This is a genomic window from Streptomyces sp. NPDC051907 (assembly GCF_040681075.1).
Lineage (GTDB): Bacteria > Actinomycetota > Actinomycetes > Streptomycetales > Streptomycetaceae > Streptomyces.
In genome coordinates, this window is the sequence record NZ_JBFAYB010000004.1 from 168,939 (window position 1) to 224,679 (window position 55,741).

53 protein-coding genes and 1 pseudogene (2 of these 54 only partly in view) are annotated in these 55,741 nt (G+C 71.7%); 31 read left to right on the top strand and 23 right to left on the bottom strand.

Translation table 11 applies throughout. From position 1 onward, the window contains the following. From AB0M39_RS04525 to AB0M39_RS04535, 3 genes are all read right to left on the bottom strand, one after another. A protein-coding gene (locus AB0M39_RS04525) for a VOC family protein (protein WP_365360207.1) crosses the window boundary here: on the bottom strand, positions 1-40 show its start. Its footprint begins 971 nt before the window's first position; 40 of the gene's 1,011 nt are visible here — the first part of the coding sequence; the start codon lies at positions 38-40; its stop codon lies off the left edge, out of view. A 2-nt stretch (positions 41-42) separates the two neighbouring features. After that, positions 43-906 (bottom strand): alpha/beta fold hydrolase, encoded by an 864-nt coding sequence (locus AB0M39_RS04530; RefSeq protein ID WP_365360056.1) that lies wholly within the window; start codon positions 904-906, stop codon positions 43-45. 401 nt (positions 907-1,307) lie between these two features. Continuing rightward, positions 1,308-1,685 (bottom strand): DoxX family protein, encoded by a 378-nt coding sequence (locus AB0M39_RS04535; protein ID WP_365360058.1) that lies wholly within the window; start codon positions 1,683-1,685, stop codon positions 1,308-1,310. A gap of 114 nt (positions 1,686-1,799) precedes the next feature. Here AB0M39_RS04535 and AB0M39_RS04540 point away from each other — a divergent pair, with 114 nt between their 5' ends. Continuing rightward, positions 1,800-2,312: a MarR family transcriptional regulator gene (locus tag AB0M39_RS04540; protein ID WP_365360060.1), complete on the top strand. Its 513-nt coding sequence runs from the start codon at positions 1,800-1,802 to the stop codon at positions 2,310-2,312. A 150-nt stretch (positions 2,313-2,462) separates the two neighbouring features. Here AB0M39_RS04540 and AB0M39_RS04545 read toward each other — a convergent pair whose 3' ends face one another. Beyond that, on the bottom strand, positions 2,463-2,996 hold the full coding sequence (locus AB0M39_RS04545; protein ID WP_365360062.1) for a MarR family transcriptional regulator: 534 nt from the start codon (positions 2,994-2,996) through the stop codon (positions 2,463-2,465). Between the two features lie 245 nt (positions 2,997-3,241). On the opposite strand from AB0M39_RS04545, the gene AB0M39_RS04550 reads away from it, so the two are divergent. The 6 genes from AB0M39_RS04550 (at position 3,242) to AB0M39_RS04575 (ending at position 9,515) form a co-directional block, all read left to right on the top strand. Further along, positions 3,242-4,312 (top strand): alkene reductase, encoded by a 1,071-nt coding sequence (locus tag AB0M39_RS04550; protein ID WP_365360064.1) that lies wholly within the window; start codon positions 3,242-3,244, stop codon positions 4,310-4,312. Positions 4,313-4,500: 188 nt separating this feature from the next. After that, complete coding sequence (locus AB0M39_RS04555; RefSeq protein ID WP_365360066.1) at positions 4,501-5,406, top strand: NADP-dependent oxidoreductase; 906 nt, start codon at positions 4,501-4,503, stop codon at positions 5,404-5,406. A 194-nt stretch (positions 5,407-5,600) separates the two neighbouring features. Next, complete coding sequence (locus tag AB0M39_RS04560) at positions 5,601-6,395, top strand: alpha/beta hydrolase (protein WP_365360068.1); 795 nt, start codon at positions 5,601-5,603, stop codon at positions 6,393-6,395. A 458-nt stretch (positions 6,396-6,853) separates the two neighbouring features. Further along, positions 6,854-7,639 (top strand): hypothetical protein, encoded by a 786-nt coding sequence (locus AB0M39_RS04565; RefSeq protein WP_365360070.1) that lies wholly within the window; start codon positions 6,854-6,856, stop codon positions 7,637-7,639. A gap of 17 nt (positions 7,640-7,656) precedes the next feature. After that, positions 7,657-8,826, top strand: a complete 1,170-nt coding sequence (locus AB0M39_RS04570) for a sensor histidine kinase (protein WP_365360072.1) — start codon at positions 7,657-7,659, stop codon at positions 8,824-8,826. Next, entirely contained in the window at positions 8,823-9,515 is a 693-nt protein-coding gene (locus tag AB0M39_RS04575; protein ID WP_365360074.1) for a response regulator transcription factor, read from the top strand. The genes AB0M39_RS04570 and AB0M39_RS04575 overlap by 4 nt, the downstream gene beginning before the upstream one ends. Positions 9,516-9,586: 71 nt before the next feature. Here the strand turns inward: AB0M39_RS04575 and AB0M39_RS04580 are convergent, their stop codons facing one another. Beyond that, on the bottom strand, positions 9,587-10,534 hold the full coding sequence (locus tag AB0M39_RS04580; RefSeq protein WP_365360076.1) for a phosphotransferase: 948 nt from the start codon (positions 10,532-10,534) through the stop codon (positions 9,587-9,589). Positions 10,535-10,866: 332 nt separating this feature from the next. Between AB0M39_RS04580 and AB0M39_RS04585 the strand changes: the two genes are divergently transcribed. Together AB0M39_RS04585 and AB0M39_RS04590 are read left to right on the top strand one after the other, a co-directional pair. Beyond that, positions 10,867-11,214 carry a transcriptional regulator gene (locus AB0M39_RS04585; RefSeq protein WP_365360078.1) on the top strand — a complete coding sequence of 116 codons (348 nt, stop codon included), beginning with the start codon at positions 10,867-10,869 and terminating at the stop codon, positions 11,212-11,214. Continuing rightward, positions 11,211-11,882, top strand: a complete 672-nt coding sequence (locus AB0M39_RS04590; protein WP_365360080.1) for a nucleotidyl transferase AbiEii/AbiGii toxin family protein — start codon at positions 11,211-11,213, stop codon at positions 11,880-11,882. Before AB0M39_RS04585 ends, AB0M39_RS04590 begins: the two co-directional genes overlap by 4 nt. Positions 11,883-11,927: 45 nt before the next feature. Here AB0M39_RS04590 and fabF read toward each other — a convergent pair whose 3' ends face one another. From fabF to AB0M39_RS04605, 3 genes are all read right to left on the bottom strand, one after another. Then, positions 11,928-13,190 carry a beta-ketoacyl-ACP synthase II gene (fabF, locus tag AB0M39_RS04595; RefSeq protein WP_365360082.1) on the bottom strand — a complete coding sequence of 421 codons (1,263 nt, stop codon included), beginning with the start codon at positions 13,188-13,190 and terminating at the stop codon, positions 11,928-11,930. Positions 13,191-13,226: 36 nt separating this feature from the next. Further along, the gene (locus tag AB0M39_RS04600; protein WP_365360084.1) at positions 13,227-14,996 is read right to left on the bottom strand and encodes a thiamine pyrophosphate-binding protein; all 1,770 of its coding nucleotides are present in this window, start codon (positions 14,994-14,996) and stop codon (positions 13,227-13,229) included. A gap of 82 nt (positions 14,997-15,078) precedes the next feature. Next, positions 15,079-17,934, bottom strand: coding sequence for an aldehyde dehydrogenase family protein (locus AB0M39_RS04605; protein ID WP_365360086.1), 2,856 nt, complete (start codon positions 17,932-17,934; stop codon positions 15,079-15,081). Between the two features lie 10 nt (positions 17,935-17,944). Between AB0M39_RS04605 and AB0M39_RS04610 the strand changes: the two genes are divergently transcribed. Further along, the gene (locus tag AB0M39_RS04610) at positions 17,945-18,826 is read left to right on the top strand and encodes a methyltransferase (protein ID WP_365360087.1); all 882 of its coding nucleotides are present in this window, start codon (positions 17,945-17,947) and stop codon (positions 18,824-18,826) included. A 73-nt stretch (positions 18,827-18,899) separates the two neighbouring features. Beyond that, complete coding sequence (locus AB0M39_RS04615) at positions 18,900-19,370, top strand: TrmH family RNA methyltransferase (RefSeq protein WP_365360089.1); 471 nt, start codon at positions 18,900-18,902, stop codon at positions 19,368-19,370. Positions 19,371-19,447: 77 nt separating this feature from the next. Here the strand turns inward: AB0M39_RS04615 and AB0M39_RS04620 are convergent, their stop codons facing one another. From AB0M39_RS04620 to AB0M39_RS04645, 6 genes are all read right to left on the bottom strand, one after another. Further along, positions 19,448-20,158 carry a class I SAM-dependent methyltransferase gene (locus AB0M39_RS04620; protein WP_365360091.1) on the bottom strand — a complete coding sequence of 237 codons (711 nt, stop codon included), beginning with the start codon at positions 20,156-20,158 and terminating at the stop codon, positions 19,448-19,450. Further along, on the bottom strand, positions 20,151-20,861 hold the full coding sequence (locus AB0M39_RS04625; RefSeq protein WP_365360093.1) for an acetyltransferase: 711 nt from the start codon (positions 20,859-20,861) through the stop codon (positions 20,151-20,153). The genes AB0M39_RS04620 and AB0M39_RS04625 overlap by 8 nt, the downstream gene beginning before the upstream one ends. Further along, positions 20,858-22,642: a DegT/DnrJ/EryC1/StrS family aminotransferase gene (locus AB0M39_RS04630; protein ID WP_365360095.1), complete on the bottom strand. Its 1,785-nt coding sequence runs from the start codon at positions 22,640-22,642 to the stop codon at positions 20,858-20,860. The genes AB0M39_RS04625 and AB0M39_RS04630 overlap by 4 nt, the downstream gene beginning before the upstream one ends. Beyond that, on the bottom strand, positions 22,639-23,583 hold the full coding sequence (locus tag AB0M39_RS04635) for an ABC transporter six-transmembrane domain-containing protein (protein ID WP_365360097.1): 945 nt from the start codon (positions 23,581-23,583) through the stop codon (positions 22,639-22,641). Before AB0M39_RS04635 ends, AB0M39_RS04630 begins: the two co-directional genes overlap by 4 nt. A gap of 70 nt (positions 23,584-23,653) precedes the next feature. Further along, the gene (locus tag AB0M39_RS04640; RefSeq protein ID WP_365360099.1) at positions 23,654-24,676 is read right to left on the bottom strand and encodes a GNAT family N-acetyltransferase; all 1,023 of its coding nucleotides are present in this window, start codon (positions 24,674-24,676) and stop codon (positions 23,654-23,656) included. Then, a complete protein-coding gene (locus tag AB0M39_RS04645) occupies positions 24,673-25,437 on the bottom strand; it encodes a phosphatidylserine decarboxylase (protein WP_365360101.1) in 765 nt (254 codons plus the stop codon). The genes AB0M39_RS04640 and AB0M39_RS04645 overlap by 4 nt, the downstream gene beginning before the upstream one ends. 308 nt (positions 25,438-25,745) lie before the next feature. Between AB0M39_RS04645 and AB0M39_RS04650 the strand changes: the two genes are divergently transcribed. The 8 genes from AB0M39_RS04650 to AB0M39_RS04685 all read left to right on the top strand — a co-directional run bounded on the left by AB0M39_RS04650 (position 25,746) and on the right by AB0M39_RS04685 (position 35,587). Beyond that, positions 25,746-26,483 carry a phosphatidylserine decarboxylase gene (locus tag AB0M39_RS04650; RefSeq protein ID WP_365360103.1) on the top strand — a complete coding sequence of 246 codons (738 nt, stop codon included), beginning with the start codon at positions 25,746-25,748 and terminating at the stop codon, positions 26,481-26,483. 13 nt (positions 26,484-26,496) lie between these two features. After that, positions 26,497-27,465, top strand: a complete 969-nt coding sequence (locus tag AB0M39_RS04655) for an arginine deiminase-related protein (protein WP_365360105.1) — start codon at positions 26,497-26,499, stop codon at positions 27,463-27,465. Between the two features lie 96 nt (positions 27,466-27,561). Then, the gene (locus AB0M39_RS04660; RefSeq protein WP_365360107.1) at positions 27,562-28,611 is read left to right on the top strand and encodes a hypothetical protein; all 1,050 of its coding nucleotides are present in this window, start codon (positions 27,562-27,564) and stop codon (positions 28,609-28,611) included. Then, positions 28,608-29,648, top strand: coding sequence for an SDR family oxidoreductase (locus tag AB0M39_RS04665; RefSeq protein WP_365360109.1), 1,041 nt, complete (start codon positions 28,608-28,610; stop codon positions 29,646-29,648). The genes AB0M39_RS04660 and AB0M39_RS04665 overlap by 4 nt, the downstream gene beginning before the upstream one ends. Beyond that, a complete protein-coding gene (locus tag AB0M39_RS04670; protein WP_365360111.1) occupies positions 29,645-31,450 on the top strand; it encodes an aminotransferase class I/II-fold pyridoxal phosphate-dependent enzyme in 1,806 nt (601 codons plus the stop codon). The genes AB0M39_RS04665 and AB0M39_RS04670 overlap by 4 nt, the downstream gene beginning before the upstream one ends. 20 nt (positions 31,451-31,470) lie before the next feature. Further along, entirely contained in the window at positions 31,471-33,138 is a 1,668-nt protein-coding gene (locus tag AB0M39_RS04675) for a carbamoyltransferase C-terminal domain-containing protein (protein ID WP_365360113.1), read from the top strand. Further along, the gene (locus AB0M39_RS04680) at positions 33,135-34,463 is read left to right on the top strand and encodes a glycosyltransferase family 2 protein (RefSeq protein WP_365360115.1); all 1,329 of its coding nucleotides are present in this window, start codon (positions 33,135-33,137) and stop codon (positions 34,461-34,463) included. The genes AB0M39_RS04675 and AB0M39_RS04680 overlap by 4 nt, the downstream gene beginning before the upstream one ends. Before the next feature lie 20 nt (positions 34,464-34,483). Beyond that, positions 34,484-35,587: a 50S ribosomal protein L11 methyltransferase gene (locus AB0M39_RS04685; RefSeq protein ID WP_365360117.1), complete on the top strand. Its 1,104-nt coding sequence runs from the start codon at positions 34,484-34,486 to the stop codon at positions 35,585-35,587. Positions 35,588-35,759: 172 nt separating this feature from the next. Here the strand turns inward: AB0M39_RS04685 and AB0M39_RS04690 are convergent, their stop codons facing one another. Next, positions 35,760-36,656, bottom strand: a complete 897-nt coding sequence (locus tag AB0M39_RS04690) for a LuxR C-terminal-related transcriptional regulator (RefSeq protein ID WP_365360119.1) — start codon at positions 36,654-36,656, stop codon at positions 35,760-35,762. A gap of 964 nt (positions 36,657-37,620) precedes the next feature. Next, positions 37,621-38,502 (bottom strand): LysR family transcriptional regulator, encoded by an 882-nt coding sequence (locus AB0M39_RS04695; protein WP_365360121.1) that lies wholly within the window; start codon positions 38,500-38,502, stop codon positions 37,621-37,623. 68 nt (positions 38,503-38,570) lie between these two features. Here AB0M39_RS04695 and AB0M39_RS04700 point away from each other — a divergent pair, with 68 nt between their 5' ends. Together AB0M39_RS04700 and AB0M39_RS04705 are read left to right on the top strand one after the other, a co-directional pair. Further along, complete coding sequence (locus AB0M39_RS04700) at positions 38,571-39,293, top strand: hypothetical protein (RefSeq protein WP_365360123.1); 723 nt, start codon at positions 38,571-38,573, stop codon at positions 39,291-39,293. 298 nt (positions 39,294-39,591) lie between these two features. Further along, a complete protein-coding gene (locus AB0M39_RS04705; protein WP_365360125.1) occupies positions 39,592-39,954 on the top strand; it encodes a hypothetical protein in 363 nt (120 codons plus the stop codon). A gap of 99 nt (positions 39,955-40,053) precedes the next feature. Here the strand turns inward: AB0M39_RS04705 and AB0M39_RS04710 are convergent, their stop codons facing one another. Then, entirely contained in the window at positions 40,054-40,668 is a 615-nt protein-coding gene (locus AB0M39_RS04710) for a dihydrofolate reductase family protein (RefSeq protein WP_365360127.1), read from the bottom strand. A gap of 228 nt (positions 40,669-40,896) precedes the next feature. Here AB0M39_RS04710 and AB0M39_RS04715 point away from each other — a divergent pair, with 228 nt between their 5' ends. Then, positions 40,897-41,463, top strand: coding sequence for a hypothetical protein (locus AB0M39_RS04715; RefSeq protein ID WP_365360129.1), 567 nt, complete (start codon positions 40,897-40,899; stop codon positions 41,461-41,463). Here AB0M39_RS04715 and AB0M39_RS04720 read toward each other — a convergent pair. Then, positions 41,458-42,282: an AraC family transcriptional regulator gene (locus AB0M39_RS04720; protein ID WP_365360131.1), complete on the bottom strand. Its 825-nt coding sequence runs from the start codon at positions 42,280-42,282 to the stop codon at positions 41,458-41,460. The genes AB0M39_RS04715 and AB0M39_RS04720 overlap by 6 nt on opposite strands. A 49-nt stretch (positions 42,283-42,331) precedes the next feature. Here AB0M39_RS04720 and AB0M39_RS04725 point away from each other — a divergent pair, with 49 nt between their 5' ends. Next, entirely contained in the window at positions 42,332-42,787 is a 456-nt protein-coding gene (locus AB0M39_RS04725) for a DUF2000 domain-containing protein (protein ID WP_365360133.1), read from the top strand. 81 nt (positions 42,788-42,868) lie between these two features. Here the strand turns inward: AB0M39_RS04725 and AB0M39_RS04730 are convergent, their stop codons facing one another. Further along, on the bottom strand, positions 42,869-43,465 hold the full coding sequence (locus tag AB0M39_RS04730) for an XRE family transcriptional regulator (protein WP_365360209.1): 597 nt from the start codon (positions 43,463-43,465) through the stop codon (positions 42,869-42,871). Between the two features lie 281 nt (positions 43,466-43,746). Here AB0M39_RS04730 and AB0M39_RS04735 point away from each other — a divergent pair, with 281 nt between their 5' ends. Together AB0M39_RS04735 and AB0M39_RS04740 are read left to right on the top strand one after the other, a co-directional pair. Beyond that, the gene (locus tag AB0M39_RS04735) at positions 43,747-43,965 is read left to right on the top strand and encodes a hypothetical protein (protein ID WP_365360135.1); all 219 of its coding nucleotides are present in this window, start codon (positions 43,747-43,749) and stop codon (positions 43,963-43,965) included. 249 nt (positions 43,966-44,214) lie between these two features. Next, positions 44,215-46,332: a sulfatase gene (locus AB0M39_RS04740; RefSeq protein WP_365360137.1), complete on the top strand. Its 2,118-nt coding sequence runs from the start codon at positions 44,215-44,217 to the stop codon at positions 46,330-46,332. Positions 46,333-46,590: 258 nt separating this feature from the next. Here the strand turns inward: AB0M39_RS04740 and AB0M39_RS04745 are convergent, their stop codons facing one another. After that, positions 46,591-47,364, bottom strand: a complete 774-nt coding sequence (locus tag AB0M39_RS04745) for a CDP-alcohol phosphatidyltransferase family protein (RefSeq protein WP_365360139.1) — start codon at positions 47,362-47,364, stop codon at positions 46,591-46,593. Positions 47,365-47,474: 110 nt separating this feature from the next. Between AB0M39_RS04745 and AB0M39_RS04750 the strand changes: the two genes are divergently transcribed. From AB0M39_RS04750 to AB0M39_RS04770, 5 genes and pseudogenes are all read left to right on the top strand, one after another. Next, positions 47,475-48,473, top strand: a complete 999-nt coding sequence (locus tag AB0M39_RS04750) for a zinc-binding alcohol dehydrogenase (RefSeq protein WP_365360141.1) — start codon at positions 47,475-47,477, stop codon at positions 48,471-48,473. A 495-nt stretch (positions 48,474-48,968) separates the two neighbouring features. Next, complete coding sequence (locus AB0M39_RS04755) at positions 48,969-49,367, top strand: 6-carboxytetrahydropterin synthase (protein WP_365360143.1); 399 nt, start codon at positions 48,969-48,971, stop codon at positions 49,365-49,367. Positions 49,368-49,504: 137 nt separating this feature from the next. Next, on the top strand, positions 49,505-50,590 hold the full coding sequence (locus AB0M39_RS04760) for a glycosyltransferase family 4 protein (RefSeq protein ID WP_365360211.1): 1,086 nt from the start codon (positions 49,505-49,507) through the stop codon (positions 50,588-50,590). An 8-nt stretch (positions 50,591-50,598) separates the two neighbouring features. Further along, a complete protein-coding gene (locus AB0M39_RS04765) occupies positions 50,599-51,645 on the top strand; it encodes a methyltransferase domain-containing protein (protein ID WP_365360145.1) in 1,047 nt (348 codons plus the stop codon). Between the two features lie 29 nt (positions 51,646-51,674). After that, positions 51,675-52,670, top strand: a pseudogene (locus AB0M39_RS04770) (lysylphosphatidylglycerol synthase transmembrane domain-containing protein); the annotation flags it as partial. Here the strand turns inward: AB0M39_RS04770 and AB0M39_RS04775 are convergent. Then, entirely contained in the window at positions 52,617-53,555 is a 939-nt protein-coding gene (locus AB0M39_RS04775; RefSeq protein ID WP_365360213.1) for a RibD family protein, read from the bottom strand. The pseudogene AB0M39_RS04770 and the gene AB0M39_RS04775 sit on opposite strands and share 54 nt — an antisense overlap. After that, a complete protein-coding gene (locus AB0M39_RS04780; protein WP_365360147.1) occupies positions 53,552-54,406 on the bottom strand; it encodes a creatininase family protein in 855 nt (284 codons plus the stop codon). Before AB0M39_RS04780 ends, AB0M39_RS04775 begins: the two co-directional genes overlap by 4 nt. 216 nt (positions 54,407-54,622) lie before the next feature. Here AB0M39_RS04780 and ribA point away from each other — a divergent pair, with 216 nt between their 5' ends. After that, complete coding sequence (gene ribA / locus AB0M39_RS04785; protein ID WP_365360149.1) at positions 54,623-55,279, top strand: GTP cyclohydrolase II; 657 nt, start codon at positions 54,623-54,625, stop codon at positions 55,277-55,279. A 373-nt stretch (positions 55,280-55,652) separates the two neighbouring features. Here the strand turns inward: ribA and AB0M39_RS04790 are convergent, their stop codons facing one another. After that, positions 55,653-55,741 carry the final stretch of a M56 family metallopeptidase gene (locus tag AB0M39_RS04790; protein ID WP_365360151.1) on the bottom strand. The gene runs 895 nt beyond the window's last position, so the window shows 89 of its 984 coding nt (coding positions 896-984); its start codon lies off the right edge, out of view; its stop codon occupies positions 55,653-55,655.

The following is a 55,741-nucleotide window of genomic DNA, read 5'->3' on the forward strand; positions in this document are numbered from 1 at the left end:
CGAGGCGGACGGCGCCGAAGACGGACGAGGCGTCGTGCATGGTCATCGGCGGCCGGCCAGGAACTCGGCGCACAGGCGGTTGAACAGCTCGGTGCGCTCGAACTGCACCCAGTGCCCGGTGTTGGCGACGAGGTACAGGTCGCAGTTGGGCATGCGGTCGGCCAGCATCCGACCGCCGGACGGCCGGTTGACCTTGTCCTGTGCGCCCCACAGGACGAGGGTGGGCACGGGCAGCCGGCTCAGGCGCGGGTCGCGGGTGAAGTCCATCTTCCACAAGGTGCGCAGCCCGGCGGGGCGTTGCAGCGGCGGAGAGGCGATCACCTCGGGGTCGATGCTGGCCTGGTAGCGCTCCTCGATGGCGGAGTCCGGGACCTCGGCGGCGTTGAAGACGAGGTAGTTGCGGATGAACCTCTCCAGCTTCAGCCGCGAGGGGCCGTCGCCGGTGTAGTAGCCCAGCAGGTTGTTGAGCCCGGGAGTGGGCAGGGCGCGGGTGTTGCCGATCCCGCCGGGGCCCATCAGCACCATGCGGTCGACCCGGTCGGGGGTGTCCAGGGCCAGCCTCAGGGCACAGGCGCCGCCGTAGGAGTTGCCGACCAGATGGGCCTTGTCCAGGCCGAGTTCGTCCAGCAGGCCGCGGATGCCGTCGGCCAGACAGCCGAAGGGGTCGGCGCCGTCGACGCCCTTGGTGCTGCGCCCGTAGCCGGGCAGGTCGGGCACGATGACCCGGTACGCCTTGGCCAGCTCGGCGATGTTGCGGGCGTAGTTGGACACGCCGGAGGCGCCGGGGCCGCCGCCGTGCAGCAGCAGCACGGGCGGGCCGTCGCCCGCCTCCGCGACGAAGATCTTCTTTCCGCCGATGTCGTACGTCGTCTCCTGCATCGTCGGCAGGTCGGCATGCGGGGTCATGGTGTCGGTCCTCACTGGGCGGTGTCGCGCCTCACTGGGCGGTTTCGCGGTCGGGCGGGGTGCGGCGGCTGTGGTCGAGGCCGCTGGGGGGGGCGGCGGGTGCGCAGAGGCGGCGGGTGTACGGAGGCGGCTGCGTAGCCGTGGGCGTGGGTCGCAGGGCGAAGGCGGCCGTACGGCGGGTGGCCGTCCAGGGCAGCAGGACGCTCTCCCTGGCCCTCCTCGGTCCTCCGCGGCCGGGGTCCAGCTGCCGGACTCCGTCGAGGTGGGCCGGGCGCGAGGCGAGAGCTCGGCATCGCGCTCCAACGCGACGATCCTGGGGGTGTTCCGCGTGACCCGCACGTATGCCACGTACGCGTGGAACGAGATCGCCTAAGGACCGCTCATGGATCACTAACGGATCGCTAGAGGGCGTACGGGCCGAACCGGCCCCATGCCACGACAGCCGCGAGCGCGAGCAGCACCAGATTCACGGCGATCATCTGAGCCTCGCTGCGACGGGCGTGCACGCCCATGGCGCCGAGCATGACCAGTGCCAGGCCGACGGCCGCCAAGGGCGCCAGCACCGGTGCGATGCCGAGCGCGGGCGGCAGGACCAGGCCGAGCGCGGCCAGCACCTCCACGCCTCCGATCAGCTTCACCGTCCCCGGGCTCACACCCTCGGTCCAGCCCATACCCGAGGCCGCCAGCTTCTGCTTCGGCTGGGACAGCTTCATCGTCCCGGCCGCCAGGAACCCCGCGGCGAGCACGCCCGCGACGACCCACAACAGAACGTTCATCATGATCAACACCTTTCAATGACTTAAACCTTTAAGTGGAGGCTAGGGCTCATTCACTTCAAGATGCAAGTCATCCAGTAAATTGATCACTTCAAGCGTGAAGCTATACTCGCGAGCATGGAGACCCCGCAGGAACCTCGCTGGCTGGACAATGAGGAAGACCAGGCATGGATCGCGCTCAGCAGCATGCTGATGCGGCTCCCCGCGGCGCTGGACGCGCAGCTACAGCGCGACGCCGGCCTGAGTCACTTCGAGTACCAGGTGATGGCCGGGCTCTCCATGGTCCCCGAGCGCACCCTGCGGATGAGCGAGCTCGCCGCGTTCGTGGAGGGTTCTCTTCCCCGGCTGTCCCAGGTCGTCGGACGGCTGGAGAAGCGCGGCTGGGTACGCCGCAGCCCCGACCCCGACGACGGCCGCTACACCGTGGCCACCCTCACCGACGACGGTTTCGACAAGGTGGTCGCCACCGCCCCCGGGCATGTGGAGGCCGTGCGCGGCTATGTCTTCGACGCGCTCACCAAGGCGCAGGTCCGCCAGCTGACCACGATCGGCCGCCGCATCGTCGGCGCCGTCGATCCCCATCACCCGCTCGTCACCGGAGCGCTGGACCGACTGCGCCCCGAGAAGTAGCAACGCCTCGGGGGCGGGGAGGCGGCGAGGGCGGGGGGGGCGGGGCGGCGCGAGGGCGCGGCGGCCGCCGAGGGGCCGAGCCTCCCCGCGTACTCCGTCGCGAGTCGAGGCGGCTAACCCTCCCCGCACACCCCGTCGCGAGTCGACGTACTAACCCGCCCCGCACACTCCGTCGGGATCGGCGGCAGCCTGTACGAGGTTCTGCTCCAGGCGTTCGAGGGTGTGCAGGGCAGCGGTTCGCTCGTCGGCGGAGAGGCCCGCCGTGGAGAGCTCCTCCAGCTGGCTCCACACCTGCTCGACCTCGCGGCGCAGGGCGTGGCTGGCCGCCGTGGGCTCGATGAGCGAGGCGCGCCTGTCGGTGGGCGAGGGGCGGCGGCGGACGAAGCCGGCCTGCTCCAGGCGCCGGACAGTGCGGGTCATGGTGGCGGCGTCGGAGTCCAGCAGCCGCACCAGGTCGGCCTGCCGCTGGGGGCCGAGCTCCCAGAGGTGCATCATCACCAGCTCCTGGCCCGGATGCAGGCCGATCCGGCGCAGCAGCTGTCCGGCGAACATGCGGTGCAGGCGGGCCAGGCGGAAGATCGCGTGACTGACCGGCCCGCCGCCGGCCGCGGCCGGCACCGGAACGGTGACCCCCTGCCCCGCGTCCGCGGGGCCCTTCCCGGTTTCCGGTGTGGACTGCGTCATCGAACCTCACTTCCCTGCTTAGGCAGCATCAGCCTACCTTCCGGCGCGTTACCTGTCCGCACCACCGCCGCCACCTGCGCATATACGGGCAGGCAGCAACCTGTTACGTGCTTCACATCCGGGAGCGGGAATGGATTCGAGGCAGTTACCTGTTCGAGCAAGTGATTTACTTGTTCAGACAGGCATCCGCTGATGCGGCTCGTGAGAGCCCGGCAGCGGAGCGCGACTCACCGGAGGAGAAACCCATGACCACTGCTTTCGATCCGATCGTCCTGGGCGGCAAGCGCCTGGCGAACCGCCTGGTGATGGCGCCGATGACCCGCAGCCGCGCCTACGGTCCCGGCGCCGAGCCGACCGAGCTGATGGCGACGTACTACGCGCAGCGGGCCGCCGCCGGGCTGATCGTCACGGAGGGCGTCCAGCCCTCGCCGGTCGGTCAGGGCTACCCCGACACCCCCGGCCTGCACACGCCCGGCCAGGTGCGGGCCTGGCGGACGGTGACCGACGCCGTGCACCGCGAGGGCGGCACGATCTTCGCGCAGCTGATGCACACCGGCCGGATCGGGCACCCGAGCCTGCTGCCCGACGGGCTGGCGCCGGTGGGGCCGTCGGCCGTGGCTGCCGAGGGCCGGGTGTACACCCACGAGGGGCCGAAGGAGTTCGTGACGCCGAAGGAGCTGACCGAGGCGGAGATCCGGCAGACCGTCGCCGACTTCGCCGACGCCGCCCGCAACGCGGTCGAGGCCGGGTTCGACGGTGTGGAGCTGCACGGCGCCAACGGCTACCTGATCCACCAGTTCCTCGCGCCCAACACCAACCACCGCACCGACGCCTGGGGCGGCTCGGTCGAGGGCCGGATCCGCTTCGCCGTCGAGGTCGTCGCCGCCGTGGCCGAGGCGATCGGCGGCGAGCGGGTAGGCCTGCGGATCTCGCCCGGGAACCAGTTCAACGACATCTCCGAGGACGCCCCGGACGAGGTCTACCTCGCCCTGCTGGACCGGCTCGCCGGCCTGGACCTCGCCTATCTGCACCTGATGGAGGGGCCGAACCGCGACCTGACTCCGCGGCTGCGCAAGAACTGGCCCGGCACGTTCGTCCTCAACCCGTTCACCTACCCCGACGTCACCGGCCCCGACGCGCTGGGGCTGATCGAGGACGGAAGCGCGGACATGGTGGCGTACGGGTCGCTGTTCCTGGCCAACCCCGACCTGCCCCGGCGTCTCGCCTCCGGCGGTCCGTTCAACGACCCCGACAAGGCCTCTTTCTACGGCGGCGACCACCACGGCTACACGGACTACCCCGTCCTCACCGCCTGAGCAGCTACCCCGTCCTCACCGGCTGAACGACTACTCCACCCTCACCGTCTGAGCCACTACTCCACCCTCACCCACCTGAGCGACTACCCCGTCCTCACCGCCTGAGCGGCGACTCCGCCGCGGCAGCCGCACAGTGAGTCACAGCGCGTGCGGTCCCTCTCCCCTCGCCTCTACCCCAGGAGTTTCCGATGTCGAAAGCGATCACCTTCTCCGAGTACGGCGCGCCCGAGGTGCTGCGGCCGTCGGAGGTCGCCCCGCCGGAGCCCGCGCCGGGCCAGGTCCGGATCCGGGTGCGGGCCGCCTCCGTGAACCCCCTCGACCTCAAGATCCGGTCCGGTCTCCTGGCGAAGGCCGCCCCGGCGCGCTTCCCCGTGGTCCTCGGCCTGGACGCGGCCGGTGTCGTCGACGCCGTCGGCGAGGGAGCCGGCGCGGCCGTGGGGGACGAGGTCCTCGGCGCCGCCGTCGGCGGCAGCTACGCCGAGTACGCCCTGCTGGAGCGGCCGGTGGCCAAGCCCGCGGCCCTGTCGTGGGAGGTCGCCGCCTCGCTGGTCACGGTCGGCGAGACCGCGTCCCGTGTCCTGCGGCAACTGGGTGTGCAGGCCGGGCAGACCCTGCTCGTCCACGGCGCCGGCGGCAGTGTGGGCGCCATCGCGGTGCAACTGGCCGTGGCCCGCGGCATCACCGTCGTCGGGACGGTCGGCGAGCACGCTGTCGAGCGCGTCACCGGGCTGGGCGCGACCGCGGTCCGTTACGGCGACGGCTGGGCGGAGCGGGTGAGGGCCGCTGCCTCCGAGGGAGTCGACTTCGTCTTCGACGCCTCCGGCGCCGGCGTCCTCGCCGACTCCGTCGCCCTGACCGGCGACAGCGCACACGTGATGACCATCGCCGACATGTCGGCCGCCGAGCACGGTGTCCGCTTCAGCGCCGGCGGCGCCGACCAATCCGAAGACGCCCTGCCGCAGCTGGTGCGGCTGGCGGCGGCCGGCGAACTCGACGTCCCCGTGTGGCGTACGTACCCACTGGACGAGGCCGCCGCCGCGCACCGGGACATCGAGACGCGCCGCGCCAAGGGCAAGGCCGTTCTCCTTCCCTGAACTTCCGTGCGGCTGAACTTCCGTGCCGCTGACGGCCGAGGCGGACGTCACCGCCGGGGTTCGAGTCCCTCGGCCAGTAGTGGAACGGCATCCTCAGCCACACCTCGGCCACCCGCCCCGCCCGCGCCCGCGCCCGCGCCGGCGACGCGCACCGCACCTACACACCCCGTAGCTCCTCGAAGAAGGGACCCCCCGTGTCCGCACGCGTCCTGCCCGAAGCCACCTTCGCCCGGACCGTCCTGGGCTCCGGCCCCGGCCTCGCCCTCGCACACGGCGCCGGCAGCAGCGTGGCCGGCACCTACGGCCCGATCCTGGACGGCCTGGCCGCCCGCCACACGGTGGTCGGTATCGACTACCCCGGCAGCGGCGACACTCCCCGCTCCGCCGAACCGCTGTCGCTGGACGACCTGGCCGACCAGCTCGTCGCCGCAGCCGTCGCCGAGGGCCTGGAGACGTTCGCGGTGTCCGGCTACTCGCTCGGCGGCCCGGTCGCCGTCCGCGCGGCCGCCCGCCACCCCGAGCGCATCACCGCCCTCGTTCTGACCGCGACCTTCCCCTACCGGGACAACCGGCTCGCGCTCGCCGTGCCCGTCTGGCGCAAGCTGGCCGAATCGGGCAACCGCGAACTGCTGGCCGAGTACCTCACGATGATGGCCCTCGGCGCCGACGCGCTGGAGACGATGCCGGAGGAGCAGCTCCAGCAGGCCGTCGGCTTCACCGCCGCCAGCATCGCGGACGGCACCCCCGAGCATGCCGAGCTGGCCCCCCGGGCCGACGTCCGCGCCGACCTCCCGGGCATCCAGGCACCCACCCTGGTCATCTCCACCACCCAGGACCGCTTCACCTCCACCCGCCTGCACCACCAGCTCGCCGACGCCATCCCCGGCGCCCAACTCGTGGAGATCCCCACCGGCCACCTGCCCATGGTCGAACGCCCCGAGGAATGGCAGCGGCTCATCACCGACTTCCTCGACAAGCACCGCGCCTGACGTACACGCACCTGTGGGGCCGACACCGCCGCTGGTGCCGGCCCCACGGCTGGAGCTACGGATCAGGGCATGCCCACGAGAGGGGAGGTGCGCGGTCGGCTCTGGCAGGTCATCGGCTGGCCATCGACGAAGCCCGACCGTCGGTTAGGTCCCGGACGATTCTCCGGGCCGCCCCCAGACAGACCGGGGATGCAACCATTCCCTTCAGAGCTGGAACCCCCGGAAGCCGCCCGCGCCCTTGAGAACCTAAAGCCTCCCAGGCTCAGAGCGCGACTTCGATTCTCGTCACCCGATCCATGACGAAGGCCCTGGTCAGCGACCTGGGCCGTTCGCTTTGAAGCGTATCGGGCAGTCCGGTTGAAAGGTATCGGGCAGTCCGGCATCGGACCGTGGTCCGATGCCGGGAGTGGATCGTGGTCCGACGCGGTGGGTCGCCGCCTCGCGGGATCGTTCGCAGCATGACGACAACGCGGAACACTCCCCGCCCGGACGACATCGCGGCCCCCGCCGAAGCCGGGTGGCTGCCGGTGGACTGGTCGGGGGACGCCCCCTTCCCCGGCCGGTGGGCGGGTGGGGTGTGTCTGGTGGCCGGTCCGCTGCTGCTAGGCGCCGGGGTCCTGCTGCGGATTCCGTTCCCCTTCTTCTTCCCGGAGCAGCTCGCCGCCCGCGTCGAGCACCCCGGCCTGATCACCGCCTCCTACGGCGCCTTCGCCGCCGGGACCGTCCTGTTGTGGCCCGCCCTCGCCGTGCTCGCGGCGCGGATCGGCCGCCGCAGCCCCGGACTGGCCCTGTGGGGCGGGATCTTCGCCGTCCTCGGGCTCTTCGCCCGGACCTTCCACGCCGGGGTGGACCACCTCGCCTTCCAACTCGCCGACCGCGAGGGGGCGCGGGCCGCCACGCGGTTCGTCGGGGAGGCGTACGGCGCCTTCCACATCTTCAGTGCCCTCAACCTCGCGATCATGGGAGGCTGGCTGCTCCTCGCCGTCGGAGCCTGGCGGGCGGGCGTGCTGGGTCCGGTCCGGGCACTCGCCCTGGCGGCCACCGCCGCGCTGCCTCTCGGCGTGCTCAAGGGCGCCACCGCGCTGTCCGTCGTGGCCGTCGCGGGTCTCTGCCTCGCCGTCGTCCCGCTGGGCATCACCGTGCTGCGCGACGGCCCGGCTCCCCGCCGCGCCACCACGCTGCGCTGGACCGCCGCAGTCACTGCCGCCGTGGTCCTCATGACCCTGATCGGGCAGGTCGGTTGACGATGTACGGTCGGTCCATGCGTCTCCTGCGGCGGCCGCACGACAGCCATCTCCTCGCCCTCGACCTGGCCGCCGCACTCCTCGTCACCACCACGTACGCCGGCTTCGCCCAGCTGTCCGGCAGCGCGGCCCAGCCCGCCTACACCGGTCCGGTGTGGGCGGGCGTACTCGTCGCCGCGACGGTGGGCCTGCCGGTCGCCGTCCGCCGGCGGTGGCCCCTGCCGGCCGTGCTGACGGCCCTGGCCGGAGGCGTCGCCGCCACCCTCCTGGACATCACGCGCGAGCCGTGGCTCCCGGTCGGTCTCACCCTGTACGCGGTCGCTCTCGCCGAAGCTCCGCGCCGTTCGGTACCGGTGCTGGGCGTCGCACTCGCGGTGTCGGGGGTCGCGGTGCTGACCGGGGAGGCCGTGGTTACTCCGGCCGAGATGTGGAGCGGGGCGGCGGGCGTCGCCGCCATCGTCTGGCTGGTGCTCGGCAGCGGCTGGGCGGCGGGCTTCGTCGTACGCGCCCGCCGGGCACGGGAGGCCGACCGCGCCACCCGCCGCACCGAACATGCCATCGCCGAAGAACGGCTCCGGATCGCCCGGGAGTTGCACGACATCGTGTCGCACAGCCTCAGCCTGATCGCGGTGAAGGCGGGGGTCGCCGGGCACGTGGCTCAGCGCCGCCCGGAGGAGGCCGTCGACGCGCTGCGCGTCATCGAACGGACCAGCCGGACCGCCATGACCGAGATGCGTCGCACCTTGGGCGTGCTCCGCACCGACACGGCCGCAGCTCCACTGAGCCCGGCGCCCGACCTCGACGCGCTCGGCCAGCTGGCCGACCAGGCACGACAGGCGGGCTTGGACGTCGACTTGAGCGTGCGGGTGCCGGACGGCGGCCTGCCCGCGGGTGTCGCCCTGGCCGTTCACCGGATCGTCCAGGAGTCCCTCACCAACGCGGTGAAGCACGCGGCCCCCGCACGCTGCCGGGTGAGGGTCGAGGCCGACCTGCTCGAGGTGCGGATCGACGTCACGGACGACGGCGTGCGGGGCGCGGACCGCGAACGGCCGGGGGGCCACGGCCTGGTCGGCATGCGGGAGCGGGCGACGATGCACGGCGGGACGTTCAGCGCGGGCCCGCGCCCCGAGGGAGGCTTCGCGGTCTCCGCCCGCCTGCCGCAGGACGGCGTGAGGAGGACTCCATGACAGACCCGACCCGGGTGCTCGTCGCCGACGACCAGGTACTGCTGCGCGGCTCCTTCCGGATCCTCGTCGAGAACGAACCCGGCCTCACCGCTGTCGGAGAGGCGGGCGACGGGGCAGAGGCCGTCGAGCTCGCCCGGCTGCACCGTCCGGACGTGGTCCTGATGGACGTCCGGATGCCGGTCGTGGACGGCATCGAGGCCACCCGACGGATCTGCGGCTCCCCGGAGACCGCCGACGTACGGGTGCTGATCCTGACCACGTTCGACCTCGACGAGTACGTCTACGCGGCCCTGCGGGCCGGTGCGGCGGGCTTCCTCCTCAAGGACGCCCCGCCGGCGGAGGTGCTGGCCGCGATCCGGGTCGTCGCCACGGGCGACTCCCTGCTGGCTCCGTCCGTGACCCGCCGCCTGATCGAGGACTTCACCCGCCGCCCCAACCCGGGCCCCGACCGGGGCCCGGTCCCGCTGACGGGGGTGACGGAGCGGGAACGCGAGGTACTGGAGCTGATCGCAAGAGGCCTGTCGAACGCCGAGATCACGGCGCGTCTGCACCTGAGCATGGGCACGGTGAAAACCCACATCGGCCGCCTCCTGGCCAAACTGGCCGCCCGCGACCGCGCCCAGCTGGTGATCGCGGCGTACGAGTCCGGACTCGTGTCCGCCTCCGACGGCGGCCTGGGAGCGCGCTGAGAGTCGGCCCTCACCCAGGGCGGAACCGGGACGCGGGCGCCTGAAACGTGGCAGCTGGCCCGTGCCGCTGGCTAGCGGGCCGCGCAGGCGGCCTGGACTTCATCGGCGCGGCCGGTCCACCAGTTCAGCAGTGCCTCGTCCGTCAGGAACATCTCGCCGAAGGCGGGATCCTGGCGGTCGAGGTAGAACTCCAGCTGCCAGAAGTCGGTCAGCCGCTTCCACCACAACCGCTTCACGGCGTCGGCGAGTTCCCCCTCCGACAGATCGATCACGGACCGGTAGCCGGCGCAGAAGGCGGCGATGCGATCGAGGTCGAAGACGCCACCGACCCCGAACTGCACCTGCGCGGTCCGAGCGACCTCCTCCCCGTACGGACGGACACCGAGCCGGTCCCAGTCCAGAACCGCCACCACCCGGCCGTCCTGCCGCAGCAGATTGCGGTACTGGAAATCACCGTGCGTCCACCCGTGCGGACCCGCCGGGACCTCGCCCTCCGGCCCGGCGCCGGCGTACCGCGCGAGGAGACCGCGCCTGTGGTGGAGGGCCTCGGTGGCGGCCTTGTCGAAGTCGGTCTCCGGATCGGCCGGAAGACGGCCCAGGAGATCGTCAGCCGCCGTGTCGGCCTCGGCCACGCTGCGGGCCTTCGCCGCTGGCGCCTGTTCCGGAACCGGGCCGGGCCCGTGCTGGCGCAAGCCCTCGTGCAGCCGGGCCATGAGAACGCCGAGATCGCGAGCCTCGTCGAGCGGGAGATCCGTCCCCTGCACGTGCTCACCGTCCACCCAGGGCAGGACGCAGTAGCCGTGATCACCGACCTCGACCACAAGGTCTCCGCCATCGGCGGGCAGCGGTGCCGGGACCGGGATCCGCGCGCGAGCCAGCTCCGCCAGGACCGCGAGGTTTCTGCGGACCTTGGGCAGAGGGACGTCGGTGATCTCCTTCAGGGCGTACGTCCCGGCAGCCGTCTCCAGCCGCCAGTTCCGGTTCATCAGGCCATGGGCAAGGAACTGCCGGTCGCCCACCTCACCCAGCCTGAACGCGCGGGACAGGACCGGGAGAGCAGCCAGAAGATCATCTTCACGGGTCGCATCGGTCACCCCGAGCACGGTACGCCCACGCCGAGTCCCGCACCGGAATTCGTCATGCAGGCATACGGACAGCGGAGATCTCCAGCGCTTCCTGGAGCGAACAGCCGAGGTGCTCTCGGGTCACCATGATCCGGGGGGGGGCAGCGGCACCACCGGTCCTGTCCGTGATCGAAACCGACCCGCACCCAGGCACAGCGCAGTTTTGGGTTCACCCCGCACCTGCCAGTCAGACGGACCGACGCGGGCCCTTGCGGAATAATCGTGGCATGGCATCCACGCCCAGCGTCTCCGAGCTCCGCCGCGCAAAGTTCGCCCGGCGGCTCCCCGCCGAGTTGTCGACGCTCGCCGGCCCTACCCACGGGACCGTGCATCTGCCCGTGCACCTGGCGTGGTCTGGGCTGACCGAGTTCGATCTCGATCAGCCACGACTGCGGATGAGCTACTACCGGATCGTCCTGGCCGAGGGCATGCACGACGACCTAGAGCGCTACCTCAACCGGGACCTCCTCATCAGTATGTGGCCCGTGCTGTCCGTGCTGATCAGCCGCGATCTTCGTGCTGTCTGGGAAAGCGCGTTCACCGAGCTGACGTCGAACACGCAGGCCGTTGCGTGAATCTCACGGAACTGCACCGCCGTCTGCTTGCCGACGTACTGAGCGTCGGCCGCTCCTATCCGCTGGCACTCACCGGTGGGTATGCCGTCCAAGCGCACGGCCTGGTAGACCGGCTCAGCCAGGACCTCGACGTCGCCACCGAGAACCCCGATGGGATGGAGAGCATCACCACCACGGTGCGATCCGGTCTGGAGGAACGCGGCTGGCAGGTACGGGCGTTGGAGACCGATCCACTGTCCGCCCGGCTGATCGTCACCGATCCCAGCAGCGGCGAGGAGTGCGAGGTCGACATCCTCAAGGAAGCGCTTTGGCGCCCTCCCGTGCAGACGGAGCACGGCTTGGTCCTCGCCCTCGAAGACGTCGTCGGCACCAAGGTCCGCGCTCTGGCCGACCGCGGCCTGGCCCGCGACCTGATCGACGTACGGGCCGCCGCCGACCGCTGGAGCCACATAGAACTCGAGGAACTCGGCCGCCGCCACGCCCGCGACACCTTCGACCTCACCGACCTCCAAGCCAGGCTCGGCGGAGCCGACTGGATCGACGACTCCGAGTTCGCCGCCTACAGACTCGACGAACGCGCCATCGCCGACCTGCGGCGTTGGGCACAGGAGTGGGCCGACGACATCGCCGAACGACTCCAGGAACTGGAAGCCCCTCAGGAAGACTGATCGCCTCCGATACCCACAAACTTCCACCCCGCACCTCCGCTCGCCTCACCCCCTCCAGCGGCGGATCAGCAAGACCGCGTTGTGGCCGCCGAAGCCGAATGAGTTGCTCATCGCCACCTCCACGTCCCGGCGTTGTGCGACATGGGCGACGTAGTTCATCTCCTTGTCCAGCGGGTTCTCGCAGTTGATCGTGGGCGGGACCATTCCCGTGCCGAGCACGTGGACCGAGGCGATGAGCTCCACTGCCCCGGCTGCGCCGATCATGTGGCCCGTCATGGACTTGGTGGAGCTGACCGGGATCGTGGCGGCGTGCGGGCCGAGTACGGCGCGGATCGCCGACGTCTCCACCTCGTCGTTGAGCGGGGTGCTCGTGCCGTGCGCGTTCACATAGCCGATCTCCGTCGGATCGATGCCCGCGTCGTCGATCGACGCGCGCATCGCCTGCTTCATTCCCTCGCCGCCCTTCCGCGGCGCCGTCCAGTGGTACGCGTCCGAGCTCGCGCCGTAGCCGATGAGCTCGGCGAGGATCGGGGCGCCGCGGCGGACCGCCGACTCGGCCTCCTCCAGGACGACGATTCCCGCGCCCGCGCTCATCACGAAGCCGTCCCGGTCCTTGTCGAACGGCCGGGACGCCTTCTGCGGCTCGTCGACCCGGGTCGACAGCGCCTTCGCGTTTCCGCTGCCCGCGATGTCGATCCGGGTGACGCAGTCCTCGGCGCCGCCCGTGATGACCGCGTCGGCGAGGCCGTACCGGATCCACTGGGCCGCCTCGCCGATGGCGTCGGTGCCGGAGGCGCAGGCCGTGCTCAGAGCGCGGGAGGGGCCGCGGGCGCCGGTGAGCATGCTGATCTCGCCCGAGGCGCTGTCCATCGCCCCGGTCACCTGGGAGTACGGGGTGATGAAGCGCGGTCCCTTGTCCCGCAGGGTGTGCACCATGCCTTGATTCGTGTGCACGGGGCCGTAGCCGCTGCCGACCAGGACTCCCGTGCGCTCCGCCGTCCCGCCGTCCAGGCGCAGTCCGGACGACTCCAGCGCCTGTACGGCCGCGCCCACCGCGTACTGCGCGTATGTGTCCATCCTTCTGCTGAGCCGGCGCGGCACATAGGCGTCGGGATCGAACCCCTGCACCTCGCCCGCGATGGAGGTGGGCAGGTCGGAGGCGTCGAAGCCGGTGATCGTACGGATGCCGCTGCGTCCTTCGAGAAGCGCCGCCCAGGTCTCCTGCGCGGTGAGGGCGAGCGGGGTGACCGCGCCGCAGCCCGTGATGACGACGCGGCGGCGCGCGTTCCTCAGCTCTTCAGGGAGCATCGTCTGTCCTCTCCATCAAAGTCGTCTGCATCGCGGTCACTGCGGGATGGGGGCGTCCGACACCTCGCTGATGCCGGGCGGGACGTCGTCGAGGCCCACCGGCACATGCACGACGCTGACCCTCCCCGCCGCGCACTCCTTCACCGCCGTGGACAGGACGGACGCCAACTCTCCCTTGTCGACGACCACATGCTGGTACACCCCGGGCAGCCGGCCCGGCTCGGGGATCCCCGGCTCGTCGCGGACGAAGGAGAACCGCTGCGCGGCCTCCCCGAGGTGGTCGAGCTGTGACTGGAGCCAGCCGTAGCCGCCGTTGTGCAGGACGACGTAGAGCACCGCGGCGCCCGCGTCCGCCACCGTGGCGAGGTCGCTGCGGAACAGCCCGAACGCCCCGTCGCCGACGAAGGCGGCCACCGCCTTCTCCGGCGCGGCGAGTTTCACGCCCGCGGCCGCCGCCGCGCCGAAGCCCAGGCTCGTCTGCTCCGAGGGCACGACCGAGCCGCCGAGCGCGCCGGTGCTGTAGTACGGGAAGAGGTAGGACCACATGTCCTGGAGGCCGTTCTCCTGCACCAGCACATGGTCGGCCGGCAGCGCGGCGGTCAGGGCGGCGAGCACCTCCGCGACGTGCAGCCGGTCCGAGGCGGCCATGCGCCGCAGCTCGCGGTCCGCCGCCTCGGTCGTCTCCCGCCGCGCCCGCGACACCGCCTCGCGCCAGGCGCCGTCCTGCGGGGCCTGCGGAAGCAGCCCGGACCAGGCGGCGAGCGCGCCCGCGGCGTCGCCGATCACCCGCGGGCCCGCGAACTCGGCGGAGACGTCGGCCGGGTCCGTGTTGACCTGGACGACCGGCGTGTCCGGCGGCAGGGAGTCCCAACCGTACGTGGCGGTCTCCTCCAGCCTGCTCCCGACGGCGATCACCAGGTCGGCCTCGCGCCAGAGCCCCGCGGTCTCCGGCCGCCGGTAGAGGCCGGCCAGGCCGCAGAACAGCGGGTGGTCCTCTGCCACGGCGCCGCGGCCCGACGCGGTGGAGAACACCGCGGCGCCGATCTGCTCGGCGAAGCGCTCCACCACCCGGTCCGCGTTGCGGTGCCGCATGCCGCCGCCCGCCAGCAGGATGGGGCGGCGGCTGCGCCGGATCGCCTCGAGCGCGTCGCCGCCCGCGTGCGCGGGGTCCGTATGACGGAGCGTCTGAGGGAGTGCGGCCCAGGGGCGCCGCCGTACGATCTCGGCTTCCAGCAGGTCGTCGGGGAGTTCGAGATATACGGGGCCGGGCGCCGGGCCCGTCGCGATGGCCAGCGCCTTCTCCAGGGCCGGCGCGAGGCGCTCCGGGTGGTCCACCCGGTGGGCCCACCGCACCAGCGAGCCGACCAGGGCCATCTGGTCGGCCTCCTGGAACGCCGCGGCGCCCCGGCGGGCGGCCGGCGTCCCGGCGGCGAGCAGCAGCACGGGGGCCGCGGAGTACCGCGCCTCCAGGAGACCGGTGACGGCGTTGGCGGCGGCGGGTCCCTTGCCGACCACGCAGACCGCGGGCCGTCCGGAGGCGAGGGCGTGACCGGTCGCCATGAAGAGCGCGTTGCGCTGGTCCCGGCAGAGCACCATGCTCACCCCGGAGCCGGGCCCGGAGCCGGAGCCCGTCCCCGTGCCGGCTCCAGACGCGGACACGGACGCAGACGCCGACGCGTCCAGCGCCCGCAGCAGTTGGACGTCGTCTGCGGGAAGGCCGAACACCGTGTCGACTCCGGACGCGGCCAGGAAGTCGACGACCGCGTGCCACAGCCCCGGATAGCTCTGCTGACTGGGCCCGTTCATGGGGTCCTCTCGTACGTGTTCAAGCGGCCCGGGCGGGCCGACGCGGGTGAGGGGCGGCGGCTGGGGAGAGACAGCCGCCCGGTCAACGGGACTCCTGTGCCGCGCGCAGGGCGAGCACCGCCGGGAAGTGCTCCGCCACCACCTTGGAGAGCAGCAGCGGTTCGGCGATCCGCGTCTTGCCGTACGCGAGGTAGTTCGCGATGACGCCCCGGCCGCCGAAGGGCCCGTTTCCGTCCTCCTCGTCCAGCAGCGTCCGGTTCACGCTGGTGTGGTGCCGCTGGGAGAGGAGCTCGACGGTGTCCGGCGCGTCGCCGTAGACCATGGCCCCCATGGCGCGCTCGTTGAAGAACGGGGAGGACAGACGGCGATGGAGCTGCTCGGTGTCGTCGTACGGGATCACGTTGAAGATGGGGGCGAACATCTCCGGCAGCGAGCCCTTGTCGCTCATCGGACGCACGAGCACGGTGGGCGCGATGCGCCGCCGCCGGAAGTCCACTTCACCGCCGCGCACGATCCATTTGGCGTGCCGCCGCAGATGGTCGGCCGCCATCTCCATCGCGGCCTCGTAGTAGATCGGCCCGTACCCGGCCGCCGGGTCGGTGTGCTCGCCGAACCGCAGGGCGTCGAGCTGTGCGTTGAGGCTGGCGAGGAACCCCTCCAGCTCGTCGGCGTGCACGAAGAAGACGTCCGGGCCGTAGCAGTCCTGCCCCGAGTTGTACATCCGGATGGAGACCGCGCCCTGCGCGGCCTTCAGCGGGTCGGCGCCCGGCGCGACGATGAACGGGTTGATGCCCTGCCCGAAGAACGCCAGCAGCTGGTCGCGCCGCAGCTGCTCCCGTACCTTCTCGCCGTTGGTGTACGTGCCCGTGAAGACCAGGACGTCCGCCTCGCTCACGGGCCCTTCGACGAACGCGCGCTGGCCGAGGTCGGACAGCGTGACCGGAAGGCCGTGCACCGGCGCCAGGTACTCGTGCAGTCGCCTGGTCTGGTCCGCGACCTGGCTGGAGGGGCGGAAGACGACGTCCTCGGAGTAGAGGCTGGGCACCAGCACGAACAACGCGTACGAATACAGCAGGACGTTGGACGGCATGAAGACGGCGGTCCTGCCGACCCGGCCGGGCCGATAGGTCTCGATCTCCCGCGCGGCCCCTCCGAGGGTGGCGAGGAACGAGGCGACGTCGGACTCGGCGGCCTGGTGGTTGGCGATCTCGGTAAGGATCTTGAGCAGCGGGGCCGGGTCCTTGGCGACATGTCCGCGGACGGCGTCGAGTGCGTCGAGCCGCCCGGGGATGGGCGCCGTGCGGGAACTGGGGTTGCGATTCATCGGAGTTGCCCCTGCGATCGTACGGATTGGAGTTCCGGCCGGCTGCTCCCGGCCCTGCGTGTGCTCCCTGCCATCCCGGTGCTCCCGGTCTTCTGCGTCCTGCCGGCCCTGCACGCGCTGCCGGGCCTCGTGGTCCTGCTGTGCCGCCGCGCCCGGTGCGGGGTGCTGTCCTTCGGCCCGGCCGACCGCCCCTTCGGCGAGCTGTCTCAGGCGGTGCGCGTCGGTCTTCCCGTTGCGGTTCAGGGGGAGTTCGGGGACGACGAGGACGACGTTCGGCTGCCCGTGGGACGGCAGATGCGGCGCCATCGCCCGCCGCCAGTGCCCGGCGTCCTGGCCGGCCTCGTCCTCGACGACGAACACGAGTCGGCAGCCGAGGCGTTCGTCGTCCACGGGCACTACCCGCACCGGGCGCCCGCACGCCTCGGCGGCCGCGGCGAGCGCCTCGGGGTAGAGGGTGTGGCCGAGCCGGTGCACCGCGCGCTTGCGCCCGATCACATGGACGTTGCCCTGCGCGTCCCGGTAGCCCAGGTCGCCGGTGCGGTACCGGTCGTCGACGAGAGGCGCCAGGGCCCCCTCGGCGTCGAGGTAGCCGCTCATCAGGCCGGGCGTGCGCACGGAGATCTCGCCCGCCGCGCCGGGCGCCGCCTGCGTGCCGTCCTCGGCGTGTATCCGCAGGTCGACGCCGTCCAGCGGCTGCCCGCAGCCGACCGGGTCGGCCAGGGTGGCGAGGGCGATGTTGCCCGCCTCGGAGCTTCCGTAGCCGTCGAGCAGCGGCCGGCCCATGCGCTCCCGGAACTCCCCCGCCAGCCGCTCCCCGAGCGGGGCGCCGCCGACGCAGAACATCCGCACCGACTCCAGTCCGGCCCCGAGCACCGGCCTGCGCGCCGTCAGCTTGAGCAGGCTGTGGTACGTGGAAGGGGCCGCGTCGACGACCGTGACGCCGGCGTCCACGGCGAAGCGCACGGCGTGGTCGAGGCGGCTGTGCGGTGGAATCACCAGCGAGCAGCCCGTCGTCCACCACAACAGCACGAGGGAGAGCCCGTATTGGTGGGAGAACGGCAGCAGCGGGAGCAGTACGTCGTCCGCGCGGTATTCCATTCGGTGGGCGGTGCTCTCGATATTGCGCAGCACCGAATTCCCGGTGCGCGCGATGGCCTTGGGCTCGCCCGTGGTGCCCGAGGACCAGCAGACGACCGCGTCGCGGCGGCCGCGCCAGTCCTCCAGCTGTAATCCGTCCGCGAGGTCGTCCGCCGGCGCCCCGTCCCGCAGATAGACGCCGCACAGGTCCTCTACGGACAGCGGCGCCGGGGCCGTCGACGAGGTGGTACGGAGAGCGTCGTCGGCGTCGTGCAGCAGCCAGCCCGCCCGGGTGCGGTCCTCGATGGCGGCCTGCTGCGGCGCGGTCCGCCGGCGGTCCACCAGGACGATGGAGGCGTCCAGGTGCATCAGCGCCAGCAGTGCCACGACCTGCTCGACGGAGTTCTCCGTGGCGAGCAGCACGCGGTCGCCCGGTCGCACGCCGTGGGAGCGCAGCGCCCCCGCCGTGCGCAGAGCCGCCGTCGAAACCCTGGAGAGGGGGTGGCGGCCTTCTCCCGTGATGATGTCGCCGGTCACCGGAGCCTCCGTGGCCTTCGTGACCTACCTGACCTTCGTGACCGACGTGATTCGTCGTTTCCTGTCGATATGGCACGGGTCATCTGTGTGCCTTTCTGCGTTCGGTGCGGTGGTGCGCTGGATTCCGGCGCCGGTGCGCGGGACCGGACTCCGATCGATTTGTGCGTGCGAGGGCGACGTCTGTGGGGCGGTGTGCGGCGCGTTACAATCAGTCGACAGCGGTCAGCTCGCCTCGATCGCTGCGTGGACCAGGAGAGGGGTGACCGGGATGGCCAGCCCGGGGCAGCACTACTTTTCGGCGGATCCCGGGGTGACGTCGGAGCGCGGCCTGGTAAAGGTCAAGCTGCCCGATATCGAACTGGACCTCGTCACCGACCGCGGCGTCTTCTCCCACTCCAGGCTCGACGCCGGCACCAAAGTGCTGCTGGACCACGCGCCGCCGCCCAAGGTGCGCGGCGACATTCTGGACATCGGCTGTGGTTACGGCCCCATCGCGCTGACCTTCGCGTCCCGCCGCAAGCGGCTGCCCGTCTGGGCCGTGGACGTGAACGAGCGGGCGCTCGGCCTGGTCCGGGAGAACGCGGAGGCCGCGAAGCTCGGCAATGTGCGGGCCTGCCTCCCGGACGACGTGCCGGACGACGTGCGGTTCGGCGCGATCTATTCCAATCCGCCGATCCGCGTCGGCAAAGCCGAGCTGCATTCCATGCTCAAGCACTGGCTCCCCAAGCTGATGCCCGGCGCCGCCGCTTATCTCGTCGTGCAGAAACACCTCGGTTCGGACTCGTTGGCGAAGTGGCTGAACGCGCAGGGTTTTCCGACGACTCGGTTGGCCTCCGAGCGCGGATATCGCATTCTTGAAGTGCACCATCACCAAACCCCTCCTAGCGGATAAGTGAATGCAGCAGCTCAGAGGTACAGATCTCAAGCGTTTGCACAGAACCTGGCGGCGGAAGAGCTCGTCTCGGGTGGCTCTGCTTCTCGAGTCCGTGCAGTCCCCTTTCAACGTCGGTGCGATCGTGCGCACCGCCGCCGCGCTGGGCGTCGGACAGCTCTATCTCGTCGGCAACTCCGCCTCACCCCGTAATGCCAAGGCGCAGAAGACGGCCATGGGCACCGACCGCTATCTGGACGTGCAGACGTTCGCGGAGCTCCCCGAGGCCGTGGAGAAGGCGCGGGCCGACGGATACCGGCTGGTCGGGCTCGAAATCGCCAGCGACGCTCTGCCGATGCACGAGGCAGACTTCTCCGGCAGCGTCTGCATCGCCGTCGGAAACGAGGACCGCGGTCTCTCGGTCGAATGCCTGGAAGCCTGCGACACGGTGACCTACATTCCGCAGCTCGGCCGGGTCGGCTCGCTCAATGTGGCCACCGCCGTCGCCGTCTGCTGCTACGAGGTGCGCCGCCAGGAGTGGACGGCGGGGCCCGAGGAGGGCTGACCGCCCACCGGGCCCGCCCCGCACACCCGGCCCGCCGTGCCCACCGGGCACACCCGGCCCGCCGCCGGTGTCGCGTGTCATGCCCACGCCTCCAGCGAATTGTGGAACACCCGGGGGTGCACCACCCGCATGGGCAGCGCGCTTCCCCCGGACGCCTCGAAGCGCCCGGCCGGCACGCTGCCGTCCGCGAACAGCACGATGTTCTGGGCGTACCAGGGCTCTACGTCCTCGTCGTCCCAGATCCGGCTGCGCAGGACGTCGTACAGCCGGTATCCCCGCTGGGCGAACCTCTCCGCCCAGTAGTCCAGCCACTGCTCGTTCACATGCCCCACACCGCCCTGCCCGGGCAGGGCGGCGGAGAAGAGGATCGTGGGGGCTGCGGCCGTCAGATAGGAGACGAGCCGCTCGGAGCTGCTGTCCGGGAGGTGCTCGGCGACCTCCAGGCAGACCGCGAGCTCGTGGCGCTCGGGGGGCTCCCCCAGGTCGTTGATGTCCACCGGGGCGAACCGCTCCCGCGGGATGTGCAGCCGCTCCACGTCGACCCATGGGCCGTCGAACCCCGAGACCCGCACGGCCCCGAGCCGGGCGAACTCCGCCAGCCACGCCCCGGTGCCGCAGCCGAGGTCCAGCACCGACTGCGGGGCGGCGATCTCGTGGACCATCGGCACGATCACCCGGGCCGAGCGGAGGACTCCCTCCTCGATGTCCGAGTAGAACTCACCGCTGTAGATCTCCTCGTCCGGCGCCCCAGCGGTGGCGTCGGCGCTGTGGGGGGTTGCGTCACTCATCGACCTCAAGCCTTCCGAATACGTTCCGATGCGTTCCAACACGTTCCGCCGCACGGCGCAGGACCGCGGCGGGGGTGCCCACCACGACGGATCCCGGCTGTACGTCCCTGGTCACGGTGGCCCCCGCCCCGGCCACGCTCCACGCGCCGAGCCGGACGCCGGGCAGCACCGCGCAGTTCAGCCCGAGCGTGACGCCGTCCTCCAGCACCGCCCTGCCGCCGAGCCGGGCGCCGGGGGCGAGGGTGCAGTAGGCGCCGAGCACGTCGTCGTGGCTGACCGAGGCGCCGACGTTGACATGGGTGTGCCGGCCCAGGACGCAGTCCGTGGTCAGCGTGGCGTGGGCGGCCACGTAGCAGCCGGGATGGAGGACCGCCCGCCGGCCCACCGAGGCCGTCGGATGCACCACGGTCGCGGGCGTGCGCGAGGCCCGGCGGGCCATCTCGTCCATCCGCTCCCGGACCGCGCCGTCCCCGATGCCGACGACGTACCGGGCGTCCAGCATGCCGACCATCGACGTCGGTCCGAGGTAGGGCGCTCCCACCTCAGGACCCGGCTCGGTGGGGCGGTCGCCGTCGTCCAGTACGCCGAGCAGGTCCCAGGTCGGCCGTACCGCGTTGACCGCGTGGACGGCGTCGACGAGCTCACGGGCGTGCCCTCCGGCGCCGAGCACCACGAGCCGCTCCAGCCTGTGGGCCGTGGTCATGCCGGCGCCCCCTTCCGAGCCTCGGCCGCAGCCGCAGCCGCGGCCGCCACGAGCGTCTCGCGCGCGACGCCCACCACGAGCTCGACCGAGGCGACCGGGATGACGCCGGTGACCGGGACGGCGACCATGCGCCCCGCGACGGCCTCGGCGACCGGCAGCGGCCGCGCGGCGAGGGTGGCGTACGGCGCCGAGAGGTGCAGCGGCCGGTGGTGCGTGCCGGACTCGATCCGGTGGTCGGCCAGCCGGCGGACGAGCCGCTGCGCCAGGGCGGCGGAGGGCGCCACCAGCGGTACCTCGGCCCAGGCGGGCGCCGCGTCGCCGGAGGGGGGCTCGACGAGCCGGAGCTCCGGCACGTCCGCGAGCAGCTTCCGGTACAGGGCGACCGACCGCCGCCGGGCGCTCGTCTCGGCGTCCAGCAGCGGCAGCCCGGCCAGCGCCCGCACGGCGTCGGACTCCGTCAGCGCGCCGGACTCCGCCGGCGCGCCGGGCGAGCCCGGGTCCCGGCCTGCGAGGCGCCGGAGCGCGGCGGCCCACTCGGGGTCCCGGAGGCCGATCGCCCCGCCCGCGCCGCAGCCCAGCGGTCCGAAGCCGTACGCCTCGGCGTCGGCGAGGGCGCCCGTCCGCACGCCGCCGGTCGCCGCTCCCAGCGCCGTCCTCGCGTCGCCGATCAGGAACGCCCCGTGCGCGTCGGCGAGTTCGCGCAGCTCGCCCATGGCGCAGGGGATGCCGTGGACGTGGACCGGCAGCAGGGCGAGCGTCCTGCGGGTCGTCGCCGGCTCGGCGGAGGCCGCGGTGAGCGTCAGCGTCCGCGGGTCCACATCGCAGAACACGGGGGTGAGGCCGGAGCGCACCACCGCCTCGGCCGTGCCAGCCGGGGCATAGCTGGGGACCACGACCTCGGTCCGGTCCGGGCGGCGCTCGCGCAGGACGCGCAGCACCAGGTCGAGCCCGGTGTCGGCGTCCGGCACGGCCACCGTCTCGGGCACGCCGAGCCAGCGGGCGAGGGCGGACTCGAGCTCCGCGGTGCGCGCGGGGTCGCTGAGAGCCGCCGGCTCCGCTGCCTCCGTGGGCTCCGCCGCAACGCCGTTCGGGGGCGGGGAGATGCGCAGCACTCCGTCGAAGCTGTCCCCGTAGTAGACGGCCTGGGCGCACGCCGTGCCGACGAACCGCGCGCCGGCGTGGTGCATCGCCAGCCACTTGCCGTGGTCGGCGGCCCGTCTCCCGTCGGTGGGATAGGGCGGCTGCTTCCACCTCGCGCGGTAGGCGACAGTCGGCGTGTAGAGCACGTTCTCGGTGAGGAAGGCCTCCAGCGTGCCGGGGGCGTCCCAGGGGTGGTAGTAGTCCGTCTCCGCGCCGGAGTTGACGTCGTGGAGCCGCACCAGACCGTAGGCCAGGTCCGCGCCGGCGCCGGTCAACAGGCGGACGCAGTCGGCCAGATGGTTCGGGAGGAAGGCGTCGTCGTCGTCCAGCAGGGCGATGATCTCGCCGTCCGCCATCTCCTCGGCGCGGTTCCGCGCGGCGGCGCCGGCGATGAACCAGCGGCCGGTGGGACCGAGCCCCGAGTAGTCGGGCCGGGGAATCTCCGCGTATCTGATCCGGCTGTCCCCGAATCCCTCCGCCGCAGCCCGTACGGAGTGGTTGTCCAGGCCGTCGCTGACGACGACCAGCTCCCAGTTCTCGTACGTCTGCTGCAGGACCGAGGGGATCGAGCGGTGCGTCATCAGATAGGGCCGGTTGTAACAGGGCATGAGGACGCTGACCAAGGGTTCCGACGCGGTCATAGGGGATCCCTCTTTCCCTTCTGGTCGGGCACGGCTGCCGCCTCGGCCTCGGCCTCGTCCGGCGTGGCCTCGGCGCCCGGCGCGATGCGCCGGGCGATGTCCACGAGCCGGGTGAGGTCCTGGATGATGGACGGCAGCTGGTCCAGGCTCTCGGTGTAGGTGCGGACGTAGGAGATGACCGCGAAGATGGTCCCGGCCTGCGCCTCGGGCGAGTCGGTCGCCTGGAAGAACACCAGGACGCACAGCGCGATGACGAAGATCTCCAGCACGCCCCAGTTCTTCGCCTCGGCGTCGGAGAGCTTCACCTCCCACTTCCGCAGCAGGCTGTAGTGCCGGCGCACTGCGGTCTCGGGCTGGGAGGTGAGGATGTCCACCTCGCGCTCCTGCTGGTCGTTCAGCTCCTGGTTGAGCACGAAGGCGCGCTGGGTGAACCACCAGTTGACCGCAACGATCGGCACGATCAGCAGCACGCAGTAGACCGCGCTGCGCACGCTGTAGGTGAACAGCATGAACAGCGAGCCCACGATGGCGAGGAGCCCGGAGACCATGGCCGGGACATGCGTCTCGGCGAAGACCACGAACTCCCGGGACAGCGTCGACCTGGCCACCACCACCGAGTCCGGCAGGTTACGCCTGCGCTGCTCGACGACCACGTCGCCGGCGAGCTGCGCGTACATGCCGGTGAACACGCGAGTGTCGTACAGATGGCGGACCATGCCCGTCACCGCGTGCAGGGCCCAGATCGCGACGAACGGAATGATGCTCTCCTTGTCGCCTTTCAGCAGGCCGTTGATGGCGACGCCGATGGCGAACGGGTAGAGCAGATTGCAGAGTTCCTCCAGTACGACCAGTGCATACGTCAGACACACCTTGCGGCGGTACTGGCGATAGATACGGCGCAGTATGCTCGGCTCCGGAACCTCTGGTTCCGTGACGCTCACCGTCTACGTTCCTTTCTGAGCCACCGGATCCGCTGCCCCGCGGCGGCCGGGCGACCGGCCTTCGCCGGAACTACCCCGCTGCTCCGTCGAGCGCGGACGTGCAGCAGACCCAGCATTCCCAGTAGTCGCGGTCCCAGTCGAACATGCCGGCCCGCTCGAAGACCTTGAGCGCGCCCGTGGGGTTGCCGGAGTCGACTGTGAAGCCCAGGTGGTCGTACCCCTCGCGGCGGGCGGCCTGGTCCACGGCCGCCGTCAGATGCCGGAAGAACCCGCGGCCCCGCCACCCGGGCGGAGTTCCCAGGTAGTTGATGCGCAGCTCGCGCTGCGTCGCTCCCTCGCTCTGCCACTCATTGGTCTGGGTCAGTACGTAGGAGACGATCGCGCCGGCGGGGTCGAGTACGAGGTACGAGAGACCCGGCTGGAAGAGGGGGTCGTTCTCGAAGTCCTGCTTCCACCGTTCCGGCGATACCGCTCCGTCCTCCCACTGGCCGTTGAAACTGGCGTTGTGCACCTCGCGGAGCCCCGCCATGTCGGCGGGCCGCACGGTGCGCAGAGCGAACCCCGAGGGCAGCTCCGGAATCTCCAGCGCGGCCACCTCGTCCAGCTGGCAGGACACCTCGTACCACCAGCGGGTGGCCTGGAACCCGTGCGCCTCGGCGAGCGAGCGCAGATCCGTGTTCTCCTCCAGCGACCACACGGCGGCCGACGACCGCCGGCCGCTGGACAGGGCCGCCTGCCGCTCTCGTGCTCGCCCGCAGGACCAGCGCATCAGCTGCGTGCCGATGCCCTGGCGCCGATGGCCGGGGGCGACGCCGCCTTCCAGGATCACGCGGTGGGCGCCGTTCGGGGCGAGCTTCGCGTGGACGACGGCGAATCCGGCCAGCACGCCGTCCGCGAAGACGCCGACGGAGTCGCTCACCGGGTCGAGCCGGCCGTCCAGCGCTGCCTCCAGGAACTCCTCCGGGTAGTAGTTGGCGCTCGCCCCGTCGGTCTTCTCCGACTCCTCCATCAGCTCGTGCCAGGCGTCGGCGTCGTCGGCCGTCAGCGACCTGGCGCGGTACCGAGGGGGCAACCGCAGGGCGGGCGTGCTCATGCCTGCTTCTCCTCTTCCCGTGCGGCGTCGGGGCCCGTGGGCTGGTGCGCGACGTGCACCAGCCGGTCGAGGCCGGCCTTCACGTGGTCCGACACCTGGTGCACCGGCGTCAGCCGGTAGCGGTCGGACAGCGGGATCACCAGGTCCACCTGGGAGCCGTACCGGATCTGGGAGAAGCGGGCGCCCTGCTGCACCGGGACGTTCTGCTGGAGCCGGAAGGGCGTGATGCAGCTGACGTCGTAGTCGGCGATCTGGAGCATCCGATAGGTCTCGCCGAGGGCCGGCGCGTAGACCCGGTTCACCATCCGCTGGTTGGGGCGCAGATAGCCGGCCGCCTCGGACAGGTCGATCTTCAGGTCGTACAGCAGACGGTTCTCCACGTTCAGCATCGGCCGGTTGTACGTGTGGATCGGCGGGAGCTCCCGGTAGGACAGCGTGCCGCGGTACGGGACCCGGTTGACGTGCACGTCGAAGAAGGTCATGAAGATCCCGATGACCAGGCTCTCCCGGTTGTACTCCGGCTCGCGCAGCGCGTCCCTCAGGCTGTACGACTCGCCCTTGATGTCGAGGATGGGCTCGTCCGGCTTCACGGTCCGCTGGTAGAGGATGACGCCGTCCGCGGGCGAGAAGAAGTACGAGGAGTCGACGGTGCGAGGCCGTCGCGGGTCGCGGAAGAAGTAGACGTCGGACAGCCATGCCGGCGACCGGTCGTCGAGCCGCAGAACCTCGTTCTCCACCCACTCTTCCAGTGACTGCGCCATGTCCCGACTTCCTGCCTCTTCACGGTGACGGCTGCGCGGAATGGGAAGTCGCCGCACAGGTTCGCGAGTACTCAACGTCAACCGGTTCTACCTGGCCGCCAGGTGCTCCGTCACCACCGATGGCACCTTGCTGCCAGGTCTTTGACTTCTGGTTCGGCGCCCAGCGAACGTGTTGGGACGGCAGGCGGATGCGCGGATTCTCGGGGCACGATCCCCGGATTCATTCCGGCCCGTTTCGCCGGCGACCCGGAACTCGCCGGGCTGATGGTGGACTTCTTCTTCCGCAGGGCGACCATGCGAAGGGCGATATGGCGCAGAGCATCGAAGAGTGGGTGGCGGCCGAGGTCTCAGACCTGAGCGACAAGTCGCCCCAATGGCTGGCGGAGAACCACTTCTTCCGCGACCCGCGACGGCCGCGATACGTCGATCCGCGGTTCTTCTACTCGCCGGCGGACGGCATCATTCTCTACCAGCGGAAAGTGAAGCCCAACGAGCAGCTCGTCGACATCAAGAGCGTCGACTACACGCTGCGGGAGGCGCTGAGGGATCCGGACTATCAGCACGAGAGCCTGGTCGTCGGCATTTTCATGACCTTCTTCGACGTGCACACCAACCGGATTCCGTACGGCGGCTATCTCAAGTACCGGCTGCTCGATCCGATCGCCACGTACAACCTGCCGATGATCGCCATGGAGAACGCGATACTCGACGATCTCCGTATCGATCTGAGCACCGCGGCGTATCTGCGGCAGAACCAGCGGATGGTCTCCACGGTCCACTCGCCGCGGCTCGGCGGCAATTACCACATGCTCCAGATCGCCGACTACGACGTGGACTGCATTCTGCCCTACCGGCTGAAGCAGAACTCGGCGTACCGGCAGGGGGAGCGGTTCTCGCAGATCAGATACGGCTCGCAGGTGGAGCTGGTCGTGCCCCTGTCCGACCGGTACGAGCTGGAGGTTCTGCAACCCGACGGCTGGCATGTCAAGGCAGGGCTCGACCCGCTGATCCGCGTGCACCACAAGGGAACGGACGGCTTCAAGTGATGATGGAGGACATGTGACGGACACAGCAGGCACGTCGACGGCGGCCTTGGCGCCCACGTCGGAGATCGCCAACCCGAGCCATCTGGAATACCCCGCGTTTCTGGTCAACGCGCCGTTCTCGCTGTCGGCGGAAGTGCCCAACAACGTGTGGATGGAGGAACTCGCCGAGGACGACCGCGAGATCAACCGCAGCCGCGCGATGGTGCAGTTCCTCGAGGTCTTCTCGGTGCTGAGCGCCGGCGCACTGGTCTATGTGCTGCCGACGCCGCGCACGACGGGACTCCAGGACCTCGTCTATGTGGCGAACCTGGGAATCGTGCCGACGCATCTGCCGAACGTGCGCGACGTGATCATCTCGAATTTCACCTCGGAGCCGCGGCGCGGGGAGACCCAGGTGGGCGTCGACTTCTTCCGTCAGATGGGATACGAGCCCAAAGTCTCCCCGTTCAAGTTCGAGGGCGAGGCCGATCTCAAGCATCTGCACGACAACGTCTACATCGGCGGCTACGGGCAGCGGTCGCAGCGCGAGGCCTACGAGTGGATGGAGCGCGAATACGACATGCGCGTGGTCAAGGTCGAGATGGCCGACCCGCACCTGTACCACCTGGACTGCAGCGTATTCCCCATCACCGAGCACGCCACGCTGGTGCACACCGCCGCGTACAGCAAGTCGGACCTCGCCGAGATGGAGAAGCACACCGAGGTCATCGACGTTCCCGAGGCGGCCGCCTACTCCGGTATCTGCAATTCGGTGCGGTCCGGAAAGACCATCGTCAACTCCTCGTGTCTGGCGGACCTTAAGGCCGGAACCGACGCCTATCAGGAAGAGAAGGCGAAGCTGGACACGCTGGAGCGGATCGCCGGCCAGCAGGGCTTCGAAGTCGTCCTGGTGAACATCGACGAGTACTTCAAGAGCGGCGCACTGCTCTCCTGCATGGTCATGCACCTCAACCGGTTCTCCTATGGGCTCGCGCTGATGTGACGCGCTGACGCCGGTGCGGCGCGCGCACCGGGCCGCCCACCACGGAGGAGTTATGGAATCGAACATCAAGCGAGGCAACGGTGAGATGCGATGGCCGTGACGACCACAGCCGCCCTCCCCGACCATAGGGCGCTGCTGAGCGACGCCACCGCGGCGGCCGCCCTCCGGGGCGCCGGGCCGCAGCGGGTGCTGGTCGTCGTGCCGACCAAGGGCCGCCCGGAACGCGTGCGCCGCCAGGTCGCGGTCCTGCCCGCCGACTACGACGTGGCGGTGCTCGCGACCGCGCCGGAGGACCTGCCCTCCGACCTGTCCGAGCGCCCGGGTCTGATGCGGCGGACGGGCCCGTACCCGAACGTGGGCCGGTCCTTCGGAACTCCTCACCCCGATCTGTCGGCCAAGCGCAACGTCGGCCTGGCGATGGGGAGGTCGGGCGGCTACCAGGCGGTGGTGTTCATCGACGACGACGTCGAGGTGACCGCCGCCGACCTGGAGGCGATGGTGGCGGCGCTCGGCCGGTACACCGTGGTGGCGCGGCCCTCCGTAGGAGTCGCCGACCACTCGATGCTCTACAAGGTGATGGGCCACGCCGGCCTCGTCGCGCCCTTCATATCGGGCAGCTGTCTGGCCGCCCGGACGACGTACGACGGCGTCTTCCCGGACATCTACAACGAGGACTGGTTCTTCATGTGGCCCGCGCTGTGCCGCCACGAGATCGGGCGGCTCGGCGACGTGCGCCAGGTGGAGGTCGCCGCGGGCGCCGGCGGCAGCGGCCTGCGGGCCGCGGCGGAGGAGGTCGGCGACGTACTGGCCGAGGGATTCCTGAGGTGCCTGCACGAACTGCCCGCCGTCTCCTGGGCGGAGGAGGCGGAGCGGACGCTGCGGACGGAGCAGTTCTGGTCCGGCGCCCTGCACCGGCGCCACTTCCTCTACGAGCTGGCCTACACCGTCCTCGACCGATTCCCCGGGTCCGACCGCGAGGCGATGACCGACAGCCTGCGGGCCGGGCACAGCAGCCTGTCGGAGCTGGACCCGCGGGAGCTCGCGGACATCGCGGCAGAGCTCTGCGCGGGCCCGGCGCACACCTTCGGCGACGGAGACGTCGCGCGCGCGGCGGCGAGCGCGATGAGCGAGCGGGTGAGGTCATGAGGATTCTGCTGACAGGCGCGCTCGGCTATATCGGCCAGGTCGTCGGACCGAGTCTGCAGCACGCGGGCCACGAGGTGACGTCGCTCGACATCGGGCTGTTCCAGGACCGCGCGGCCGGCGGCGACCGCCCCGAGGGCCATCTGTTCCTGGACGTCCGCGATGTCACCGTCACCGATCTGATCGGCTTCGACTGCGTGGTGCACCTCGCGGGCCTGTCCAACGACGCGTGCGCCAACCTCCAGCCGGAGGCGGCCCACTCCGTCAACGAGATGGCCGCCGGCCGGCTGGCCGCCACCGCGAAGCAGGCGGGCGTGCGGAGCTTCGTCTTCGCCTCGAGCTGCAGTGTGTACGGGCGGGCCGACCAGGCCCGCGCGGAGCACGACGAGCCGTCGCCGCTGAGCCGCTACGCACAGACCAAGCTCGGCGCCGAGCAGCGCATCCTGGCCCACCACGGCGGCGGCTTCCAGCCGGTGGTGCTGCGGCTGGGCACGGTGTACGGGCCCTCGCCCAGCCTCCGCACCGACCTGGTGGTCAACCGCATGGCCGCCTGCGGGGTCTTCGACCGGAAGGTGGTCGTGCACGGCGACGGGCTGCAGCGGCGCCCGATGGTGCACGTACGGGAGATCGCGACGGCGATCGAGGGAGTCCTCGCCGCGCTCCCGCAGGCCGCCGGCGAGATATTCAACGTGGCCGGCGAGCACGGCGCGGTGCAGATGAAGGACATCGCCGCGCATATGACCGACCTGCTGGACGTGCCGGTGGTCAGCGAGGCCGTTATGACCGACGCCCGCGACTACATCGTGGACAGCCGCAAGCTGCGCGCGCTGGGAATCCGCCTGGACGAGGACTTCGGCGCCGCCGTCGCGGCGACCGTGCAGCACATCGGCAGCCGCTTCGCGTCCCTGGACGAGGCGCTGGGAGCGCCCCAGAACCGGGCGGCCGCCGTCATGACGCTGGTGGGCGAGGGCGCCGTGGACGCCGGACTGCGCTGGCACGCCGAGAAGCAGTACCGAACGATGAGGGAGACGGCCCGATGACACGATTCGACTCGCTGGTGAGCGTGCTGCTCAGCAGCTCGGGACGGCCGCACCTGCTGGCCGAGAGGGCGATCCCCTCGGTCCTCGCGCAGAGCTATCCCCACTGGGAGCTCATCGTCGTGAACACCGTTCCCGACGGCGGGCGCACGGCGCGGGCAGTCGCCTCCTTCGGCGACTCGCGTATCCGCTGCCGCGAGGCGTTCCCCGACGAGTCCGCCCCGGCGGACGGCGGCGTGGGCGGCCAAGGCGCCGCGGCGGCGCTCGCCGCGGGCAGGCGGCTGGCGGAGGAGGAGGCGAGGGGCGAGGTCCTGGCCCTGCTCGACGAGGAGTGCGCGTTCCTGCCGAACCACCTCGACGACTGCATCGCCGCGCTGACCAGCACCGACGCGGACCTGGTGTACGGCAGGGTGCGCACGCTCGACCCGAACCTGGGGCGCGAGGGGACGGTGTACCTGGACTGGGAGTCCCCCCAGACCCGGGAGCGGTTCGGCCGGGAGCCGGTCTTCTCCGCCTGCTCGGCCGCCTACCGGGCGGCCTGGCGCGAGACCGCCGTCCCCGAGGGCGCCGGCGCCGACCCCGACCACGCGAAGTTCCTCGCCATGCGCGAGGCCGGCGCCCGCTTCACGAGCATCGCCGCGGAGCAGGCCGTCGACCACGCCGGGGCCAACGCGCGCCGTATCCAGGTCTCCCTGCCGAGCCTGCCGCCCGTCGAGGAGCTGCACGCCGCGGTCGACCGGATCGCGGAGACCCACTACGTCTCCAACTTCGGTCCCTACAGCCGCGAGCTGGAGAGCGTGCTCGCGCAGTACCTGGGCGTCGGCAACGTCATCGCCACCGCCAGCGGGGACACCGCGCTGGGCATGGCGTTCACCGCCGTACAGCGCGCCAACCCGGGGCGCCGCGAGGTGGTGGTCCCCAGCTACACCTTCCCCTCCACCGTGAACGCGATCCTGCGCGCCGGACTCGAGCCGGTCTTCTGCGACGTCGACCCGGTCTCGCTCGGCCTCACGCCGGAGCTGGCGGAGCGCCGGATCGGCCCGGCGACCGCGGCGATCGTGCCGGTGCACTCGCACGGCATCCCCGCGGACATGCCGGCGCTGGAGAAGCTCGCGGAGCGGCACGGCGTCATGCTCGTCAGCGACGCGGCCGCGGCCCTCGGGGCGAGCCTCGACGGCCGCAAGGTCGGCTCCTTCGGCGACATGGAGGTGTTCAGCCTCAGCGGCACCAAGGTGCTCACCAGCGGCGAGGGCGGCGCCATCGCGGTCCGCGACGACGAGCTGGCGCGGCAGCTGAGGGAGTTGGGGCGCTACGGCCTCGGGGAGAACTACGAGTGCGTCGACGCCGGCGGCGTCAACGGCCGGATGCCCGAGCTGGCGGCGGCCATGGCGCTGGCCGGAATGCGCCGGCTGGACTCCTGGCTGACCCGCCGCCGCGACTCGGCGGCGCTCTACCGCAAGCTGCTGGACACGGGCAGGGGACTGCGGGTGATCGGACCCGTCGACGGCCGGTCGGAGCCCACCTGGAAGGACATCTCCGTGCTGACGCCCTCGGTCGAGGTGACCGAGCAGCTCGTCGCGAGGCTGGCGGCGTACCGGGTGGAGACCAGACCGTACTACCGGCCGCTGCACCGGATGCGCGCCTACGCGCAGCTGCCCGCCGAGGACCTGCCCGTCACCGAGCAGATAGCCGACCGGCTGATCAGCGTCCCGATCTCGAACGAGATCCCGGACAGCACGGTCCGCCTCGTCGCCGGGATCCTGCTCGCCGAGTTCGGCGAGCTGACCGGCCAGAACCTCATCTGAACCGCGGAGGAGTCACGTCCATGGGAGTCCACGTAGGGCTGTACGACGACCACAATGCCGGCTTCGCCGCCGTGGATGAGCAGGGCGTCGTCGGATACACCGAGTTCGAGCGCATCACCCGCATCAAGAACCAGGAGGGCTGGCTGCCGGAGCTGGTCGGCGCCTGCTTCGACCGGCTGCCGCTGGACCGCCTCGAGTCGGTCACCGCGCCCCGCCCCGAGCTGGTGAAGGAGCTGCTCGCGGAGCGCTACGGCGCGGTGCGCAGCGGCCCCGCCACCATGACGCTGGACGGCCGTACCGTGCGCGTCATACCGCAGCCCGATCTGCACGGCTACTTCCATGTGCTCGCCGCGACCACGCTGCCGCTGGCCGGGCCCGGGGTCTACCTCTCGATCGTCTTCGACGCGGAGCAGCCCCGCTTCGGCTGGATCGACCTGCGCACGCCGCTTGAGACGCCGCGTCCCGTGGAGCTGACTCCGGTGTCCTCGGAGCGGTGGTTCAACGGGGCGGTGTTCGGCGACCTGTTCGGCCGGATCTTCTACGGCTCGGGGGACCTGAGCAACTGCGGCAAGCTCATGGGCCTCTCGGCCTGGGGCTCGGCGAAGCTGAAGCATGTGCGCGAGCTGGAGCGCGTCGCCCAGGAGTCCTTCGACCCCTCGGTGGAGACCTGGAACGGCTACTGCCTCGGCTCCGCCGACGAGGCGCTGGCCGCCGTCGAGGAGTACCTCGGCGTCTCGCCCCGCGCCCATGAGCTCTCCGCGACGCTCGACCTGGCGGCCTCCGCGCAGGAGCTGTTCACCCACCACTTCATCGAGCAGGTGAAGGAGGGCGTGGCACGGACCCGCAAGGCGATCCGGGCCGCCGGCGTCCACGACGAGCCGGTGGGAGTGATCTACGGCGGCGGCTGCGCCCTGTCCGTGGTGTCCAACCGGGACGTACGGGAGGTCGCCGGGCTGCCGGTGTTCATCCCGCCCTTCGCCCACGACGCCTCGCAGTTCGTCGGCGGCGCGGTGTGGGCCGGCCTCAAGTCGGGGATGCGGTGGCCCGGCGGAGTCGGCTGGTCCGGGGTGCCGGAGCACACCGAGGACCATGTCAGCGTGGCCGGCGCGGCGCAGGCGGGCTACGAGACCTCCCCCGCCACGCCCGCGGAGGTCGCCCGCATCATCGCGTCGGGCGGTCTGGTGGCGCTGGCCAGGGGCGGCGCCGAGGCCGGTCCCCGGGCGCTCGGCCACCGGTCGCTGCTGGCCAGGGCGAACGACCCGGCGATGCGCGACCGGCTCAACGACCACGTCAAGAAGCGCGAGTGGTACCGGCCGTTCGCACCGCTGCTGCCGCGCGAGGAGTTCCCGCGCTACTTCGGCGAGGAGGCGTCCCCGGCGTCCCGGTACATGCTGGACTCCTACCGCGTCCGGCCGGAGTTCCGCGGCCGGCTGACGTCGGTGACCGGCCCGGACGGGGTCGCCAGGCCCCAGTGCGTCGACCCGGACGGCGACCCGTTCCTGTACGAGGTCTGCCAGGAGCTCGGCAAGCTCTGCGGGGACCCCGTGCTCCTGAACACCAGCCTGAACGCACCGGGTCGCACCATCGCCCACGACCTCGGCCAGGTCGTCGAGGACGTGGTCGAGCTCGGCCTGGACGCCCTGGTGGTCGACGGCTCGTTCGTCGACCTGAAGGACCGCGCCCGATGAACGCCGCGCCCCTGCCTGGACCGGACGTCGTCCTGACCGTCTGCCGGGACGAGGAGGACGCCATCGAGGCCTTCGTCCGGTTCCACCTGGACATGGGCTTCGACGCGGTCTACGTCGTGGACAACGGGAGCAAGGACCGCACGGTCGAGATCCTCCTGGCGCTGGCGGACGAGGGACTGCCGCTGCATCTGAGGTTCGACCACCGCGTGGGCTACGACCGGTATCTCACCGAGCACTACCACTGGGCCGGGGAGCACTCCGGCGCGCGCTGGCTGTTCTTCCTGGACGTCGACGAGTACGTGCACTTCCCCTCCGGCGCGAAGCGTCTGCTGGACCTTGTCGAGCCCCGGTTCAACCTGATCAGGCTGCCGCAGCGGCAGATGTTCCAGGACACGCTGGAGGCGGACGGGGGCCCGTACTCCTTCCTCCGCGCCACGACGGGCTCCGTCGGCTTCGGCGACGAGCCCAGCAAGGCAGTCAGCCGCTACGCCGCCGGCGCCAAGGTGTACGGAGGCAAGCACCGGATCGATGTGCCCGGGGCCTGCGAGACGTCTCCCCCGGACCTGTTCATCCGGCATTTCAAGTACCGCAGCGAGCGGCAGGCCCGGACGAAGGAGGTCAACCGCGTCGCCAGCGAGCAGGTGTTCACCGACGAGGACCTGCGGGAGCTGTCCGCCTTCGACACGACGGAGACCAGGAACTGGATCGAGGAGAGCAGGCAGCTCGCCGCGGCCGAGCACTGGCGCACCTGGTTCTCCCCTCAGTGGCCCACGACGTACGACGATGTGCTGGCGCGCTGGGCGAACGCCCGGACCGGCGCCCCGGCGCCCGCGTTCCCCGGGGGCGAGGACGGCCATCCCGTGCCGGCGGAGCGGCTGCTGCTGCACGAGACCCTGCGCAGAGCCGCGGGCGCGGACGGCGAGCTGAGGCTGCATCTGCGGGGCGGATCGGCGCGGTTGCGCGAGCGGCTGGCCGGCGAGCCGGACCTCGTGCTCTGCGACCAGGAGAAGGCCGACGGCATCCTGCTCGCCGCACCCGATCCGGCGGCGATCGACGACGTCGTCGCGATCGGGCTCCAGGACCGGCGCGACACCCGCTGGATCCTCACCGCGGCGCCGCACCCCGAGCAGGACGCCCTGGTGGCGGCGGTGCGCCGGGCCGGCATGCACGCCGCGGTCTTCGGCCCCGACTACTACGGGCCGCAGCAGCTGCGCCGGTGCGGCGCTCCGCAGGACGCCGCGGTGCTCAGCGTCGTCCCCCACCCCCACGGGCGCACGGAGAACGGCGTGCTCGCCGGTGCCGGCCCCGCGACCGACGAAGACTGAAGCGAGGAGAAGAAGCACCGATGGCTGACGAGGAACTGACGAAGCTGCGGGTCGGCACGGAGGACCTGGTTCTGCGGACCGGCTACTCCGTCCGGGAGGAGGGCATAGGGATCTTCCCGAGCGAGGGCGAGTACCCGGTCTACAACGACGACACGTACGACGCGATGAACGACGACATGTGGTGCGACGCCGCCTACATGGAGGCCATCGAGCGGTATGTGCCGGGCCGCGTGGTACTCGACGTCGGCACCGGCCGGGACGCCAACTGGGCCGTCGCGGCGGCCCGCGCGGGCGCGAAGAAGGTGTACGCGGTCGAGGTGCTGCCGGAGTGGGCCGAGGCCGCGGCGAAGACGGTCGAGGAGGCCGGGCTGAGCGACATCATCACCGTCGTGACCGGCAGCTCGAAGGAGATCGATCTGCCGGAGAAGATCGATGTGTGCGTGTCCGAGATCATCGGCACGATCGGCGGGTCCGAGGGCGCCGCCGCGTCCATCCGGGACGCACGGCAGCGCTTCATGGACGACGCCGGGATCTCCATTCCGCACCGCTGCACCACCGGCATCGCCGGCGCCTCGCTGGCCGGGCACTTCCCGGACGGCATCGTGCTGGACCCGCACGGCGTGGAGACGGCCGAGCGCATCTTCGCCGCGGTCGGGCACCCCTTCGACGTCCGCCTCAGCCTGGACGGGCCGGTGCTGGAGACCCTGGTGACCGAGACCTCCGAGGTGGAGGACCTCGCCTTCAACGGCGATCTGGCCACCGAGGGCGAGAGCGGCGTCAGCCTCGCGGTCACCCGCGACGACGTGCTGACGGGACTGGTCCTGTGGCCGCTGCTCCAGGCCCGCAAGGACGGGGTGGCTCTGGACGCGCTGCGCATGGACACCAGCTGGCTGCCGCTGTACGCCCCGCTGTTCCTCGGCGGCGTCGAGGTGCGCCAAGGCGACGTGCTCGACCTGGTCTTCCGCTGGCAGCTCAGCGACGACCTGCGGCACCCCGACTACGAGATCGCCGGCACGGTACGGCGGGAGGGCAGGGACGACGTCCCGTTCGCGTGGCACTCGCCCCACCACGCCCCGGTGTTCCGCGAGGACGACACGTATCGGTGGCTGTTCCCCGAGCAGTGAGGCGCGGCGCGGACGGGGCAGGGGGAGGCGCGTGCGGGCAGGCCGACTGGGCAGGCCCGCACGCGACTCCCGGCGGCGGCGTCTCGCGGCGGCGCGCGGCGTTCAGCGGCGGCGGCGCGCGACGTTCAGCGGCGGCGGCTCGGGCGGCTCAGCGGTGGGCGGCGCGGGTTGCTCAGCCGAGCCACCCGAGGCGGTGGGCGGCCGCGCCCGCCTGGAACCGGCTCTCCACGCCGAGCTTGCTCATGATGTCCGCGACATGCCGCCGGTAGGTACGGAGCGAGATGTTGAGCGTGCGCGCTCCCGCGCTGTCGGTCAGTCCGCCGCTCATCAGGCGCAGTATCTCCCGGTGCCTGTTGTGGAGCACGGTGGTGGCCGTGGCGCTCAGCGGAACGGCGGGCTGCCACATGGAGCCGAAGACGGAACGCATGTTGCTGACCACCACGGGGTTGCGGATCAGCATCGTTCCGCCGCACGGATTCTGCTGGTCGGCGGGCACCAGGGCGATGCGCCGGTCGAGGATGACGAGCCAGCCGGGAACCCGGGCCGACACTCTCACCTCCGCCTCCACGGACCGCTCGGCCGGGGCGGCCTCCACGCCCTGCCTCCTGCTCGGCGCCCGGCTCAGAATTCCGCTGTCGTACAGCAGCCGCGCATGGAAACCGGGATGCTTCTGGGGGAAGCGGAATCCGGATCGCGGATCGTCGGGACGAATGGTTCCGGGGAGGTCCGGAACCATCATCAGGAGTTCGCGGTCGGCCATCCGGGCATACTTCTCGATCAGTTCGCCCATGCTTTGGGGGAGCCGGGCCATATCGCTGCCCAGCAGGGGCCCCCGCGGCGCGGGCACGGTAACGGACGGTGTTTCCGAACGGCCTTGCAGCGCGCGCACCGGGCTGCGCAGCCCGGTGCGCACCGAAGCGGCCAATGCGCGTTCTTCGGCGTTCTCTGGGGCGACCGCCGCTTCTCTCGGGATGCCCCGGCGCAGCGAGAATACGGGGGACGACGGGTCATAGGAGCTCAGGAGTGCCGCAAGGACGAGTCCGGCGGTTAACGGCAGTTGCAACAGCATCGTTGTGGAGTTCCCCTCATACGCTGCGTAATTTCAGGGACGACAGATCGGTCAGCGACGGATGCACGGCCGCCGCGGACGCACGCCGCCCCCCGGACGGCATGCGTCGACGGAACGTCGCCACCCTGGCCCGGGCCGGCTGGACGGCCGGTACCGAGATAGGGGGCGACGCGAGGGAGTCTGACGCGGAGGGCGGCCGGACCGGCCCGGCTTCCCGTGGGGCCGACGCCGGCCACAGCTGTGGCGAAGGCGAGGGTGGGGGGCCGCAGGGGGGTCGGTGGTCATCCGGCCGGCGCCCTGTCCGCGATCAGCGGCGCTTCATCTGTGGCACGCCCTGCAGAGTGACGCGGGTCTCAGCGTCGCAGCGAGAGAATCCCGCCTGCGCGGCCGTGCGGCTCGGATTCGACATTCTGGCCAAGTTGACATGCTTCCCCCATTGCACAGGCATATGAAAGGGAGAGCGCATCCAGAGCACTCCACGGACCGCAGCCCGGAACGTGTCTATCTCCGTGCGGCGGCCGCAGAATTCCCGAGAATCAGTCGAATTCCCGCCAGGTTTCGCGGCTGGTCAGGCCACGACGCCTTTTTCATACGCAGTGCCGTAAATACCTTGTGGAACCTCACAGACGCACCGCTCGCACAGTCCGGTGCACCCAGGTACAGCGGTGATCCAATCTATAACCCTTCCAGGGCGACTGCAATGCCCGAGCCCCCTGGTAGGCCCTTACTCCCGAATCACCGGCCGTGGAGCCAGCGACGGGGAGCCGGTGGTGGTGAATGTCACACCGCGGCTGCCGGTTCCGGGGAATCAAGGGAAACACGCGGTTAATTGAGAGTTGTTCGCGGCGTAGCCATGCGCTCACGTTCTGATTCCGGAGCGGCGGATTCCCAACGGAGCCTGAACCACGGCGCACAGGGCGGGCCGGTCCACCGCGGTGGACCGGCCACGAGCACATGCGCTGGATCACTGATCGGTCAGAAGGCCGGCCAACTGCCGGGCCGTTTCCGTGGGGCCGGCGGGGTGGACGACCTCGACGCGGTGGATCAGGCGCGGCACCTGGACCGGGACCGCCGTGACGGCGGGGAGCGTGGCGGCCAGCGAGAGAGGGAGGACCGCGAGACCGTGGCCGGCTGCGGCGAGCGCGGCGAGGCCGTTGAGGTCGGTTCCGCGGTGGCGGACGCGCGGGCGGAATCCGTCGGCGCGGCAGACCTCGCGCAGCCGGTCGAGGGGAACGGCCGTGTCGGGGGCGTCGATCCACTGCGCCTGCGCCAGGTCGGCCAGCCGGACCGAGTCGCGCCGCGCCAAGGGGTGGCTGTCGGGGAAGAGCACCGCCAAGGGCTCCTCGCCCGCGGCGAGGGTGACCGTGGGGCCGAGGTCCGGCAGGGGCAGGGGGTCGCTGGGGGCGGTCGCGCCGTCGACGAGGCCGAGGTCGGCGCGGGCGGTGAGCACCTCCTCGATCACCGCTTCCCGCCCCAGGACGCATACTTCGAGGTCCAGACGGGTCGTCGACCGCAGGCGGGCGAGCGTCTGCGCGACGGCCGCGCCGAGGGCGGCGGGCGAGCAGGCGAGCGTCAGCCGGGCCGTGTGGGCGTGGTGCAGGCGGGCGACGTCGGCGCGGGCGGCGTCCAGGCGCAGCAGCAGCGCGGGCACGTGTTCCATCAGTCGCGCGCCCGCCGGCGTGGGCGCCACCGGCCGGCGCTCGACCAGCCGCGCGCCCAGATCGGCTTCGAGGGCGGCGATGTGCTGGGAGACGGCGGACTGCGTGTAGCCGAGGGCCGACGCGGCCGCGGAGAAGGAGCGGTGGTCGAGGACCGCGACGAGGGTACGCAGCAGATGCGGATCCATTGGCATCAGTATCGCTGATACAGCGTGCAGGGATCATCGTTGGACCTGATGCCCGATGGCTCAGCAGGATGGCCGACATGAACCACGCCGCCGCACGCATCGCCCTGGTCGGGGACCGGTCCGACGCCGTCCGCTCCCACGCCCGCGTCCCCTCCCTGCTCGAAGCACTGCGTCAGCGCGACGGGCTGGACCTGGACGCCTACTGGATCCCCTCCGAGGACGCCGGCCAGGGCATGGAGGGCTTCGACGCGGTCTGGGTCCTGCCCGGCAGCCCGTACCGCAGCGAGAGCGGCGTCCTGGCGGCGATCCGCGCCGCGCGCGAGGGAGGCATTCCCTTCCTGGGAACCTGCGGCGGCTTCCAGCACGCCCTGCTGGAGTTCGCCCGCGACGTCTGCGGCCTGGACCGCGCCGGCCACGCCGAGAACGACCCGGCGACCGCCCACGAGGACGCCGTGGTCGTCCCGCTCGCCTGCTCGCTGGCCGGCCACGAAGGCGCCGTCCGCATCGCCCCCGGCTCCCTCGCCGCCCGCCTGCTCGGCGCGGACCGCACCCAGGCGCGCTACCACTGCGACTACGGGCCCAACCCCGACCACGTGGACCTCCTGCGGGCACACGGCCTGAGGTTCACCGGCGCCGACGAGTCCGGCGAGGTCCGTATCGCCGAACTGCCCGCCCACCCCTTCTTCCTGGCCACGCTCTTCCAGCCCGAACTCGACGGCGACGGCGCCCGCGCCCACCCCCTGATCGCCGGCCTCGCCTCGGCCGCGGTCGACCACGCCCGCGCCCGATGAGCCCCGCCTCGACGCCGACCTCGGCACGCACCCTGTTCCGCGCCTGGCTGCGGGCTTGCGCAGTGCCGGACGCGCAGGCCGGCAGCCCTCTGGCGCCCGCTCCGGACGCGGCGCTCGTCGCCGCGCGCGTCGGCGGCACTTCCGCCCGGCCCAACGGCCCGTCTTCCTCTGGACAGTTGCGCTGAGGCTGATCGGCGACCGCGGCCGCACGCGTACCGCCTGCTACCGCCTCGTACCGCAGGCGAATCCCGGGGGTTACGCTCGGCCGGACCGCAGCGCACTCCGGGGGGAGACCGGTATGGACACGCCCACACCGCCTGGCCGAGGAGGCCTTCTGGGCTTCGGGGGCGCGGTGGTCGCCGCCGTATGCGTCACCGTGTGGTGGGGGGTCGTCGGGCTGGCCACCGAGGACTTCGGGAGCGACTGCCTCTTCTACTTCGGCGAGAGCGGGACGCGAGCCGACCACTGCCACCGGGTCAACGACCGCGCGGAGGCATGGCTGCCCTGGCTGACGGCCTGCGCGTGGGCCGGTGCGGTGCTGAGCGTCGTCCTGCCGCGACGGCTCCCGCCGTGGCGACGTGCCGCCGCGGGCGCCGCCGTCGTCGCTCTGGCCGTCGGCGTGGCGGTCGGGACGCACGCCATAGCCGTCTCGACGCCCTGACGGAGGACGGAGCCGGGTCCGCGAGCCCTTCCACGACGAAGGCCCAGGCACGCGACCTGGGCCCTGTCTCGCAGCTGAGCTGCGACGCCGACCGCTCTCCTACTGCTCCGCCTGGGGCAGGTTGGCCTTGGCCTCCTCGTAGCCCGCGTCGCCGGCCGACTCGGCCGGGGTGTAGACCAGGTTCAGCACGCCCGTCTGGAACGTCTCGCACGACACCAGCTTCAGCGAAATCGGGGTCTCCCCCTCGTCGAACAGCCGCATGCCCTTGCGGTCGGCGATCGGGTGCACCAGGAGCTGCAGCTCGTCCAGGAGGCCGGCGGCCAGCAGTTGGCGTACGACGGAGACCGAGCCGCTCAGGCCGATGTTCCCGCCCGGCTCGTTCTTGAGGGCGGTCACGAACGCGACGAGGTCGCCCTCGAGCTGCTCGGAGTTCCGCCAGGTGAACGCGAGCTTCTGGTGCGATACGACGATCTTGCGCGCGTCGCCGAGCGTCTTGGCGAAGCCGGCGTCCTCCTCTCCGGCCGCCTCGCGCTCCGGCCACGCTCCGGCGAAGCTGTCGTAGGTCTTGCGCCCGAACAGGACGGTGTCGGCCTGCCCGAGGGACGCGCCCACGGCGGCGCCCATCTCGTCGTTGAAGTACGGGAAGTGCCACTGGTCAGGCGCCTCCACGACCCCGTCGAGCGAGATGAACAGGCCAGCGGTGATCTTCCTCATGATGTCCTCCAACAAGCGGTAGCCGGTGAGCTCTCTGTCTCTCTGTCTCTCTGTCCTGTCAGACCATGAGTGCCAGAAAAACTCATCGGCGTCACGGCCATCGATCGCGCGGGGCGGGATGGGGCCCGAGCGGCGGAGCGGTCGCAGGGGACGGCGGGGATTGTCAGTGTGAGCCGCTAGCGTCCTCATTTCGCCGCTTCGCACGCCGAACACCCGCAAGGAGTAAGCATGTCCACGCCTGCCCCCCTTGAGTTCGTCTCCGTCGACTGTCCCGTACGCGCGCCGGTGACCAAGATCGGCGGGCAGCCCGTGTGGCTGGAGGAGCCGCAGTGGCCGCTCTCGCGGAAGACCGGCGAGCCCATGCAGTTCCTGGGGCAGTTCGCGCTCGACGGGGGCCGCATCGCCTATCTGTTCATGACAGACGTGCAGGTGGAGTACGTCGACGGCACCTGGGAGCCCGACGGCGGCGAGAACGCGCTCCTGATCCAGCCGGGCGGGCGGATACCGGACTCCGTGACCGTCCGGGCGCAGGCCGAGGGCCCCACGGCGGGCGCGGACCACCTGCCGTCCATAGGCGCCCCCGGCGCCGAGGGCAGCGTCTTTCAGTTCCTCGGCGGTCCCGGTGTCGAGCCTTACTGGCTTCAGGGCGAGGAGGAGCCGGGCGAGGGCTGGCGGCTCGTGGTGCAGCTGACGGACGGGCTGCCGTTCTACGTCAACTTCGGCGACGCCGGGGTCGGTTACGCCTTCGTCTCGCCGGACGGCAAGGAGGGGCGCTTCCTCTGGCAGTGCTCATGACGGGTGCGGGCGACGGAAGCCCTCTCCGCCCCCGCGCGCGTACTGCCCCGGGGCGATGCCCACATGGCGTTTGAAGTGGCGGCTGAGGTGCGACTGGTCGTAGAAGCCGGCCGCCGTCGCCACCTCTGCGGGCTGGCGGCCGTCGAGCAGCAGCCGGCGGGCGCGGTCCACCCGGCGGGCCATCAGATACTGGTGCGGGGCGATGCCGAAGGCGCTGCTGAACGCGCGCACCAGGTGTGTGGGGTGGGCGTGGACCAGGGCGGCGGCCTCGTCCAGGGTCACTCCCTGGAGCAACCGTTCGTCGAGGAGCTCCCGCAGGGTGCGGGCCACCGCGTGGTCGGGCCGTGGCGGGCCCGTGACCAGGCGGGGCTGGAGGTGGCCGCGCAGGCGTTCGCCGATCAGGGCGAGACGGCTCTCCGCCTCCAGTTCGTCGCCCGGGCGCGCCAGAGCCTGGTGCAGCTGTCCGACGCGCCGGCGCAGGACGGGGTCGACGAGGTCGGGGCGGTCCACGGCCGCGGCGATGAAGCTCTCGTCCAGCTGGGTCAGGTCCAGGTAGAGCACCCGCTTGCGGAACCCCTGCGGGGTGGCGGGCGCGCCGTTGTGCGGGACCTGCGGCGGGAGCAGGGACACCGTGTCGTGCGGGATGGCGTGCTCGTGGCGGCCGAGTTCGTAGCGGACCGCGCCGTCGTCGACGATCAGCAGGGCCCAGGCGTCGTGGACGTGCATGGGGTACGCGTGCTCCGTGAAGTGCGCGTGGAAGACCTCCACGACACCCGCGACCTGCGGGCGCCAGGCGGTGATCTCCTGCCGAGCGGCCATGCAAAGAACGTACAAGACCGCACGGCGGGGCGGTCGGCACGCTGAAGGCATGACGACGGAGAGCACGACCGAGGGCACGACCGAGGGCACGACCGTACGCTTCGACACCAAGATCGCTGTTCTGCTGCGCGAGGACCTGGAGCCCTGGCAGCGGCTGAACGTGACCGCGTTCCTGGTCAGCGGCCTCGGATCGGCGCTCCCCGAGGTGATCGGCGAACCGTACGCGGACGCCGACGGCACCGCCTACCTGCCGATGTTCCGCCAGCCCGTCCTCGTCTTCCAGGGCCCGAAGGAGACGCTGACCACGGCACACGGCCGCGCCCTGTCCCGCTCGCTCCCCCTGTCGGTGTTCACCTCCGACCTCTTCGCCACCGGCAACGACCAGGACAACCGCGCGGCGGTCCGGTCGACGCCGAGGGCCCAGCTGGACCTGGTGGGCCTGGCGGTATACGGCCCGCGCAACGCGGTGGACAAGGTGCTCAAGGGCGCGCGGATGCATCCCTGAGGGTCGGCGGGGCGGAGCGGCGGGCGATCAGCACGACGACGGCCGGGACCTCGCCGACCAGCGCGACGGGTTCGACCGCCTCTAGCGGAGCGGGATGGGCCTTCCCCGGGTCCACAGCTCCTCGGCGTGCTCGGCGAACCGGTCGAACATGCCACGGTCGCCCAGCCTGCGCAGATGGAGCAGGGGCGAGTCGTGGCCGACGAGCGTGGCCAGGTGCGGAGTGACGAGCGCTTCGTCGTCGAAGCGGAACACCGACAGCGACACATGGTTCACAGCGTCCTCGGCGCTGCTGAACCGAGCTTCCAGACCGCCGTCCGAGACCCCGAGGCGTCCCAGGCGTTCCAGTTGCTCAAGCGTGATCCTCACGCGTGTGGAGACGCTCAGGGCGACGTCCTCGATCGCCTCGCGCTGACGGGTCACCTCTCCTTCGGGATCCCCGAGGAGAAAGCGGACGCGGCACCCTGAATCGATCTTCCGACGAAGGGTGTCCGCGAAGGCCGGCTGTTCGAGCCAGACGAAGTAGTTCGTGTATCCCGCCAGCAGAATCTGGTCCGTAGCGCCCTCGGTCAGCTCGCCCCACACGGTCGACGGACAGGCCGACCTGTACGGGTACGCCTGAATGATTTCGCGGTCGTGTCCTGACTTCACGCGCTCCTGTACAGCCTTCGGCCAGATCATCTCTTCGTCCACCTTCAGCGCCCGGCACGCGTCGACACGGTTCCTTGCATGGGGTACTAACTCGGCGTCGGCCAGCCATCGCTCCACGGTCTTCGGCGCGACTCCGACGCGTGCGGCGAGCTTGCGTGGCGTGAGCCGCGCGTCCGCTATAGCCGAACGGAGAGCGACGTTCAAGGCTTCCCCCAGCGACATTTGGGCCTTCTCGCACCGTAGCGGCACACGGTGCGACTGTCCCCGATGGGGCGGGGATACGTCCGAAAAGGGCGCGCATTCTCGCCACCATGAGCAACCCGAAGAGCACGAAGACCACGATGAACCAGCCCCTCAGCGTTCCCCTCCCCCTGGAGCCGCCACGCCCCGCCAAGGGCTGCGACGTCTGCGCCGCCCTGGCCGAGCAGCGGCAGGCGGCCAGGGACAGGGGCGACTACTCGCTGGCGACGGACGCGTCCGTCGAGATCCGCAACCACCCCCATCGCACACATCCGCATACCCGCCCTTGAGCACCGGCGACGGCGTGCCTTCGGCGGCCGCGTAGAGTGCGGGCCCACTGCCGACGGGGTGGGCCTCGAAACCGTGGGGGCGAGGGGGTCGGCGCCACGTCGTCGCAGCTCCCCGGCTCGCTTCGGGCGCGGCGGGCGCGTACGGCGTTGAACCGAAGCCGCGCGCGAACCGTACTGGTATCGGCGGCTGCGGCCTCCCGAGTCTGCTCCGCCGAGTCACCGCCGGGCTTCGCACGGAAGGAACTTCGGGTGTCGCTCAGGACGCGCTCTCATCAGCCGCCGCCGAAAAGGGACAACGCCATCACAGAGAAGGACCTGCCGCCCGACGACTCCCCGGAGCCGGAGCCCATACCCGACGCCTCCGCGGAGGACGTCGTCGAAGGCGAGAAGTCAGGCGAGAAGTCAGGCGACAAGACGGACGAGACGTCGGGCGAGAAGTCGGGCGAGAACACCGCCTCGGACGAAGCCGACGAAGCCGTGGTCGCTCACGAAACCGACGGAGCCGTGGTTTCCCACGAAGCTGAACACGACGATCCGGCGGATCGCCTCGATCCCGCCGCGCACGCCGACGAACCGGACCCCGCCGGCACCGTCCCCGACCCCGCCGCGCACGCCGACGAACCGGGCCCCGCCCGCACCGCCCCCGACCCCGCCGCGCACGCCGACGAACCCGACCCCGCCCGCATCGCCCCCGACCCCGGCTGGCGCGGGCGGCGGCCCGTTCTCGCGCGGGCCGTCGCGCACACGACCACCGGTCTCGCCGCCGTGCTCGTCTTCTTCGCCCTCCTCCTGCCCAATCACCTCACCCGCCTGACGCCCGGCGCGTTCGTGCGCATCCCCGTCGAGGCGATATTCGGCGCCGTCCTGCTGCTCGTCCTGCCGCCCAGGGCCAGGCGGGCGGCGGCTGTGCTCGCAGGCGCCGGGCTCGGGCTGCTCACCATCCTGAAGTTCCTCGACATGGGCTTCTACTCCGTGCTCAACCGGCCCTTCGACGTCATCCTCGACTGGATCCTGTTCGACGACGCCGAGGCGTTCCTCAGGGACTCCGTCGGCCCGGCCGGCGCGCTCGGCGCCGTGGTCGGGGTCGTCCTCCTGGTCGTCGCCCTGCTCGTCCTCATGGCGCTCGCCGTCGTACGCCTGAGCCGCGTCGCGGCCGAGCACAGCGCCCGAACGACCCGTGGCGCCCTGGTGCTCGGGACCGTGTGGATCACCTGCACCGCGCTCGGCCTGCAGATCGGCGGCACGCCGCTCGCCTCGGAGGTCACCGCCAGGTTCGTCGAGGCCCGTGCGGAGCAGGTGAACGCGAGCCTCAAGGACCACCAGAAGTTCGCCGAGGAGGCGTCCGTCGACGCCTTCCGCGACGTTCCACCCGACCAGCTGCTGACCGGACTGCGCGGCAAGAACGTCATGTTCGTCTTCATCGAGAGCTACGGCCGCAGCGCCATCGAGGACCCGGGCATCGCACCGGGGGTCGACAAGGTGCTCGCGGACGGCAACGAGCGGCTGCGCGCGGCCGGGTTCTCCGCCAAGAGCGGCTTCCTCGGCTCGCCGACGAGCGGCGGCGGCAGCTGGCTGGCCCACTCGACCTTCGCGTCCGGCCTGTGGATAAAGAACCAGCAGCGCTACCGCACCCTCACCTCGAGCGACCGGCTGACCCTCACCAGCGCCTTCAAGCGCACCGACGCCTGGCGGACGGTCGGCGTCATGCCCGGCGTCACCCGGTCCTGGCCGGAGGGGAAGTTCTACGGGCTCGACAACGTCTACGACTCCCGCACGCTCGGCTACCAGGGCCCCAAGTTCAGCTGGACCCCCGTCCCCGACCAGTACAGCCTGTCCGCCTTCGAGCGGCTCGAGCACGGCAAGCCGGGCCACAAGCCCCTGATGGCGGAGATCATCCTCGCCTCCAGCCACAACCCCTGGGCGCCCCTGCCCAAGATGATCGGCTGGGACGAGGTCGGCGACGGCTCGGTCTACGACGGCATCAAGGAAGAGGGCAAGGACCCCAAGGAAGTGTGGAAGGACCCCGACCAGGTGCGCACCGAGTACGGGAACGCCATCCAGTACTCGCTCAACAGCCTCGTCTCCTACGTGGAGAAGTACGGCGACGACGACACCGTCCTCGTCTTCCTCGGCGACCATCAGCCCGTGCCCACGGTCACCCAAGGCGACTTCGGCCGGGACGTTCCGATCTCGATCGTCTCCCGCGACAAGGCAGTGCTGGACCGGGTCTCCGACTGGGGCTGGGAGGCCGGTCTGAAGCCGAGCCCGAAGGCGCCGGTCTGGCGGATGGACTCCTTCCGCGACCGCTTCCTGACCGCGTACGGGCCGAAGCCCGGCGCCTCCCCGGCTCCCGCTCAGGCTCCCTAGCAGGCGACGTAAGCCGGCTCCCCCGATCGCCGCCCGGACGGTTCTCCCGTCCGGGCGGCGGCGCGTGCGGCTGGGGCAGAGGCCGATGCGCGAGGCCGATGCGCCCCGAGACCAGCAGCGGTCACGGCAGCAGTCGGACACCAGGGCAACAGCCAGTACAGCGGCCAGGGCAGCAGTTAGGGCAGCAGTTAGGGGCGGAGGCGACCGATGTCGCCTCCGCCCCTCCCCCCGCCCCGGACGCCCCGCCGGGTAGTCGGGTCAGACCGGTGAGACCCTCTCGCGCTCCGCCCTGCGCACCGCCGCCGGAGCCGTCGCGCCGTCGCTCACCCTGACGCGCCACAGCCACCTGATGTCCCGGCCGAAGGACCAGACGAGCAGCGCCAGCGCCGCCAGCACCGCCGTGTACGCCGCCGGGCTCGGCATGATCCCCGCCGAGGCCGCCAGCAGGACGATGCCCTGCATCGCGGCCACGGTCTTACGGGCCATGCTCGGCGGCAGCGGCCCGTTCAGCCACGGCAGCACCCGTGCCGCCGCGACGAAGGCGTACCGCATGGCGCCGATCAGCAGCACCCAAGGGCCCAGCGACAGCGCGACGTAGACGCTGAGCACCAGGATCAGGAACGCGTCGGCCTCCATGTCGAAGCGCGCGCCCAGCGCGGACTCCGAACCGGTGCGGCGGGCGACCTGGCCGTCGACCGCGTCGAGGACCAGCGCCACCGTCGTGAGCCCGACCAGCAGGCCGACCGGCTGCGGGCTCACGAACGCGTCCGCGACCAGCGCGGTCACCCCTCCGACGAGCGTCGTACGGGCCATGGTGACGCCGTTGGCGGGGCCGAAGGGCCTGGGCCACGTACGGCGCAGGGCACGTGTCAGCAGCGCCCAGGTCGCGGCCGTGAACGCCAGACCTGCCAGCCATCCCGCCGTTCCCAGTCCGATCGCCGTGCCGACGAGGACGAGCAGGAGTGTCTGCGCCGCCGCGCCCGCCGTCTCCGGACGCAGGAGCCTCACATCGCATATGTCGCTCAGGGCCACCGAGCACCCTCCGGCCTGTGTGAAAGAGTCGTCGAGGGCCGCGCAGCGTGTGCACGGCCTCGTGAGTAACAAACGTGGGCCGTCACCCGAGCGTTCAGCAGAGGATGTCGATGAGGCGAGATGCGCGGGCCTTCTGGCTCAAGTCCCCAGGTCAGAGCGAGGTACGGGACGTAGTCCTGCCGGAGCCCGGCGACGACGACGTCGTGGTGCGCACGCTGTTCTCCGGTGTGAGCCGCGGCACGGAGAGCCTGGTCTTCCGCGGGGGCGTGCCGCAGAGCCAGCACACCGCGATGCGGGCCCCGTTCCAGGACGGCGAGTTCCCCGGGCCGGTCAAGTACGGCTATCTCAGCGTCGGCGTCGTCGAGGAGGGGCCGCAGCGCCTGACCGGCCGTACGGTCTTCTGCCTCTACCCGCACCAGAGCCGGTACGTCGTCCCTGCGAGCGCCGTGACCCCCGTGCCGGACGCCGTCCCCGCGGAGCGGGCCGTGCTGGCCGGCGCCGTGGAGACGGCGGTGAACGCCCTGTGGGACGCGGCGCCGCTGATCGGCGACCGGATCGCCGTCGTCGGCGCGGGGATGATCGGCTGCTCCGTGGCCGCCCTCCTCGCCCGGTACCCCGGCGTCCGCGTCCAGCTCGTCGACTCCGAGCCCGCCCGCGCGGACCTCGCCAAGGCGCTCGGCGTCGACTTCGCGCTCCCCGAGGACGCTTTGGGCGACTGCGACCTCGCCGTCCACGCCAGCGCCTCCGAGGCCGGGCTCGCGCGCTCCCTGGAGCTGCTCGCGCCGGAGGGCACGGCCCTGGAGCTCAGCTGGTACGGCGACCGCCGGATCAGCCTGCCGCTGGGCGAGGCGTTCCACTCCGGCCGGCTGGTCCTGCGCGGCAGCCAGGTCGGGAGGGTGTCGCCGGCGCGGCGCTCCAGCCGTACGTACGCCGACCGGCTCGCGCTCTCGCTCGACCTGCTCGCCGACCCCGCCCTCGACGCCCTGATCACGGGCGAGTGCGCCTTCGAGGAGCTGCCGTCGGTGATGCCGAAGATCGCCTCCGGCGAGCTTCCCGGGCTCTGCCACCGGGTGCGGTACGACGCGCGGGGCGGTGCCGGGACCGTCTGAGCGACGGCTGGGACCGTCTGAGCGGCGAGGACCGAGACGCCGTCGCTGCCGATGCGGGCACCGTACTTGGCCGTCGCGGGTACCGTACTTCGCCGCCGATGCGGGCACCGTACCTCGCCGTCGCCGCCGACGCGGGCGCCGTACCTCGCCGTCGCTGCCCGCATCGTGGACGGCGACCAGGCCCCACCGGAAAACCTGGGCGGCGACCCGGCACTCGCGGGCGAGGCGGCGACGCAGCGCGGCTGAGCCCGCCTGCTCGCCGGTCCGGCCCGCCAATTGGCCGGTGCTGACCGTCAGTTGCCGGGTCCGGCCCGACTGAGCGTCCGCCCGCCCGCCCGCGCGCGTCCGACAGCCCGCCGCCGGACGGTCGAAGCAACGGCTGAATCCCTCCGAACATCGAGCGACCTGGGCCTTTGAACGCGCAGTACGCTCCGGCCGTACTGATGGGCAGCGGCCGCCAACGGCCGACTGCGTCGGACCGGGAGGTCACAGCCGTTGTTCAGCGTCACCGTCCGCCAGCACCTCATGATCGCTCACAGCTTCCGCGGAGAGGTCTTCGGACCCGCGCAGAGCCTGCACGGAGCGACGTTCCTCGTGGACGCCACCTTCCGCCGTCCCGAGCTCGACGACGACAACATCGTCGTGGACATCGGACTGGCCACCACTGAGCTGGGCGCAGTGGTCGGCGAGTTCAACTACCGCAATCTGGACGACGAGTCCGAATTCGCCGGGGTCAACACCTCGACCGAGTTCCTCGCCAAGGTCATCGCCGACCGTCTGGCCGACAAGGTGCACGCCGGGGCGCTGGGCGAGGGCGCGCGCGGCCTGGCCGGGATCACGGTCACGCTGCACGAGTCCCATATCGCGTGGGCGAGTTACGAGCGAACCCTATGAGCCGCCCAGGCGCGTCCCCGTCCACGTCCGCTTCCGCTTCCGCGTCCGCGCGTACGACCGGCGCCCCGGCCGCCAAGGCCGAGGGGCCTGCGGCCGTGGGCGCCGTGCCCGCGGGCGTCCGGTCCGTGCGCGTGGTGATGCCCGGCGGCGTCGACGATCCGGCCGCGCCGAGCGGCGGCAACAACTACGACCGCAGAGTCTGCCGGGACCTGCCCCAGGTCGGCTGGCAGGTCCGCGAGAACACCGTCGCGGGCGACTGGCCGCAGCCCGGGCCCGAGGCCCGCGCGGCACTGGCCGCCATACTCGACGACACCGCGGACGGCGGCATCGTCCTCCTCGACGGACTCGTCGCCTGCGGCGTCCCCGAGGTGATCGTGCCCGAGGCCGAACGGCTGCGGCTGGCCGTGCTGGTGCACCTTCCGCTGGCCGACGAGACGGGGCTCGCCCCCGACCGGGCGGCGGCTCTGGACCTCGCCGAGCGCAGCACGCTGCAAGCCGTCGCCGCGGTCGTGGCGACCAGCGAGTGGGCAGCGGGCCGGCTCGTGGAGCACCACGGGCTCGCCCCCTCCCGGGTCCATGTCGCCGCCCCCGGCGCCGACATCGCGCCCCTGGCGCCGGGCACGGCGAACGCCGCCTCCTCCGACGCGCCGCGCCTGCTGTGCGTCGCCTCGGTCACCCCGCGCAAGGGCCAGCACCAGCTGGTCCAGGCGCTGTCGACGGTCGCCCATCTGCCGTGGACCTGCGTCTGCGTCGGCGGACTGGACCAGGACCCCGACTACGTCGCCGGGCTCCGGGAGCTGATCGGCGCGTACGGGCTCGACGACCGGGTGCACCTGGTGGGGCCGCGGACCGGCGCCGCGTTGAACGCGAGCTACGCCGGCGCCGACCTGCTGGTCCTCGCCTCGCACGCCGAGACGTACGGCATGGCCGTCACCGAGGCGCTCGCGCGCGGCGTCCCCGTCCTGGCGACGGCCGTCGGCGGAGTGCCGGAGGCCGTCGGGCGCGGGCCCGACGGCAGCGTGCCGGGCCTGCTCGTGCCGCCGGACGACCCGGCGGCGCTCGCGGCGGCGCTGCGCCGCTGGCTGAGCGAGCCCGGCGAGCGGCACCGCTCGAAGGTGATCGCGCGTCGGCGGCGCACCGCGCTCGCCGGCTGGGAGGCGACCTCGCGGAGCCTGGCCAGGGCTCTGGAACAACTGCGACAGGAAACTCGGGAGGCAGCGTGAGCGGGACCGTGAGTGAGACCGAACGACCTCGTTACGCCCCGGAGTGGCTGGCGCTGCGGGAGAGCGCCGACGCGGCGGCCCGGGCGCCCCAACTCCTGGACGCGCTGCGGGAGCACGCGGCGGGGGCGGCGGACGGCGCGCGAGCGAAGGCGGCGGACGGCACCCGAGCGTCGGCGGCGGGCGGCACCCGAGCGTCGGGCTCGGGTGAGGGCTACGACTTGGCGGGCCCGGGTGAGCGCTCCGAATCGTCCGGCCCCAGTGAGGGCTTCGGCTCGGCGGGCCCAGGTGAGGGCTCCGACTCGGCGGGCTCGGGTGCGCACTCCGCATCGGCGCAGTGGGTCGTCCGCGACCTCGGCTGCGGCACCGGCTCCATGGGGCGCTGGCTCGCACCCCGGCTGCCCGGGGCCCAGCACTGGATCCTGCACGACCACGACCCGGCCCTGCTGACGCTGGCCGCCGCCCAACTGCCCCGTACCGCCGCCGACGGCAGCCCCGTCACGGTCGCGACGGAGACGGGCGACGTCGCCCGCCTGGACGCGGAGCGGCTGACCGGCACCTCGCTGGTGACCGCGTCCGCGCTGCTCGACCTGCTCACCTACGACGAGCTGGACGCGCTCGCGGCGGCCTGTGCCGGCGCCGGGTGCCCGGCGCTGCTCGCGCTCTCCGTCGTCGGACGGGTCGAGCTGACCCCGGCCGACCCGCTGGACGCCGAGATCGCCGAGGCGTTCAACGACCACCAGCGCCGCGTCGAGCACGGCCGCCGACTGCTCGGCCCCGACGCCGTCGATGCGGCGTCCGAGGTCTTCGCGCGCCACGGCATGACCGTGCGGGTGGCGGCCGCTCCCTGGCGGCTGGGCCCGGCGGAGTCCGCGCTGACGGCGGAGTGGCTGCGGGGCTGGGTCGCCGCCGCGTGCGAGCAGCGGCCGGAGCTCGCGGCGCGTGCCGATAGGTATCTGCAGAGCCGCCTGGCGGCCTGTGCGGCGGGCGAGTTGCGGGCGGCGGTGCACCACAGCGATGTGCTGGCCCTGCCTGGGCCGACGGGCGGCGCCTCGTGATCGTGCAGGCGGTCCGGGCGCGGCTCGGCATGCTCGTCGGAGCGGCCATCCTCACGGCGATGCTGTGGTGGCACGGCGCCGGCGCGTTCCTGGACGGCCTGCGCGGGATCGACGTCCCGACCCTGCTGGGCGCGCTCGGCATCGGCCTGCTCACCACGGTGTTCAGCGCGTGGCGCTGGCGCGTGGTGGCCCGCGCCCTGAGCATCCGGCTGCCGCTGGGGCGGGCCGTCGCGGACTACTACCGCGCGCTGTTCCTGAACGCGGCGCTGCCCGGCGGCGTCCTCGGCGATGTGCACCGCGCCGTACGGCACGGGCAGAGCGCCGGCGACGTCGGCCGGGGCGTCCGCGCGGTCGTCCTGGAACGGGTGGCTGGCCAGGCGGTCCTGATCGCCGTCGGCGTGGCGCTGCTGATCGCGCAGCCCTCGCCGGTCCTGGCGGAGGCGGGCCAGTTCGCCGGCGCTCTCGCCACGGCGCCGGGCACCGCACTCGCGCTGGCGGTGGTGTGCGCGCTGGCGACCGCGGTCGCCGTCCGCCGCCGCCCTCGCGGCAAGGCGGAGGCGCGGGAGCGGGCGGAGGCTCAGGAGCGAGGCCAGGCTCAGGCGGAGGCGCAGGAGCAGTCCCAGGCCCCCGCCACGGCCCCGGCTGCGGACTCGCGGTGGCGGCGCGCGGTCCGCTCCACCCTGGCCGAGGCACGCCTCGGCCTGTTCGCGCGCCAGAGCTGGCCCGGCGTGCTGATCTCGTCCGTCGCGGTGCTGGCGGGCCATCTCGGCATGTTCCTGCTCGCCGCCAGGGCCGCGGGATCGACGGCCCCGGCGGCGGAGTTGCTGCCGATCATGGTGCTGGCGCTGCTCGCCATGGCGCTGCCGCTGAACGTCGGCGGCTGGGGGCCCAGGGAGGGCGTCACCGCCTGGGCCTTCGGCGCCGCGGGCCTGGGCGCGGCCCAGGGGCTGACCGTCGCCGTCGTCTACGGGCTACTCGCCTTCGCCGCGAGCCTCCCCGGCATCGGCGTCCTCGTCGTCCAGTGGATCGCCCGCATGCGCGGCCCGCAGGTCGAGCTCGAAGAGGGCGTCCTCGCCGAGGGCGGCGCGCCGGGTCGGCGGACGGAGCGCGTCGCGCATCACGTCCGGTCCGTCGAAGCGCAGTCCGGGGACGCCGTCGCCGAGCAGGACCGGGGCCACCGTGACGTAGAGCCGGTGCAGCGCACGCTCGTGCAGGAAGCGGGACACGGTGACGCCGCCGCCCTCCACGAGCACGCGGCCGAGTCCGCGCCGCGCGAGCTCGTGCACCAGGCGGCGGGGGGCGAACGCGGCGCGGTCGGGCAGCACCAGCATGTCGACTCGGCCGCCCTTCAGGCCGGAGACCTCGTCCTCGCCGGCGCCGCCGCCCAGAGCGGCTCGCCCGCGCTCGCTGTCGGCGCCCACCACCCACAGGGTGTCGGCCGCGCCGTCGTCGAACAGCCGGCGGCGCAGCGGCACCCGGCCGTGCGGGTCGACGACCACGCGTACGGGGTGGTTCCCGGCGCAGGCGCGGACCGTCAGCTGGGGATCGTCGGCGACGACGGTGCCCGCCCCGACGACCACCGCGTCGCAGAGGGCGCGCAGCCGGTGCAGATGGTCGCGGTCCTCCTCGCCGGTGACGTAGTCGGCGTCGCCGGTGCGGGTCGCGATGAAGCCGTCCAGGCTCTGCCCCAGCTGAGCGACCGTGAAGCGAGGGCCGGCCAGGCACAGCGACAGATAGCGGTCGGCGAGGACGTCCGCCTCGGGCGAGGCGTTCCGCCACCGGCGCCGGCCGTCCGCGCCCGCGAGCAGCCCGGCGGCGTCGGCGTCCGCCTCGGAGCGGATGCCGAGCAGCAGCTCCCAGGCGCCCGCCGCGTCGAGCCGGCCGGCGGCGCCCGCCGCCAGGCCGGTCACTGCGCGCTCCTCGAGAAGCCCTCGGCGGCCGGGGAGTTCGCGGGAGCCGACGAGTCCGCCGGCGCCGGGGACTTCACCGGCTCCGGGGACTTCTCCGGCTCGGGGGACTTCTCCGGCGCCAGGAGCGCGAAGTACTCGGCGAAGGAGTCGACGAGGCCGGCCAGCAATTCCTTGCCCTTCTCGGCGGACGCCATCGAGGGGCAGCCGACCACGCCGGATTCCGTGTAGGGCCGCAGACCGAGAGTGAGCAGATGCTCCCGGTCGTCGGCGAGAAAGTCAGATGTCTCATAACCGGGACGGACGAGTTCTGGATGGTCATGCAACAGGATGGACGTCTCCACTTCACCGGCGTGCATATCGCTCGCCGACGGCGTCTGCACACCGGCCCTCTCACGCGCCGCGCCCCAGTCGGCCGAGCCGGGGAAAAGCGCCATGCGCGTACCGGTTCCGGCGGATTCCTGAACCACGTTGCGCAGCACGTAGTTTCCACCGTGCCCATTGACGAGAACCAGGCTGTGAATACCGGACCGCCGAAGCGACTCGGCAATGTCCCGGATGACGGCATAAAGGGTCGCGGCGGAAATGCTGACGGTGCCGGGCCAGGCGGCGTGCTCGTGCGAGCACGAGACCGTTATCGGCGGGAGGCAGTGCACCGGGTAGGCGGCGGCGACCTCTCTGGCGATGGCGCAGGCTATGACCGTATCGGTCATCAGGGGCAGAAACGGCCCATGCTGCTCGAAGCTGCCGATGGGAAGAACGGCGACGCCGGCCGCGCCGGCCTTCACGTCCTCCGTCGTCGTCTCCAGCGGCAACAGGCCCAAAGCAGGCAGCCGCACGTACGGGCCACTCATGTTCCCGACCCTTTCATTCTTCGTCATACGACATGTCGGCCGCCCCGGCGGCCCGAATACGAAAGCATGTGAACGGACGTTTCCGTACACAGTCGCAAGTACAGACCGCACAACCACGGCATACCTATTGACCGAACGCGATTGGCCAATAGGCTTGTTGACACCCTCTCGCTCATTTGGATGCCCTCACCAGAGGTTACCCGATAGGATCTGGCCATGATAGATACGGATCACGTACGTTCCGACAGCACTCGCACAACGGACGTCGAGCGCGTGGCAACCGTCCGCCTGTCGACCGAGCATGGCGAGTTCCTCGCCGTCGGCTACCTGGACCGCAGCCGAGGCGATGAGCAAATAGCTTTGGTATACGGGGATATCGAGGGCGACGGAGCGCTTACCCGAGTGCATTCCGAGTGCCTGACCGGAGATATCTTCGGGTCCCGGCACTGCGAGTGCGGGGACCAGCTGTCCGCCGCGCTGGGCGCGATCGTGAGCGAGGGCCGCGGCGTCCTGATCTACCTCCAGGGCCACGAGGGCCGCGGGATCGGCCTGTTGGCGAAGCTCCAGGCCATGCAGCTCCAGGCGGAGGGCATGGACACCGTCGAGGCGAACCTCGCGCTCGGACTCCCGGCGGACGCACGGGACTTCAGGGTCGCGGCGGAGATGCTGCACGACCTCGGCGTACGGTCCGTACGGCTGATGTCGAACAACCCGCGCAAGATCGAGGCACTGCTCCAGCACGGCATCGAGATCTCGGAGCAGGTCCCGCTGCTGACGGCGCCGCGCGAGGAGAACCTCTTCTACCTCCAGACCAAGCGGGAGCGGTTCGGCCACCTCCTGCCCCACCTGGACCGCACGCCGGAGCCGTCCTGAAGGGCGGCCGGACGCATGGGCCGCGGCGGCGAGGATCGCCTCGGCGGGCGAGGCGCTAGCCTGCGGAACGATCTTCCCAGGTCTCCGTCAGCGGTCGGAGCCCCTGGGCGCCTCGCCCTCCACGCAAGGATTCGCCCGTGCGCACCCAGGCATCTCCTGAAGTCGTCTGAAGTCGTCGAGCAGTGGTGGAGCGCCAGGCCGGCGCGGGCCGCCCTCGAGGTCAGGGGCGCCGTCCGCGCCGGCGACCTGTTCGCGGAGCGGCTCGGCGCCGGCGATCGTCCGGGAGGCGTGCTTCACGCTCGACCTGCCGCCGCACGAGTTCGACCTGTAGACATACGGCCCGTAGGCGCCGGGCGGGCGGGCGCGCACACCGCTACATGGGCGTGGCCGCGTGCAGGATGAGGAAGAGGGTGACGGCGGAGTTCGCCGAGGACAGCGCCGAGACGGCGGCGCCCACCGCCG

Bases quoted from the DNA above. Each gene is read 5' to 3' on its own strand.
- AB0M39_RS04540 (WP_365360060.1), top strand. From the start codon at position 1,800: ATGGAGACCCCGCAGGAACCTCGCTGGCTGGACAATGAGGAAGACCAG.
- AB0M39_RS04620 (WP_365360091.1), bottom strand. From the start codon at position 20,158: ATGAGTGACGCAACCCCCCACAGCGCCGACGCCACCGCTGGGGCGCCG.
- AB0M39_RS04530 (WP_365360056.1), bottom strand. From the start codon at position 906: ATGACCCCGCATGCCGACCTGCCGACGATGCAGGAGACGACGTACGAC.
- AB0M39_RS04570 (WP_365360072.1), top strand. From the start codon at position 7,657: ATGCGTCTCCTGCGGCGGCCGCACGACAGCCATCTCCTCGCCCTCGAC.
- AB0M39_RS04680 (WP_365360115.1), top strand. From the start codon at position 33,135: ATGAACGCCGCGCCCCTGCCTGGACCGGACGTCGTCCTGACCGTCTGC.
- AB0M39_RS04555 (WP_365360066.1), top strand. From the start codon at position 4,501: ATGTCGAAAGCGATCACCTTCTCCGAGTACGGCGCGCCCGAGGTGCTG.
- AB0M39_RS04625 (WP_365360093.1), bottom strand. From the start codon at position 20,861: ATGACCACGGCCCACAGGCTGGAGCGGCTCGTGGTGCTCGGCGCCGGA.
- AB0M39_RS04535 (WP_365360058.1), bottom strand. From the start codon at position 1,685: ATGATGAACGTTCTGTTGTGGGTCGTCGCGGGCGTGCTCGCCGCGGGG.
- AB0M39_RS04665 (WP_365360109.1), top strand. From the start codon at position 28,608: ATGAGGATTCTGCTGACAGGCGCGCTCGGCTATATCGGCCAGGTCGTC.
- AB0M39_RS04720 (WP_365360131.1), bottom strand. From the start codon at position 42,282: ATGGCCGCTCGGCAGGAGATCACCGCCTGGCGCCCGCAGGTCGCGGGT.
- AB0M39_RS04750 (WP_365360141.1), top strand. From the start codon at position 47,475: ATGAGGCGAGATGCGCGGGCCTTCTGGCTCAAGTCCCCAGGTCAGAGC.
- AB0M39_RS04700 (WP_365360123.1), top strand. From the start codon at position 38,571: ATGGCCGACATGAACCACGCCGCCGCACGCATCGCCCTGGTCGGGGAC.
- AB0M39_RS04575 (WP_365360074.1), top strand. From the start codon at position 8,823: ATGACAGACCCGACCCGGGTGCTCGTCGCCGACGACCAGGTACTGCTG.
- AB0M39_RS04695 (WP_365360121.1), bottom strand. From the start codon at position 38,502: ATGGATCCGCATCTGCTGCGTACCCTCGTCGCGGTCCTCGACCACCGC.
- ribA (WP_365360149.1), top strand. From the start codon at position 54,623: ATGATAGATACGGATCACGTACGTTCCGACAGCACTCGCACAACGGAC.
- AB0M39_RS04670 (WP_365360111.1), top strand. From the start codon at position 29,645: ATGACACGATTCGACTCGCTGGTGAGCGTGCTGCTCAGCAGCTCGGGA.
- AB0M39_RS04550 (WP_365360064.1), top strand. From the start codon at position 3,242: ATGACCACTGCTTTCGATCCGATCGTCCTGGGCGGCAAGCGCCTGGCG.
- AB0M39_RS04690 (WP_365360119.1), bottom strand. From the start codon at position 36,656: ATGCTGTTGCAACTGCCGTTAACCGCCGGACTCGTCCTTGCGGCACTC.
- AB0M39_RS04585 (WP_365360078.1), top strand. From the start codon at position 10,867: ATGGCATCCACGCCCAGCGTCTCCGAGCTCCGCCGCGCAAAGTTCGCC.
- AB0M39_RS04780 (WP_365360147.1), bottom strand. From the start codon at position 54,406: ATGAGTGGCCCGTACGTGCGGCTGCCTGCTTTGGGCCTGTTGCCGCTG.
- AB0M39_RS04545 (WP_365360062.1), bottom strand. From the start codon at position 2,996: ATGACGCAGTCCACACCGGAAACCGGGAAGGGCCCCGCGGACGCGGGG.
- AB0M39_RS04640 (WP_365360099.1), bottom strand. From the start codon at position 24,676: ATGAGCACGCCCGCCCTGCGGTTGCCCCCTCGGTACCGCGCCAGGTCG.
- AB0M39_RS04730 (WP_365360209.1), bottom strand. From the start codon at position 43,465: ATGATCTGGCCGAAGGCTGTACAGGAGCGCGTGAAGTCAGGACACGAC.
- fabF (WP_365360082.1), bottom strand. From the start codon at position 13,190: ATGCTCCCTGAAGAGCTGAGGAACGCGCGCCGCCGCGTCGTCATCACG.
- AB0M39_RS04565 (WP_365360070.1), top strand. From the start codon at position 6,854: ATGACGACAACGCGGAACACTCCCCGCCCGGACGACATCGCGGCCCCC.
- AB0M39_RS04685 (WP_365360117.1), top strand. From the start codon at position 34,484: ATGGCTGACGAGGAACTGACGAAGCTGCGGGTCGGCACGGAGGACCTG.
- AB0M39_RS04710 (WP_365360127.1), bottom strand. From the start codon at position 40,668: ATGAGGAAGATCACCGCTGGCCTGTTCATCTCGCTCGACGGGGTCGTG.
- AB0M39_RS04630 (WP_365360095.1), bottom strand. From the start codon at position 22,642: ATGACCGCGTCGGAACCCTTGGTCAGCGTCCTCATGCCCTGTTACAAC.
- AB0M39_RS04645 (WP_365360101.1), bottom strand. From the start codon at position 25,437: ATGGCGCAGTCACTGGAAGAGTGGGTGGAGAACGAGGTTCTGCGGCTC.
- AB0M39_RS04725 (WP_365360133.1), top strand. From the start codon at position 42,332: ATGACGACGGAGAGCACGACCGAGGGCACGACCGAGGGCACGACCGTA.
- AB0M39_RS04760 (WP_365360211.1), top strand. From the start codon at position 49,505: ATGCCCGGCGGCGTCGACGATCCGGCCGCGCCGAGCGGCGGCAACAAC.
- AB0M39_RS04705 (WP_365360125.1), top strand. From the start codon at position 39,592: ATGGACACGCCCACACCGCCTGGCCGAGGAGGCCTTCTGGGCTTCGGG.
- AB0M39_RS04715 (WP_365360129.1), top strand. From the start codon at position 40,897: ATGTCCACGCCTGCCCCCCTTGAGTTCGTCTCCGTCGACTGTCCCGTA.
- AB0M39_RS04650 (WP_365360103.1), top strand. From the start codon at position 25,746: ATGGCGCAGAGCATCGAAGAGTGGGTGGCGGCCGAGGTCTCAGACCTG.
- AB0M39_RS04600 (WP_365360084.1), bottom strand. From the start codon at position 14,996: ATGAACGGGCCCAGTCAGCAGAGCTATCCGGGGCTGTGGCACGCGGTC.
- AB0M39_RS04675 (WP_365360113.1), top strand. From the start codon at position 31,471: ATGGGAGTCCACGTAGGGCTGTACGACGACCACAATGCCGGCTTCGCC.
- AB0M39_RS04735 (WP_365360135.1), top strand. From the start codon at position 43,747: ATGAGCAACCCGAAGAGCACGAAGACCACGATGAACCAGCCCCTCAGC.